Here is a 55,962-nt window from a genome sequence, read left to right on the forward strand (position 1 = left end):
GCAGCGCCACCGGCGGCAACGCCGGCAACGTCGCCTCCACTGCCGGTGACGGCGGTGACGGCGGTGACGGCATGGGCGGCGACGGCATGGGCGGAGCGGGCTCCGGCGGCGCGGGCGCGTCGGGCGGTGCCGGCGGCTCGGTCGGCAACAGCGCCGGTACGTTCAATGCGTCGAACTACATGACGAGCGTGGGCCAGAACGCGGCAGGCATCACGATCGCGGCGCAGAGCAGCGGCCATGCCTCGCTGATCCAGCAGGGCATCACCGTGCAGGCGAACCTCACGGTCGGCCCGTAAGCGGGGCTCCGGGACCATGCCGGAGTGGCCCGGCATGGTCCCAGCGACGCCCGGGAGAAGTCCCGCTGCCTCCGGGCAGCGGGCATGGGGGCCCCGGGCCGGTACGGAAGCGCGCGCTTGAGGAGCAATGCAGATGTTCGCACCCAATCCAATCCAACTGGCAGTGCTGGTACTGGCCGCGGCCCTGGCATGGACCGGCAGCGCCCATTCGGCGCCCCCGCCGGCAATCGTCGTCGCGGCCGGTGACGCCAACGCCAACGCGTCGACGCCCCCTGCGACCGGTACCGATGCCTGGCGCGCCCTTGACCCGGCCGCGCTGGATCGGCTGCGCGGCGGCGACGGCGCCGAAAGCAACGTCGTGATCGACGGACTCGTCGACGGCAATACCGCCGACCATGTCATCACCGGCGACAACCTGCTCGACGGTGGCGCCTTCGGCCATGCCAGTGGCATCAACACCGTCATCCAGAACAGTGGCAGCAACGTCCTGATCCAGTCGGGAACCGCAGTCAGCGTGCAGTTCTCGAGCCCCACGCCATGACGCGTGGTTGGCTCGCCCGCTACGCACTGCTGGCGCTGCTGGGCGGCGCCAGTGGCCTTGCCGTGGCCTCGAACACCGAGGTCCGCGTGCCCGGCGCGGGCGCCTACATGCTGCGCGTGACCAGTCTCAAGGAAGCGCGTTTCAAGACCACCGTGCCGCAGCAGTTCGACTTCAGCTGCGGCTCCGCGGCGACTGCGACCCTGCTCACGTACCAGTATGGGCACCCCGTTTCGGAAGAAGACGTGTTCGTGCGCATGTATACGCATGGCGACCAGAAGAAGATCCAGGCCGAAGGCTTTTCTCTGCTCGACATGCGCCGCTACCTGGCGACGATGGGCTACGAGGCTGACGGTTTCGAACTCCCGCTCGAGAAGCTCGAGGAGGAGGGCATCCCCGCCATCGTGCTGTTGAACGACCGCGGCTACCGGCATTTCGTCGTGGTCAAGGGGCTGCGCAACGGCCGCGTGCTGTTGGGCGACCCCGCGCGCGGCACGCGGGCGATGCCGCGTTCGCGCTTCGAGGCACTCTGGGACAACCGTGTGTTGTTCGTCGTGCACAGCCACCGTTCGCTGGCGCGCTTCAACCAGGTCGCGGACTGGCGGACGGCGCCGCCCGCGCCACTGGCCACCGGCGTGCAGCGCGATGGCCTGCGCAACGTGACCGTGCCGCGGCGCGGTCCCGGGGACATCTAGACCATGCGCGCATCCGCACACCTCGCCATCGTGGCCGGCGGCCTGCTGGCCCTCCTGAATGCCGCATCGGTGCAAGGCGCGCCGCCCGCGCCCAATGGCCTGGGAGCGGAATGGGCGCCGATCGGGATCGAACGGCTCGCGGACATACGTGGCGGCTTCCAGTTGCCGGGCGGGCCCGTACTGTCGTTCGGCATCGAGCGCGTGGTACGGGTCAACGGGACGCTGGTCGCACAGGCGAGCGTGCGCATTCCCGACATCGCCAACATTACCGTCGAACAGGCGCAGGCATTGGCCGAGTTCAACCGCGGCCTCCTGGTCCAGGTGGGCGAGGGCAACCGCGTCGTCGCGGGCACGGCGACCGGCGCGCTGGTCGTCCAGAACTCCCTGGACGACCAGCGCATCAATGCCATGACGCGCCTGGAGGTCGGCGTCGACACGCTGGGCATGTTCAAGTCGATCAACTTCCACGATGCCCTCGTCGACGCGCAACTGGGTGCGCTGGGACGCTGAGTGAGGGCCAGGCGACCACACCGGGAGTTCGCATGAAAGGCAGATCGCACTCAACCCTCCACCCCCTCGCCACGGCGGTCGCCTGCTTGCTCCTGCCGGCCGTCCCGGGCATGGCGTGGGCGCAGCAGGCCGCGGACGGCGAGGCCCGCCTGCAGGCCCTGCAGGCGCAGATCAACGACGAGCGACGGGCGCTGAACGACATGCGCGCGGCCCTGCAACATCGCCAGCAGAACCTCGATGCGCTGCAGCGCGCACTGGACGACGAGATCCTGGGCAACGCGCGCGGTCGCGGTGGCGCCGCGATCGCGGCGACCGGCGCCTTCGACCTCCGGGCGCAGGGCGGCACGCAGGCCACCGAGCCGTTGGCGTCCACGCAACCCCAACCCGTCGGCCAGGCCCCCGAGGCCGATACGCGGCCACCGGAAGTGGCGCAGATCTTCGACCAGCCCGGCGTGCTTACCCCGGCGCGCAGCTTCATCCTGGAACCCTCGGTGCAGTACGGCTACTACGCCAACGATCGCGTCGCCTTGGTCGGGTACACGGTGATCCCGGCGATCCTGATCGGCCTGATCGACGTGCGCCAGGTCAAGACCACGACGACCGTCGCCACGCTCACCGGTCGCTACGGCATCACCAACCGCATGGAGATCGAGGCCAAGGTGCCTTACGTCTACGCGCACAGCGACACGGTCAGCCGCGAGATCTTCACCGGATCGGCCCAGGACAACGTGTTCAACGCGCAGGGCAAGGGCATGGGCGACATCGAGGCGACCCTGCGTTACCAGATCAACCAGGGCGCCGCCGACAAGCCGTTCTACATCGGCTGGCTTCGCTACAAGAGCCGCACCGGGCGCGACCCGTTCGAGGTCATCACCGACTGCGTGACCCGCTGCGTCGCCAACGCGACGGGCACCGGCCTGCCGCTGGACCTGCCCACCGGCAGCGGCTTCGAGGCGATCCAGCCCGGCGTCACCTGGCTGTTCCCGTCGGATCCGGTGGTGTTCTTCGGCACCCTGAGCTACCTGCACAACTTCAAGCGGGACAATGTCTCGCGCACCGTGCTGGGCGGGCAGACCGAGTTCCTGGGCGAGATCGACGCGGGCGACATCATCGGCCTCAACCTCGGCATGGGCCTGGCGCTCAATGAAAAGGCGTCCATCAGCATCGGCTACGACCACAACGTCGTCGACCGCACCCAGCAGAACGGGGAGGACCTGCCGGGCTCGGTGCGCCTCAATCTCGGGACGCTGCTGCTGGGCGGGACCTACCGCTACAACGAGCACGTCTCGCTGAACGTCGTCGTCGGCGCTGGCCTCACCCGCGACACGCCCGACCTCAGCCTGACCGCGCGCATCCCGATCACGTTCTGACCGAATGGGTGCGTCGACGGAACGCTTGCGCAGGGACTGCCTCCGGTCGCAGCCGGTCGCTACACGCCGAAGTCGGGCAGGGCCTGGTCGACGCGACCGATGCCGGCCCAGGGATCGTCCTTGAGCCGGGCCGCGCGTCGCCGTGCCCCGTCCAGATCGTAGGCGCCGGGGCCTGCCACGCGCCCGAGTTCCTCCCAGCGCAACGGCACGGCGACCGGTGCCCCGGGTCGCGCGCGCAGCGACCACGAGGCAACGCTCGTCGCGCCGCGCGCATTGCGCAACCAGTCGATGAAGATGCGCCCCTTGCGTTTGGCCTTGGCCATGCTGGCCAGGTAGCGATCCGGGGCTTGCGTGGCCATGGCGACCGCAAAGCCCTCGCAGAACGCACGCGCCTGGTTCCAGTCGACGCCCGGGCGCATCGGCACCACGACATGCAGGCCCTTGCCGCCGGACAGGCGCACGAAGCTCTCCAGGCCGATCTCGCCGAGCCTGTCCCGGACCTCGCGGGCCGCGGCGACGACGCTCTTCCAGGCCACGCCATCGCCCGGGTCGAGGTCGAAGACCAGCCGGTCGGGTGTTTCCGGGGAATCCGTGGTCGCGCCCCAGGGATGCAGTTCCAGGGTATTCATCTGGACGAGTTCCAGCACCCCTTCGATGCCATCGACGTACAGGTAGTCCTCGCGGCCGCTCTTCTGTTCCAGGGCGATGGCATGCACGTGCGGCCCCAGGCTGTCGGCATGATGCTTCTGGAAGAAGCAGGGCGACTGGCTTCCGTCCGGGCAGCGGAGCAGGGACAGCGGTCGCCGCACCAGTTCCGGCAGCAGGTAATCGGCCACGGCGCGGTAGTAGTCGGCCACGTCCTGCTTGGTATACGGGCTGTCGGCGAACATGCGCCTGTCCGGATGCGTGATCGGCATGTGGCCTCCTTCGGACCGTTGCGGGGCAGGGGAGGAACGCGTTCCGCCCAGGTCCCCGACCGCCTTGTCGTGGCGGACCCGCTGGAAGCTGGACTGGCGCAACAAGCCTTCCTTGCCCAGACCGCGATACGCCAGTTGCACCACCACTTCAGGCTTTACCCAGGTCACGCTGGAGCGGGAGAAGGGCGCGTGGGCCGGAAGCTCGACGGGCGCGGTGCTCTGTTCCAGCGCAATGAGTCTTTCGTGCAGGGCGGCGAGCGTGCGTTCGTCGAAGCCGGTACCGACACGGCCCATGTACCGCCAGGAGGTACCGTCGGGAGAAGCCACCAGCAGCGAACCGAAGCCCCACCTCGCGCCCTTGGGTTCGGTGAATCCCACGACGGCGAATTCGTCGGTCGTGGCGTGCTTGGACTTGACCCAGTCGCCGCTGCGTCCGGAGCGGTATGCACTGTCCACGCGCTTGCTCACGACGCCCTCGATCCCGGCCTTGGCGGTCTCCTCGAACATCTTCGCGCCGTGGCCGACGATGTGGTCGCTGTACGCCACCACGCCCGGTGTCTCGCCCACCAGCGCCTGTAGCAGGCGCTTGCGTTCGACCAGCGGCGAGTCTCGCAAGTCGACCCCGGCCAGGCCGGGCAAGTCAAACACCAGGTAGCGGAGGCGCGCGCGCGACGTGCCTTCCAGTACCCGCTGGAGTTCGGCGAAGTCACTCCTGCCATCCGCCTCGAGGACCACGAGCTCGCCATCCAGGCAGGCCTCCGTCACAGGCAGCGCTTCGACGGCGCGGGTCACCTCCGGCAGGGCATCGGTCCAGTCCAGGCCATTGCGCGAGCGCAGCACGGCCTTGCCCTGGAAGAGATCGGCGAGCACGCGGTAGCCGTCCCACTTGATCTCGTGCAACCAGTGTTCCCCGGCCGGCGGCGCGTCCCGAGGCGTCGCCAACACGGGCTCGAATCCCATCGGCAAGCCTTTGGCGCGCGCGCCCTCGAGGTCGGCGGCCTTGCGCTTCCAGCGGCCTCCGTGGGCGCTGGCCTTCGTCGAAGTGCGTCGCCTGGATGGTGCGCGGGCGTGGCGCGGATTGGGCTTCGCTTCGTCGCCAAGCAGGTCGTCTGCATCCTGATCCGAGGCGTGCGCGTCGTCGCGCTTGATCAACAGCCATTGCCGCTGCTTGCCTTGCATCCCGGTCCTGACGAGCTTCCAGCCCCCGGAAAGCTTCTCGCCGGCGAGGGTGAAATCCAGTTTCCCCCGGGCGAGGGCGGGCAGGGGATCGCCTTCCATGGCCCAGTGGCCGTGATCGAACACATCGACATGGCCGGCGCCGTAGTGGCCCTCGGGGATATCGCCTTCGAACCCGGCGTAGTCGAGCGGATGGTCTTCCACCTCGACGGCCAGCCGCTTCTCGCCGGCCCGGAGGGAGGGCCCCTTGGGTACGGCCCAGCTCTTGAGGACGCCATCCATCTCCAGCCGGAAGTCGTAATGCCGGCTGCTGGCATGGTGGAGCTGGACCACGAAGACCGGGCGATGGCCGCGACTGACGACACCCGCCAGTGGTTCGGGCGTGCCCGGGCGTCGCTTTCGCGAGTATTCGTGCAGCGCCACCGGTCACCCGGCCTTGCGGGTGTCCTTCGCGGACGACGCGGAGGCCTTGCCCGCCTTCTTGCGCGTCGACTTCGACCTGCTCTTTTTCGCAGCAGGCTTCTTCTTGGCTGCCGACTTCTTCGGAGCGGGTTCCGACTTCCTGGAGGCGGCCTTCTTCGCGGCGGCCTTCTTCGCGGGCGTGCGCTTCTGGCTGTCGATGCTCTTCTTGAGCAGGGCCATGAAGTCGACGACATTGGTCGTCGCGTCCTCGTCCAGCTCGTGCTCGGATTCCTCGATTTTCGCCTTGGCGCCCTTGGACTTCATCTTCCTGCGGATGACGTCCTGCAATTGCTCCCGGAACTCGTCGTGGTAGTCGTCCGGCGCCCACTTGCCCGACATGGACTTGATCAGCTGGCGTGCCATGTCGAATTCCTTGTCGCTGATCCGGTACTCGCCCGTCTTGCCGGCAGGCAGCCGATAGTCCGCCGGATCGACCAGCTCCTGCGGATACCGCAGCAGCAGCAAAAGCAAGGCATCGCCCTGTGGCACCACCGCGCACAGGTACCCACGGGTGCGGATGACGACCCGGGCGACCCCCACCTGGCCGGTTTCCTTCAGCGTCTCGCGCAGCAGTACGTAGCCTTTCTCGGCCTTCTTCGCGGGCACCAGCACATAGGGCTTCTCGAAGTACTGCAGCGGGATGTCGCCGGCATCGACGAAGGCCTCGACCTCGACCGTTTCGTGGCTGTCGGGCGCTGCGGAGGCGATGTCCTCCTTCTCGATCACCACGTAACTGCCCTTGTCGTACTCGAAGGCCTTGACGATGTCCTTCCAGGGCACTTCCTCGCCGGTTTCGGCATTCACTCGCTCGTACCGGATCGGCGTCTTGCTGCGGGCATCGAGCATGCGGAACTGCAGGTCGGTTCGCCGCTCGCCCGACATCAGCGAAACAGGGATGTTGAGCAGACCGAAGGACAGGGTCCCGGTCCAGATCGGGCGCGCCATCGCATGACCTCATACCGACTGCGGGAACGCGAATCCTCGCACGCAGGCGTGAAGCCGGTGTCGGGGCGGAAAACCGTCGTGGGGCGGCCGGGCGACGCGAGGCCCACCCCGGTCAGCAGCGGCCGTCCTCGACCCATGCATTGCCCTGCTTGCGATAGAGCACGCCGCCAATGCATCGCCCCCCGGCTTCACGGCGCGCTTCGCGGGCGCGGTCGGCCTCGAGCCTGGCTTCCTGTTCCAGACGCGCCGCTTCGATGCGCTTCTCGCGGATCTCGGCCAGCCGCGCCTCGCGGGCGGCGGGCGTCAACGCCGGCGGCACGGGTGGCGCCAGTTGCACCGGTGGCGGTGCGGCGGCAGGTGCCACGACGTCGGCCTCGCTGGAACAAGCCGTCATCGCCAGCGTGGCAGCCACGCAGGCGACAAGTACCGCTTTCGACCCATGTCCACGTCGCGCCACGCTGACGCGTGCCGCGCTGCCCTTGATTTCCATCCATTCTCCTTGTCTGTCGGCCGCCCGGTCCCACCGGCATGATGGTAGGCCGGAACGAGCGGTGCGGGGCGCCGTCCGCACCACGCGCCGCGGCCATCCGTCCGATGGCCCGGGCCACGGCCCACGCTACCCCCGGGCTTCGGACAGGAAACCCAGGATCGCGTCGGCCACGATCTCCGGATACTGGTGGTGTGGGGCATGGCCGGTATCGCCGTAGTAGACGAAGCGGGCGTCCGGCAAGGCCCCGATCAGGGGGAACCAGTTGCCTCCGGCCGTGCTGCTGTCATGGTCGCCGCACAGCACCAGGAGGGGCAGGCCGGCTGCGCCCAGCCGGCCGCGACGATCGCCCGGGTCGGCATGGAAGCCCGCCGCGGCGGCGAAGTAGCGCTGGAACTGGTCGGGCGAGGACGGGATGCGGTCGACGACGCCCTCGCGCGCGTGGATCCGTCCGAAGGACGCTCGCGCCCGTGCACGGCTGTGCTCCGAGTCAGGCACATGGAACAGGACGTATTCGTCTTCCAGGTCGTTGACCGGCTTCAGGGCGCGCTCCAGGAACGAGGGCTGGAGTGGGATCTGGAGCTCGCCGGGAGGATTGGTGGCCAGCAGGACCGCGTGGGTGAGCCGCTGCCCATGCTCGAGCAGGTAGGCCTGGACGGCCAGTCCGCCCCACGACCAGCCAAGCAGGGCGAAACGATCCAGGCCCAGCGCGGATGCCAGCCCGTCGATGAACGCTGAGGCCAGCGCGATGTCATCGGGAATCTCGCCATCGGAGTAGCCCACGCCCGGGAAGTCGAACACGATGACCCTGCGCTCGCGCGCCAGTGCATCGAGGAAGCGCGGGTCCCAGGTATCCAGCGTGCCGCGGAAGCGGTTGGCCATCAACAGCACGGGGCCTTCGCCGATGGACCGATACGCGGCGCGCACGCCGGCGACGTCCACATGGTGCGTGGTGGCTTCGAGTGCTGGACTCATGGTGGGGGCTCCAGTGGCGGGGCTGGGAAAGAAGCGCCGGCAACATCCGGCGCGGGAGCCTGGGCACCTGGCCCATGCAGGTGCGCACCGAGCAGGAACCCCAGGGTCATCGCGACCACGAGCAGCGCGCCCTGCCAGCGCGGCGGCGCCGGCAGCGGCAGGTCGAGCAGGCGACAGCCGACGCCGATCAGCAGGGCCGTGGCGAAACCGAGCGCGAACAGGAAGCTCATGGCGCCGCGCCTCGCCCGTGTCCGCTGGGTCCGCCGCAATCGGGTCGATGCCGGGCGGCGCGGCGAGCCAGCCACGCGTCCGCTGCCTGGTAGCCGAGCGTCATCGCCACCACCAGCAATGCACCGGCGAGCGCCGGCGGCGCGGGTGCGGGAATCCCGGAGAGCCCGCATGCGAATCCGATGCCGACACCGAGCACGATCGCGATCACCAGCCGCACGCTCATGCCGCGCCATCCCGTGCCCAGGGGGCGCCTGCACCGATGAAATGCCGGACCCGGGGCGGCGATTCGCCCCGGTGCATGCGCGCCAGGCGTTCCTGCAGGGCGCGTTCTTCCTGGGTGACCCGCGCGTGCTGCCTGAGGTGCTCGTTCCAGGAAGCCAGCAGGAAGGATTCGAAGAACAGGCCCGGCTCGGCGACGTCCTCGAAGAGCATCCATTGCACGGCGCCATCGCGCCGGCGACTCTGGCCGAGCAGGCGCATGCATTCGCCGAACGTGTCGCGGTCGCTTGCGTCGATCCGGTATTCCACCGTCACCAGCACCGGTCCGCGCTCACCCGGATTATCGGGTGCCACGAGGGGGTGCGGCCAGTGTGCCGATGGGGCGAGGTCGAGCGCCTCGCCGGCTGCAAGCCGGAAGCGTCGCGTCGCCAGCGCGGATATCAAGAGACCGAACGCGGCCAGCGCCAGTGCCAGCTGCACGCTTGCGGCCTGCGCAACTGCCCCCCAGGCGAGGCTGCCCATGGCCATGCTGGACGCAAACACAAGGATGTAGAGCGAGAGCGCGCGTGCGCGCACCCAGGCCGGCACCGCCATCTGTGCGCCCACCTGAAGGGTCGAAAGGACGCAGATCCAGCCCACGCCGTGGGCGAGCATCACCGGCACGAGGCCGGCGATGAAGGGCGCCCACGCCAGGATGCCCATCGTCGCGGCGCACAGCATCGACGCCCACGCGACAAGGCGGTCGCTCGCCAGCCGGGCCCGCAAGCGCGGCAGCACCAGTGCGCCGGCGATCGCCCCGATGCCGATGCAGGCGAGCAGGAGACCGTAGGCGCCCGCGCCCGCCTCGAGCCGCTGCCGCACGACCACCGGCAGCAACGCGGGCAGTGCCCCGGCGAACACGAAGAAGCCAGCGGCGCGCGCCAGCACGGCCCGGAAGGCATCGGCATGCATGGCGTAACGCAAGCCCGCCCGGAACGCGCCGGCGAAGCGCTCGGGCGGCAGGGCCGGCGAGGCAGCTTCGCGCTTCCACCGCATCAGCACGACGGCCACGCCGAGGAAGGTGGCGGCATTGATCGCGAACGCCCAGTGGGCACCCCAGCGCGCCACGACCACGCCACCGAATGCCGGGCCGATCGAACGCGCGATGTTCATGCCGAGCGAGTTGAGGGCGATCGCGGGCGCGAGCATCGGTCGGGGGACGAGTTCGGGGATGATGGCCACCTGCGCAGGGGTGGCCATGGCCGCGCCGCAGCCGAGCAGGAAGGTCAGGCCCAGCAGCCATTCCGGTGGTAGGCGGTCTTCGCCGGCGAGCAGCGCGAGCAGGGTTGCCACGGCGAACATCCAGCACTGCGCCAGGACCAGCAAGCGGCGCCGGTCGACGATGTCGGCGAGCGTGCCGGCGACGAGTGCGAAGAGCACCATGGGCAGCGTGGTCGCGGCCTGCACCGCCGACACCCAGAGCGGCGAGCCGGTGTGTTCGGTCATCCACCACGCCGCGGCGACGTCGTGCGTCCAGGTCCCGATGTTGCCGACCAGGAGCGCCAGCCACATGGCACGGAACACCGGCTGCCGCAGCGGTGTCCATGGTCCTGCCGGCGTCGCGGCCGTCGCCATGTCAGAACGCGAAGCAACTGCAGCCCAGCGCGCCCCAGAACGCCCGCAGGTCCGCGACGGGCGCGGCAGGCGCCACCGGCCCGTGGGCATGGACGCAGCACGCGTGAGGCGGCATGGAGGCCGCCACGACCGGCGACGCCGGTCGCGACAGGTTGACCGGCGACCAGTCGGGCATGGGCCGGGGCAGGGGCGGAGACAGCGGCGCGAAGCCGCCACCGCCGTGCACGATCCGCCCGCCAACCACGGTCAGTTCGCTGTAGAGCTCGGGAATGCTGGCCTCCGGCACGGTGAAGTAATCGCCCGAAAGCAATGCGAAATCCGCGAGTCGCCCGGGTTCGAGCGTGCCCTTGCTGGCTTCGTCACCGGAGAACCACGCACTTCCGCTCGTCCACAGGCGCAACGCTTCTTCGCGCTCGAGCCGGTTGTCGTCGCCATACAATTGCGTGCCTCCCACGCCCCGGCCGCTGACCAGCCAGTGGAGTGCCGCCCAGGGGTTGTAGCTGGCGACGCGGGTGGCATCGGTGCCACCGCCGACCTGCAGGCCTGCTTCCAGCATCCGTCGCACGGGCGGCGTGTGGGCAAGCGCTTCACGGCCATAACGCTCGGCAAAGAACTCGCCCTGGTAGGCCATCCGATGCTGGATCGCGATCCCGCCACCCAACGCTCCAATGCGCTCGATGCTGCGTGCCGAGATCGTCTCGGCATGGTCGACCGTCCAGCGCAGGCCATCGAAAGGCTGGTCGCGGTCGACCCGTTCGTAGACATCGAGGATGCGCGTGATGCTCTCGTCGTAGGTGGCGTGGATGCGGAACGGCCAGCGTTCCTGTACGAGCAGGCGCACGACGGACTCAAGCTCGGCCTCCATCGTCGGGGGCAGGTCCGGGCGGGGTTGCCGGAAGTCCTCGAAGTCCGCCGCGGAGAACACCAGCATCTCGCCCGCGCCGTTGTGGCGCAGGCGGTCGTCGCCCTGGCGCGGGCGCAGCATCGAGGTCCAGCGCTCGAAGTCCTCGCGTTCTCCACCCTTGTTCTGGGTGAACAGGTTGTAGGCGATCCGCACCGTGAGCTCGTCCGCGGCGTGCAGGGCCTGGATGACCTCGTAGTCTTCCGGGTAGTTCTGGAAGCCGCCGCCAGCATCGATGACCGAGGTGATGCCCAACCGGTTCAGCTCGCGCATGAAATGGCGGGTGGAGTTCGCCTGGTATTCGACCGGCAGCCGCGGGCCCTTGGCGAGGGTCGCGTACAGGATCAACGCATTCGGCTCGGCCAGGAGCAGGCCGGTCGGTCGGCCGGCCTTGTCACGCTCGATCCGGCCCCCGGGCGGATCGGGCGTCTCCGGGCCATAGCCCACCGCGCGCAGGGCGGCACGATTGAGCAGGGCGCGGTCGTAGAGGTGGAGCAGGAACACAGGCGTGTCGGGGGCCAGCGCATTGAGCTCATCCAGGGTCGGCAGGCGCTTCTCGTCGAACTGGCGCTCGCTGAAGCCGCCCACGACGCGGACCCATTGCGGGGGAGGGGTCCGATCGACCTGCGCCTTCAGCAGGCCCATGGCGTCGGCGAGACTGCCGATGCCATCCCAACGCAGTTCCAGGTTGTAGTTCAACCCGCCCCGGATCAGATGGGTATGGCTGTCATTGAGGCCCGGGATGATCCGCCGACCGCCGGCATCGATGACCCGCGTCGCGGGCGACGCCAGGGCCATCACGCGCGCCTCGTCGCCGATGGCCATGATCCGGCCGTCGCGGACGGCCAGCGCCCGCGCTTCCGGCGGCGTGCCGGTCCCGGCCCGGGCGAGGGTGGAGATCCGGGCATTGTGGATGATGAGCTCGGCCATCGGGCTGCTCCAATGCATCGAGAGTGCGTCCAGCGGCAGGCCGCTCGCGGCCACCGCCAGTCCTTGCAGGAATCGCCTTCGAGTGGCGTCGGGCATGGTCCAGTCCCCCGCGCCGGTGGGGCGCTAGTGGCCTTCCTCGGCGCCGAACATCGACTTGGCGTACTGGATGCCGATCCCGTAGCCGCCGGCATTGCTGCGCGCGATCCCGGTGACCAGGCCATAGGTCGCGGCGCGCGCCCAGTCGCGTTGCAGTTCGAGCAGGTATTGCAGGCTGGTCATCGGCTCCGCGCCCGCCTGGAGCATCCGCTGGACGGCACGCTCGTGCGCCTCGTCGCTGACGTCGCCACAGGCATCGGTGATGACATGCACGGGGAAGCCCTGTTCGATCGCCGAGAGCACCGGGCCAACGATGCACACGCTCGTCCACAGGCCTGCGAAGACCAACCTGTCGCGCCCGATCGCCTCGACACGCGCGACGACGCTGGCGTCCTCCCAGGCATTCATCGTCGTGCGGTCGATGACGTCTGCGTCCGGGAACACCTCTTCGATCTCGGGGAACAGCGGGCCGGAAAAGCTCGCCATCGCGACGCTCGTCAGGAGCGTCGGTACTTCGAAGCCGGCCGCCGCCTTGCAGATCATGCCGGTGTTGGTGCGCAGCAGGGCGACGTCGATGGAGCGGACGGGAAAGGACATCTGCGACTGGTGGTCGACGAGGATGAGCACGTGGTTCGTGGGCGTGAGAAGCGAAGACGCGGCGGCAGGGGTGGCCTTGGGCATGGCGACGGTTCCGGAAGCGGGGGAGGAGACGAATGCCGGCGAGGGATCAGCCGTGAAGCTTGAGGGCGGTTTCAGCGACGACGCGCCCCTGGTAGCGCGCGCCCTGCAATTCGTTCTCGCTCGGCATCCGCGAGCCATCGCCGCCGGCGATGGTGCTCGCGCCATACGGGGAGCCGCCGGTGACCTCGTCGAGGGTCATCTGCCCGGCATGGCCGTAATCGAGCCCGACGACCACCATGCCGAAGTGCAGCAGGTTGGTGATGATCGAGAACAGCGTGGTTTCCTGGCCGCCATGCTGGGTGGCGGTCGAGGTGAACGCGGCGCCGACCTTTCCATGCAGCGCGCCGCGCGCCCACAGGCCACCTGCCTGGTCGAGGAAGTTGGCCATCTGCGAGGACATGCGCCCGAAGCGCGTGCCGGTGCCGACGATGATTGCGTCGTAGTCGGCCAGCTCGGCCACTGCCGCGACCGGGGCCGGCTGGTCGAGTTTGTACTGGGACGCCTGCGCCACCTCGAGCGGAACGAGTTCGGGCACGCGTTTCACGTCGACCGTGGCGCCGGCGCCCGTCGCGCCCTCGGCGACGGCACGGGCCATGGCCTCGACATGCCCATATGCGGAGTAGTACAGCACCAGGATCCTGGCCATTGGGGGTTCACTCGTCGTGGGCACGCCGTGGCGTGCAGGAAGGAACGCAGTCCGGCAAGCGGGGTTCGCTGCGGGACGTGCCGTGTCGTTTCAGGCGCGAGAAGGCCCGTGGGGGAACACCGGTTGCCCGGCGGAACGTCCGGGTGAAATGGCTCTGGTCGAAGAAGCCCAGGTCGGCCGCCGTCGTGGCGATGCATCGATCGCCCTCGGCGAGCAGGACCTTCGCCCGCTCGACCCGCAGCCGCATCACGTAGGCCATCGGGCTGGTGCCGGTCCGCTGCCGGAACAGCCGGGCGAAATGGAAGCGGCTGATGCAGGCGGTCGCGGCCAGCTCGGCCAGCGAGAAGCGCTCGCCGAGGTGGTCGCCGATGAAGCGGTTGACCCGCTCGAAGGCGCGCGGGTCGAGCCCGCCCGTCGCATGGGCATCGCCGTGGGGGAGGGGATCGCAGGCAGGCACGGGGGAGCACCTCGAAGGCGGGTGGGGGACTGCGTGCATCCAAGGCTGCGCCCTGGCAGGGCCGGGGCGTTACCCCAATCCGCGTGCCACCCGGATCACCCGAAAGGGGGAGCGGCCGTGACTGGTATTGGCCGCTGGCATCGTTAGGATGACAAGGCGATCTCCCCCGGCACGGATGACGCGTCCTGGCCCTTCGATCCGCTCGACGCTGGCTGGCCTTTGGGCTCGCCCTTGCAGGAGTTGCCTGTGTCTCACGGGCGGCGACGGTAGCGCCTGGCCCGGATCCCGGCCTGCCCGACCGGCAGCACACCGCCTGGACCCTCCGGGACGGCGCGCCCGCCGACGTCTGGGCGCTGGCGCAATCGCCCGACGGCCACCTCTGGCTGGGCACCGGCAGCGGGCTCTACACCTTCGACGGCATCGCCTTTTCGGCGGTGACGCCGCCCAGCGGCGGGCACTGGCTTTCCGGCAATGTGACGGCGTTGCTGCTTCGCGACGATACCGACCTGTGGGTGGGCTACTTCGGCGGCGGTACGAGCCACCTGCACCATGGCCGCCTCGAGCATTACCCGCCGGGCCCCGGCTTCCCCGCGGGCGCGGTGTACCGGCTCGCCGAGGATGGCGAGGGCACCGTCTGGGCCGCGACATCCGGCGGGCTCGCGGCCTGGCGGGGCGGGGACTGGGCGCGCATCGGCGAGGCCGAGGGCGTGCCCGCGGGCCCGGTGTTCTGGGTCCATGTCGACCGCTCGGAGACCCTCTGGGCCGCGACCGGCGAACGCCTGCTGCGCCGTCGCCCCGGATCGCCGCGCTTCGAGGCGTCGGACTTCGACATCGGGATCGAGGCGGTGATGGCCGAAGCCGACGACGGGCAGATGTGGTTGTCGGATGCCACGCACGGCACGCGCCGCATCCTCCAGCAGGACGGCCGCTTCAGCGCGGAAGCCGCCCCGGCCCTCGCCGACATCGCGGCCAAGCGCATGGCGGTCGCGCGCGACGGCCAGCTGTGGCTGACCGATGCGCGCAATGGCGGCGCGGTGCGTTGGACGCCCGACCGCGGGGTCGAGGCGTTCGGGCGCCGCGACGGCCTGGGTTCGGACATGGCCGTACCGGTGCTCGAGGACATCGAAGGCAACATGTGGATCGGGACCAACCTGGGCCTCAACCGTTTCCGTCGACGCGACGCGATGATGCTCGCGCCCACCCTCGAGACGGCGCACCATGGGTTGGGCCTCGCCACCAGCCGGGGTGGGATGGTGGTGGGGACGGGCGAACGCCTGCTGCGCGAACGCGACGGCACCTGGCGCGATGCCATGGCCATCCCCGAAGTGCTTTCGATCGCCGGCGGCACCGGCGATGAGCTCTGGTTGCTGGGACGCGCCCTCTGGCGACTGCGCGGGGCGCGGCTGGAAGAGGTACCGCTGCCGACGCCCACCGCAGTCACCACCTACGACGTGCTGGCCATGGCCGCGGCGCCCGACGGCGCACTCTGGGTAAGCCTGCTCGACCGCGGACTCTTCCGGCACGCGGCCGGTGCCTGGCAGCGGGTGCTGCCAACCACGACGCTCCAGCCGCGCGTGCTCGCCTTCGACGCGGCAGGCAGGCTCTGGATGGCCGAGCGCCATGGCCAGGTCGCCTGGTGGCGCGATGGCCACTTCCGGCGCATGACGCGCGAGGGACTGGAAATGGGCGATGTCACTGCCCTGTACCCCGGCCGGCGCCACTTCCTGGTCGCGGGCGAACGTGGCCTCGCGCGTTTCGATGGCATCCGTTTCCGGACCCTGGGCGCGAACGCCGTGCCCGAACTGGGTGCCGTCACCGGTATCGCCGAGGATGCCGATGGCGGCCTGTGGCTCAATGGCATCCGCGGCGTGGTCCAGCTCCCTCACCGCGAGGCGACGCGCGCCTTCGCCAGGCTGCAGCCGCCCTCGATCCGCCTCTTCGACGAGCGCGATGGCTTGCTGGGGGTCGCGGTGCAGTCGAGCTCGACGCCGACCTTGCTGAAGGGCCGCGACGGCCGCGTCTGGGTCTCGACCAACCAGGGCGTCGCCTGGATCGACCCTGCACGGGTCGGTCGCAACACGCATGCACCGCGCGTCATGATGCGTTCGATCTCGACCGCCAACACGGAATTTCCGGCCGGCCCGCGTGTCGTGCTGCCACCGCGAACGCGGAACGTGGAGATCGGCTACGGTGCCACCAGCCTCGGCGTGCCCGAGCGCGTCGCCTTCCGCTATCGACTGCTCGGCGTCGATGACGGCTGGCAGGAGGCCGGCCCGCGACGGCAGGTGTTCTACACCAACCTCGGCCCGGGCGAATACCGCTTCGAGGTCATGGCGGCCAACGAAGACGGGGTCTGGAGCCTGGCACCGGCGAGCCAGGCGCTTTACATCCAGCCAGCGTTCCAACAGACCCGCGGCTTTGCCGTGTTGTGCGTACTGGCCATCGTCGCGCTGCTGTGGCTGGCCTACTACCTGCGCCTGCGCCAGCTCGGCATGCACATCCGCGGACGCCTCCAGGAACGGCATGCCGAGCGCGAGCGGATCGCCCGCGAGCTGCACGACACGCTGCTCCAGAGCATCCAGGGCCTCATCCTGCGCTTCCAGGCCGTGGCTGACACGCTGCCGTCGCTGGACCCGGCGCGCAGTGCGATGGAGCATGCCCTGCAGCGCGCCGACGAGGTGCTCGTCGAAGGCCGCGACCGCGTGCTCGACCTGCGCGCCACCGCCCCTGACGCCGGCCACCTGGAAGAGCTCCTGGGCCAGGTGGCGGCCGAATTGCGCGAGCCCGGCGGACCCGACATCGAGGTCAGCGCACAGGGCGACGCCGAGGCGCTCGACCCGATCGTCCGCGACGAGCTCTACCGCATCGGACGCGAAGCCATGCTCAACGCCTACCGCCATGCCGGGGCAGGCCGGATCTGCGCCACCGTGGAATACGGACGCCGCGAACTGCGCCTGCGCATCTTCGACGACGGCGTCGGCATCGCTGACGACACACTGGAGCGGGGCGGCCGACCCGGGCATTGGGGGCTGAACGGCATGCGCGAGCGCGCGTCCCGCATCGGCGCCCGCCTGCGTATCTGGTCCCGCGCGGGGGCCGGTACCGAAGTCGAATTGCGGATCGACGCGGGAAGCGCCTATCGTCCCTGCCTGCGCAGCTCCCGATGGTCCTGGTTGCGCACCGCTTTCGGAGGCACACCGTCATGATCCCGACGTCGATCGCCGGACTCGACCCTCCAGACCCCGCAGTGCACGGGCCATCGATCCGTGTCCTGGTGGTCGACGACCACCCGCTGCTGCGCGAAGGCATCGCGGCGGTGCTCGGCGCGCAACCCGACATGGACGTGCAGGGCGAGGCGACCGACGGCCGAGAGGCGGTTGAACTGTATGCACGGCATCACCCCGACGTCGTCCTGATGGACCTGCAGATGCCCGGCATGGACGGCATCGCCGCGATCGAGGCGATCCGGCAGCTCGATGCCGATGCGCGCATCGTCGTGCTGACCACGTACCGGGGCGACGTGCGCGCCCTGCGTGCGTTGCGCGCGGGCGCCAATGGCTACCTGCTCAAGAGCATGCTGCGCCGCGAACTGGTCGAGACCATCCGCCACGTCCACGCCGGCGGCCGCCGCGTCCCCCCGGAGGTCGCCGAATCGCTGGCAGCGCACGTGGGCGAGGAAACGCTGAGCACGCGCGAGATCGAGGTGCTGCGCGAAGTCGCCAACGGCAATTCCAACAAGGCCGTCGCGCGACGGCTCGGCATCACCGACGAGACCGTCAAGGCGCACATGAAGAGCCTGATGGCGAAGCTCGCCGCCAACGACCGCACGCACGCGGTCACCATCGCGATACGCCGCGGCATCATCCAGCTCTGAGCCTGCGACTGCGACACCGCACGAAAATGCAATCCGGCAGGGGAGGGAAGCGCCACGCTCGGGCCTTCGCCAACCACACCGGGTAACGCGGCCGATGCATCACGACCCCGCCTTCGACCTGCACGACGCCCAGCGTCGTCGCCTGCTGGCCGGTGGCCTGGCCGCGGCAGCCGCCTTCGCGTTGCCGCCCCTTCCGTTCCCCGTGGCTGGCGCGCCCCTTCCTCCCCATCCCAGCGAGGCTCCGCGCATGGCTACCTTCACCACCCGAGACGGCACGACGCTTTTCTACAAGGACTGGGGCGACGGACCGGTCATCTCGTTCAGCCACGGCTGGCCGCTGTCGGCCGATGCATGGGACCCGCAGGTATTCCACTTGGCCAGCCACGGCTTCCGCTGCATCGCCCATGACCGTCGCGGCCACGGCCGCTCGAGCCAGCCCTGGGGCGGCAACGACATGGACACCTACGCCGACGACCTCGCGCAGCTGTTCGAGCACCTCGACGTCAAGGACGTGATGATGGTCGGCCATTCCACCGGTGGCGGCGAAGTCGCCCGGTACATCGGCCGCCACGGCACGTCGCGCGTGTCCAGGGCCGTGCTGATGGGCGCGGTCCCGCCGATCATGGTGCAGACGCCGGACAACCCCGGCGGCCTGCCACTGTCGGTGTTCGACGGCTTCCGCGAGGCCTATCTGGCGGACCGCGCCCAGTTCTTCCTCGACGTCGCCAGCGGTCCGTTCTTCGGCTTCAACCGGCCGGGCGCCAAGGTCTCGCAGGGCCAGATCCGGTCCTGGTGGGAGCAGGGCATGCAGTCCGGCTTCAAGAACGCCTACGACTGCATCAAGGCCTTCTCCGAGACGGACTTCACCGAAGACCTGCGCAAGTTCGACGTGCCGACCCTCATCATCCACGGCGACGACGACCAGATCGTACCGATCGATGCCGCGGCACGGCGTTCGGTGGAACTGGTGCCCAACGCCACGCTGAAGGTGTATCCGGGCGGCTCGCACTCGCTCGGGGACACCAGCCGGGAACAACTCAACGCGGACCTGCTCGCCTTCGCCCGCAGCTGAGGCGCCATCGCACCGGGAATCACCCGCCGCCACCTAGCGGAGAACGGCCATGCTCGAGATGCTGAACCTGTCATCCTTCGGCGCGTTCCACACTCTGATCGCGCTGGTCGCGGTCGCATGCGGGATCGTCGCACTGGTCCGCCACGGCACGCTCGGCACCCGCACGGGATCGGGCCTGGCGTACGTGCTGTTGACGGTCGCCACGTCGGTCACCGGGCTCTTCATCTTCCGGCACGGTGGCTTCGGCCCCCCGCATGCACTGGCGATCATGACCCTGGTCGCGCTTGCCATCGGCTTCGGCGCGGAGCGGCGCGCGGGCCGGTCAGGGCCCGCCGCCTACGTGGCCGCGCTCGCCTACCTGATCACGCTCTTCTTCCACCTGATCCCGGGCCTGACCGAGACCGGCACGCGCTTGCCGCTCGGATCACCGGCCTTCACCGGCCCCGAAGACCCGATGCTGAAGCTGTGCGTCGGCATCGGCTTCGCGGTGTACCTGGTGGGTGCGGCGTGGCAGGTCGCACGGCTGCGCCACGCGCGCCAAACCCCGCTGGGGGCGCCGATCTCCTGAGCGCGACCGGCGAGGTGGCGATCCGAGCGCCCGTGCCGAGTGCGACCCTTGGGCCAGTGGTGCGACTCGCTCGCTTCGCCGTCGCATGCCTGCTGGCATCGCTTTGCGCATGCACGACCACGCCGCCTGCCTCGATATCGCCGCCGCCCGCCACGGCGGCGGACCCGGGGCTCGAACGCGCCCTGGACCTGGCCCGGGCCGCGGCTCGCCAGCCGCACTCGTCGCGCCGCGCCGATGCCTGGCTAGGATGCACGCGCGACGCGGAAGCGGCTGCGGGCGATCAGCCCCCGGGCACCGATGCTGCCCCGGCGCTCCGCCTGCTGGCGCATTGTTCCGATGGCTTCCTGCTCGACCTGTTCCGGCAGCGAGCCGATGGCTGGCTGCCCGGCGTCGCACGCGTGGACGGCGTGCCGCTCAGGGTGCAGATCGTGGGCGCGAGCCGCATGTTCCGCGGCGCACTGAAGGTCACGCCGGCTGCCGACGTACGCCTGCCTACCGGCTGGACCTACCGACAGCCGGGATTCGGGCTGCCCGTGGTCCTGCGCACCGATCGCTGCGAGGACGATCCCCGCTGCGAGGTGTACCCCGCGGAAGGGATCCACCAGTGGGCGACGGCCTGGGTCGACTTCGGTGGAGGCCAGACGCCAACCTTGCATATCGTCGACCCTGTGACCTCACCGCCGATCGTCGTCGCCGGCCATGTCGTCAGTCCCGCGTTCGACGCGCTGTCGTTCTACGCGGTCGGCGCGACCCGGTCGCGCTTGCCCAGCCAGGGCGTGTTCGGCCTGTTCGGCGGCGATGCGATCGAGGGCAGGGCAGGGGTCTACCTGCTGCGCGACTACGACCCCAGGCGCACGCCGGTGGTGATGATCCACGGGCTCGGCAGCCATCCCATCATCTGGGCCGAACTCTCCGGGGCCATCTGGGCCGATCCGGTGCTCCGCGACGCCTACCAGGTCATGCACGTGGTGTTCCAGACCAACGCGCCACTGCTGGTGTCGCGACGACGCGTCCAGCAGTCGCTCGACCGGATGTGGTCGCTGCTCGACCCCGAAGGCGACGATCCGGCACGGGCGAAGATGGTCCTGGTCGGCCACAGCCTGGGCGGCGTGGTCGCCCGCATGCTGGCCGTCGACAGCGGCGACACGCTATGGAACGCCGCCTTCACCGTGCCGCCCGAGCGGCTCCCGGGCAGCCCGGAAGACGTCGAAGGCATCGCATCGACCTTCCTGTTGCGTCCGTATCCGGGCGTCTGCACCGTCGTCATGCTCGCCGCACCGCACAAGGGCAGTCCACGGGCGCGAAGCTTCACGGGCCGGATCGCCGAGGCCCTGGTGGGCCGGCGGGCGCCCGAGATCCAGGCCCTCAGGCGGCTCGCGCGGGCCAACCCGGAGTCGATCCAACCCGAACTCGTCGACAGCTACGCGGCATCGCGGCTCAACAGCATCATCACGCTCGACGCCGGCCACCCGGTACGCCGCGCGGGCGAATCCCTGCTGCCGGCCCCCGGCATCCGCTACCACACGATCGCAGGCAAGCGCCCCAACCACGACGGCGACGGCGTCGTGCCACTCGACAGCGCGACCCTGTCAGGCGCGGACTCGACCCTGGTCGTCGACGCCGGACACGACCTGTACAAGTCGCCGGAGGTCATAGACGAAGTCCTGCGCATCCTACGCGGCGGGCTAGGACAGCCTTGCGCCAATGGGGCAGCAGCGCCGAAGGAGGCGCCGTGAAAGGCGTCTGACGCGCCAGGTGAGACTACCATGGGCCTATCCTTAACTTCGCATAATGCATAAGGGGCGCTCTCGTTCAGCGTCTCGGACCGGCAAATGGGGTAGGGCGCCGCGTCGGAATCAGATCACCGCCGAGCAATTTAGGGACGCTCGCGTATTCGGCGGACTCACTCGCCAGGACGCTGCCGACTTGCTCGGTGTGAGCCTGCGGACTATCGGCCATTGGGAAACCGGGAAGTCTCGGCCTAGCTATGCCGCTTTCAAGCTGCTCCGCGTCCTTCGGCATGGCGAGTTCGTGGATCCCGCATGGCAGAGCTACAGGGTCGTGCGTGGGAAGCTGGTTACGCCAGAGAGTCATGAGTTGGTTCCGGCTGATATGGGGTGGCTGTCTCTGCTGTTCCGGCGTGCGGATGCCTTTAGTGATCTGCTCCGACAACGTGACAGGAATCAGATGAACGATGGGGGGGCGTTGGCGGACGGCAAGGCCGACTCTAGGCCGCGGCCGCACGCCCCCATTTCGATCGTGCTACAGTCGTCAGGCGATGCAATGTCGCTGAAAGCTAAGCCTGATGGGCTTCTTGAAACCCCCATAACCCCCTTGGGGGGGATTGGCGGGGAGGTCACCCGGATAGAACGCCGGGACGGCATGCAGCCCCACTGTTCTGGAAACAAACCCCCTCAACTGGCTTGGGAGGGATTCTCTGTGGGTGCTTCGTGGTGGGCGCTTCCCCCGTGTAGTAACACGGGGAGGACTCTGGAGCCGCGAAGCGGTGACCCTTCTCCCTTTGATCCCGTCGCTATGGGGGTGGGCTCGTGACGGGTCATGGGCTTGAGCGGCGGCCTCGGGACTGCTGGGACTGGATTACGCCCGAGCAGGTGATTCGTCACGCGTTCGCTGCGTTCTATGCGGCATCTCGACTGCAAAGCCCGCCGCCCGGCGAATCCTTCTTGGATGATGGGTTGCCGTGGGCCAGCCGGGCCGATTTCCGGGACGCTCTTGCAGGAATCTTCAGGCAACGCATCAATGCCCAGGCATTGGGACTAGGCGTGACTGGTTCCTCGGGCTGCGTTTACCCCGATCTTCCGGAGGGCATGGTTTGGCCAGATGAGGAATGCGGGGTGTTGGGGGCGCAGCCCCCAACGGATATGGCGCAGGGATGCGCCGCTTCTGCTGTAGGCGCTGGAGCGCCGAGGGCGGAGTCGCCAGAGGCGGACGAATCCGCCCCTGATGACCCGCTTTTGCGTTGTCCCGAAGGGCAACACTTGCCAGCGGAGGCTACCGCTGGTCACACTCAAACCGCGTAGGAGGCGGCTTGGCCATGAAATCGTACAACAAGTCAGTTCGCATAATGCATATTATGTCAGCCCTCAAGGAGTGGCTCCAACGTCAGCTTCGGCATTTGGACGCCCCTGTCACCCTTCGCGCGCTGAGACGGCCCACCCGACAACGTAACGACGCGCATGGACTTCATCGTCAGTCCAACATGCGGAAACGGCTGGAAGGCCTACTCCTACGCGATGCCGCCGAACTCCGACGCGCGGGCTTCGACTCACGACGACGCGCAGGACAAGGAAAGCCCGCAACGGGACGCCAGCTTGTGAAGGTCGTGGTAGTCAGCCTTGCGCAAATTCGTCTGCACGACCGGAACGGTGGCTGGAGAAGCGCGCGGCCAACTCGATGGACAGGCATATCCTGGAACCGAAATGGAGATGAACTTCGAAGGATTGGACTCGATTCACGACCTCAAGGAGATTTGGCGGATCGCTCGCCGTATCAGTCCGTGAACATCATGCCCTCGCGCGCGACGCGGTCGATGTTGGGCGTCTGGTAGCCCATCCATCCATGCGAGTAGCAGCGGAGGTTGGAAATACCAATGTCGTCACCCCGGATCACGTGAATGTTGGGCTTGCGCGCACGTATGGCGCGCACTCGCCGGCTAGTTTTTTCTCGACTTTGCGGTAGCCATGGACCTGCTCTCCAGTGAGCCGGCCAGGCGTCGAACGAGGGGCGGCAGGCGCTTACCCAGCGGGTGCGGCATCGAGCGCCATGCTGGCGATGGCGAACAGGCCGACCAGCCACAGCAGGCTGGCGGTAATCAGGGTCAGCGACACCGGATAGGGGCTGTCGCCATGCAGCAGGCCGTCGCGAACCATCTTCGACCGCTCGCTGCGCAAGCTGCGCATGAACTTCACGTGGTAGGCGATGCCGAGGGTCAGCAGGACGATCCCGAGCGCCACCAGCGCGAGACCGAAGGTCCGCGGCGCGTCGCTGGCGAGCGCGACGTTGGGCAGGCCGAGGGCCTTGCTGAAGACCTGGAAGATGGTGAAGCCGAAGCTGATCAGCGAAAGCGAGGTGCGCACGATCGACATCAGCGTGCGATCCGCGCTCATGCGCGTGCGCTGGAACGACATGCCGGTTCGCCGCATCGACATCTCGGTGCGATTCCCGGAAAGGTCGGTGCGGAACTCGGACAGGTCGGTCCGATGCTCGGACAGCCCCGTGCGCAGGTTCGACAGGCCGGTGCGGTAGGCGGAATACTCGGTGGAGGCCCGTGGATCGGCGACATCAATCTCCGGCACTGGCGGCACGGGCTCCGGAAGATGGCGCAGGGGACGTTCCCGGCGTTGCGGTGCGTCGGCGTCGGCGTCGGCGTCGTGAAGCGTGCGCGTGTTCATCGCGACGCCCCTGCCCTCTCCGGAGCCTCTCGGGCGAGCCAGCCGACGAGGGGGCGCGCAGGAGCAAGGGCGGACCGAACGCTGGCGCGACCGCGATCACGGCGACCGCAACAAGGGATAGCGGAACGCCCAAACGCCCTGATCTCGCAGATCGCGTCTATCGCCGCGCCGAACATCATGACGCGAGCGACGGCGGTGACTGGTCCTGCAGCGAAGCGTTCCAATTGCACACCCCTGACTAGTGCCATGCGTGGAAAAGGACGTTCGAACTTCTTCCGTGAACGTCGCGTGAAATCTGCGCTAAGGCTTGCGATGATCGTGTGCACGTCCGCAATGGGCCGGTAGCTGCCCTTCCCTGCCCTCGACAAGCATCCCTTATCGCAGGTCGCGAAGCGAATAATTCAGGGCGTGCCCGGTCGCCATCGCTTTACCCACGGCTGCATGCCGACCACGGCTTGAATGCATCTTTCGGCGTGAGTAGGAAGGTATACCCTGCAGGTCGCCAAGCAGCCGATTCAATGGAATCGACGCCCAGCGCCGCTTCCAGAAGTCGGGCTCGCGGCGCACATCGAACACTGGAAACTGCAGCCAACCAACGGGCCGGTAAGGCAGTACCCAAGCGCGAACCTCACCGGGGCCCGAAAGTCCCAAGGCTTGGGTGCACCCGCCGCTGTCGCTTACTTCGCCGCCTCCCTTTGCTCCAGGTCCTCGATCAGTGCCTTCATCTGGTCGATTTCGCGGACCTGGGCTTCGATGATGCCGTCGGCCAGCTCGCGGACGCGGGCGTCTGCGATGTGGGCGCGTCGGCTGGTGAGCACGGCGATCGAATGATGCGGGATCATCGCGCGCATGTAGGAGACATCGTCAACGGTCTCCTGGCTGCGTACCAGCCACAGGGCACCGGCGAACACGAGCGCGCTGCCCGCCAGGATCACGACGTTGGTGCGGGTGTTGTCGTACATGCCCAGCATGAAGAGCAGCATCACGATGGCCATCGAAGCGCCCATCACCAGCGCCATGTACGCGCGCGTCTCGCTGAAGAACACGTGGTCCAGGCTGTAGGTGTTGAGGTACATGAGCCCGAACATCACCAGGGTGGACGTGGCGATCATGGCGGCGAATTTCGCGTACTTGTTCATGCGATCAAACCTCCTCCAAGGAACCTCACGGCCTGGCCTCGGTCGACTGCGCCTGGCTCGCTGCAGCGATGGATGCCGGCTCGGCCGCCGCGCCGTGCCTGAGCCGCAGCGCATTGTTGATCACCGACACCGACGACAGGCTCATCGCCAGCGCCGCGACCATGGGGCTGAGCAGCAGGCCCAGCCACGGGTACAGCACGCCGGCCGCGACCGGCACGCCGATGCTGTTGTAGAGGAAGGCAAAGCCGAGGTTCTGTTTCATGTTGCGGACGGTGGCCTCTGACAGCGCACGGGCGCGCAGGATGCCGCGCAGGTCGCCCTTGACCAGGGTCACCTGGGCGCTGGACATGGCCACGTCGGTGCCGGTGCCCATGGCGATGCCAACGTCGGCGGCGGCGAGTGCCGGAGCGTCGTTGATGCCGTCGCCGGCCATCGCCACGCAGCCGCCCTCCTCCCTCAGGCGCTTGACGAGGGTGGCCTTTTCCTCCGGGCGCACCTCGCCATGGAACTCGTCGATGCCGAGCCTGCCGGCAATGGCCCGGGCGGTGGTCTCACCGTCGCCGGTCGCCATGACCACGCGGATGCCGGCCTCGCGCAGCGCGTCGATGGCAGGCTTGCTGGACGCCTTGACCGGATCGGCGACGGCGACCAGTCCGTGGAGTCGCCCGGCGACCGCGAGGAACATGACGCTGGCGCCCTCCTCCCGGAGGCGCTCGGCGGCCTCGCGCATCGGCGCGGGATCGATACCGGCTTCTTCCATCAGGCGACTGTTGCCGAGGACGACCTCGCGCCCGGCGACGCGGCCGCGCACCCCCAGCCCGGTCACCGATTCGAAGTCCTCCGCCACCTCGAGTGACAGGCCGCGCCGGCGCGCTTCCTCGACGATGGCTTCGGCCAGCGGGTGCTCGCTGCCCTGGTCGAGGCTTGCCGCGACCTGCAGGAGCGCATCTGCCTCCACGCCGTCGATGCCGATCGCCTCGTGGAACGCAGGCCGGCCTTCGGTCAGCGTGCCGGTCTTGTCGACGACCAGCACGTCGACCTCGCGGAAACGTTCGACCGCCTCTGCGTCGCGGAACAGCACGCCGACGCTCGCGGCGCGACCGGTCGCGACCATGATCGACATCGGCGTGGCCAGGCCGAGCGCGCATGGACAGGCGATGATCAGCACCGACACCGCGTTGAGCACGGCGAAGGTCCATGCCGGCTCCGGGCCGAACAGGCCCCAGACGAGGAAGGTCGCCACGGCCGCCGCGAGCACCGCCAGGACGAACCAGTACGCCACCTTGTCGGCCATGCGCTGCATGGGCGCGCGCGAGCGCTGGGCCTGGGCGACGAGTTGCACGATCCGCGCCAGCACCGTCCCCGATCCGACCTCGTCCGCACGCATGACCAGGCTGCCGTTGCCGTTCATCGTCGCTCCGATCAGGGCATCGTCGACCCCCTTGGTGACGGGCATCGCCTCACCGGTCAGCATCGACTCGTCGACGCTGGAGCGGCCTTCGAGCACGGTGCCGTCCACCGGCACCTTCTCGCCGGGCCTGACCCGCAGCCGGTCGCCGACATGGACGTGGGCGAGCGGGATGTCTTCCTCCGTGCCGTCGTCGCGCAGGCTTCGTGCCGTCGTCGGCGCCAGGCCGAGCAGCGCCTTGATCGCCGCCGAGGTCTGCGAGCGCGCGCGCAGCTCGAGCAGTTGCCCGAGCAGGGTCAGCGACACGATCACGGCGGCGGCCTCGAAGTACACCCCTACCCGTCCATGCGACTGGAACGATGCCGGGAAGATGCCCGGCGCGACGGTGGCGACGACGCTGTACAGGTAGGCCGCGCTGACGCCGATCCCGATCAGCGTCCACATGTTGGGGCTGCGATTGCGGATCGACGCCACGCAGCGTTCCAGGAAGGGCCAGCCGGCCCAGAGCACCACCGGCGTGGCGAGCACCAGCTCGATCCAGCTGCGCGCCGTGGCGCCCGGCACGGGCAGGTGCTGCCCGAACATCCCCAGCACGAACACGATCGCGCTCAGGGGCAGCGTCCACCAGAAGCGCCGGCTGAAATCGCGCAGTTCGGGGTTGTCTTCGTCCTCCAGGCTGGGCATCTCCGGCTCGAGCGCCATGCCGCACTTGGGACAGGTCCCCGGCCCCTCCTGGCGCACTTCCGGATGCATCGGACACGTATGGATGGTGCCGGCCGCGGGCGGCGACCCGGGCCCCTCCCCCGCGCTGTCCTTGCCGGCGTCGAGGTAGCGCGCCGGATCCGCCTCGAATTTCTGCCGGCAGCGATCGGAACAGAAGTGGTACGTCTCGCCTTCGAACGTGGCCCCATGGGGACGGGTGGCCGGGTCGACTGCCATGCCGCACACCGGATCGATCACATGGCCCGCGCCGGCCTGCGCCTGCTTCGAGCCGCAGCAATGGTCCGGGTGGCCGTGGTGATGGGTGTCGCTGCTCATGCCGCGTCCTCCGCCAATGCGTTGAGGATCGGACAGCGCTTCAGCGCGCCGTGCCCGGGGCAGGCGTCGACCAGGGTGCGAAGGCCATCGCGCACGCGCGCCAGTTCGAGCATGCGCTGCTCGACGTCGCGCAGCTTTTCCTCGGCGGTGGCCTTCAACGTGGCCATGTCGTCGTCGCGATTGTCCGACAGCGCCAGCAGTTCGCGGATCTCGACCAGAGTGAAGCCCAACGCCTTCGCCCGGCGGATGAAATGCAGCCGCGACACGTCCTGTTCGTCGAACAGGCGATACCCGGAAGGCAGGCGCGAGGCCGGACGCATCAGGCCCTGCTGTTCGTAGTACCGCACCGTGTCAATGCCGACAGCGGTCCTGCGGGCGAGTTCTCCGATCTTCATGCAGTGCTCCGTCCGTGTCCGGATGTGGGGATCGCTGCAGTCTGCAGGCTGGACCATGGTCCAGAGTCAAGCCCCCCCGCCCCGCCCTGTCCCTCGTGCGGCCGCGGGGCGGGACACGCTCAATGTTGCACGTAGACCGTGGTCGATCCGTCAGCGTCGACGCGTTCGACCGCGAACGGCACCTTGCGGCCATCGGGCATCTCCATGCCCGGCGAGCCCATCGGCATGCCCGGCAGCACCAGGCCGCGGGCGTCGATACGCTCGGCGAGCATGCGCTTGACGTCCTCCGCCGGCACGTGGCCCTCGACGAAATAGCCGCCCACCTCGGCGGTGTGGCACGAGCCCTTGCCGTACGGGATGCCGAGGCCGCGCTTGAGCGCATCCAGCGCATCGGGCGCATGCTCGCGCGTCTCGACCCTGAAACCAGCCTCGACGAGGTGCTCGACCCAGAGCGTGCAGCACCCGCAGCTCGGGCTCTTGTGGACGATCACCGGCGGCCATTCCGACCCGGCCTCATGGGCCTTCCCGGCCGCGGACCCGGGTGGGCGCGCGGTGTCGCTCGCGGCCGCTGCGGCAGGCATCGCCACCGACGGCGCGGCGACGGAAGCCTGCGCGATGCCGGCCGGCGGGCCGACCTCGGCGCAGGCGACCACGCCACTTCCGATCGAAAGCGCCAGCAGGATGCGCGTGGACATGTGCCTTGCGCGACGCGGATCAAGTCGTTCGTTCATCGATGTTCTCCTTGTTCAGAACCAGAAGCGCACGCCCAGGACCAGGCGCGTGTCGTCGCGGTCTTCGCCCTCGGCCGCGCGGTAGTCGGCGGTACCGCCGTAGGCCCGCTCCCAGCTCACGCCCACATAGGGCGCGAATCGCCGGCTGAACTCGTAGCGCAGGCGCGCGCCGGCTTCGAGGTGGCCGAGCCCACTGCCGATGCCACGGCGCGGGTCGTCCTTGCCGTTGAATTCGGCCTCGGCCGACCACTGCAGGATCAGGCGGTTGGTGAGCAGGGTGTCGTACTCGGCTTCCAGCGTCGCCGCGCTCTGCCCCGACTCGCCCAGATACGCCGTCCCGGACACTTCGAACTTGTACGGCGCCAGGCCCTGCACGCCGAGGGCGGCGAATGTCTGCGACGGCCCTTCGCCACCGAAGTCGTGTCGGATGCCCGCCACCACGTCCCACCAGCGGGAGGCGCCGTGGCCGTAGAGGACCTCGAGGTCGGCCGACTCGGTGCCGGCGTCGCTGCGTTCGCCCTCGCTTCGCAACCAGATCCGGTCGACGTCGCCGCCGATCCACGCCAACGCTTCCCAGGCGGTGCCGGTGCCGTGCTCGTCGGCGTCCCAGGCCTCCAGGCGGTCCATCGACCAGTAGCTGTGCACGCTGTCGCCGTGCATGGCATGCGCATGCAGATCGGGGAACGCCGCCCGCAGGTCGGCTTCGCTGACGGGCGGGATCGGCGTTCGAGGTGCTTCGCTTGCGGTCCCACTCCCGGACGCGCCATGTCCCATCGCAGCATGATCCATCTTCGAATGGTCCATGTTCGAGTGGTCCATCTTCGAATGATCCATTGCCGGCTGTTGCGCGGCTGGCGTCACAGGGTCGGGCGCCTCGGCCGGATCGTTATCCAGCACATCCTGCGCGGTCGCGGATGCCGCGGCGCGGTGGTGCGTGTGCGGGTCCTGCGCCAGGGCCGCCGAAGACCAGGCGATGGCCACCAGGGACGTGGCGAGTGCGACGGAAAGCGTCGCGCGCTTCGATTCGGGCGTGCTCATGCCTCGATCCTCACTTCCCGCATCATCCCGGCTTCCATGTGGTACAGCAGGTGGCAGTGGTAGGCCCAGCGACCCAACGCGTCTGCGCGCACGCGGTAGCTGCGCCGCGTGCCCGGCTGCATGTCGACGGTGTGCTTGCGCACCATGAAGTTGCCGTTCTCGTCCTCCAGGTCGCTCCAGACGCCGTGCAGGTGGATCGGATGCGTCATCATCGTGTCGTTGACCAGCACGATGCGCAGGCGTTCGCCATAGTTCATCCGCAGCGGTTCGGCGCTGGCGAACTTGATGCCATCGAAGGACCAGGCGAACTTCTCCATGTGACCGGTCAGGTGCAGTTCGACCGTGCGTCCGGGATCGCGCCCATCCGGATCCTCGAACCGGCTGCGCAGGTCGGCGTAGCTGAGCACGCGCCGGCCGTTGTCGCGCAGGCCGACGCCCGGGTCGGCGAGGCGCGGCTCGGGCGACATCGTCTGCATGTCGACGAGTGGATTGCCCTCTTCGCTGGCTGGATGCGACTGCATGGTGTCGCCATGCGACATCGCCGACATGTCGTGGCCGTCGCCGTGCCCCATGTTCGCCCCGCAGCCGCCCTCCATGCCCTTCATCGCGCCCATGTCGTGGTCCATGCCGCCGTGGCCCATGTCGGCCATGGTGAGGATGGGACGCCGGTCGACCGCCGGCACCGGCGCGCGCAGGCCTTCGCGGGTCGCGAGCGTGCCGCTGACATACCCGGTGCGGCCCATGTCCTGCGCGAAGATCGTGAACGCGTCCTGCCCGCTCGGCTCGACGATGACGTCGAAGGTCTCGGCGACGGCGATGCGGAACTCGTCGACGGTGACCGGATGCACGTACATGCCGTCGGACGCCACCACGGTCATCTTCAGCCCGGGGATGCGGACGTCGAAATACGTCATCGCCGAGCCGTTGATGAAGCGCAGGCGGACCTTCTCGCCGCTGCGGAACAGGCCCGTCCAGTTGCCCAGCGAGGTGGTGCCGTTCATCAGGTAGGTGTAGGTGTTGGCGTTGACGTCGGACAGGTCGGTCGGCGTCATCCGCATCTCCCCCCACATCCCGCGGTCGTCCAGGGTGTCGGCCAGGCCCTTGCGTTCGACGTCGCGCACGAAATCACCGACGGTGCGCATGTAGGTGTTGTCGTAGCTGGCCATCTTCTTCAGGCGCGCGAACAGGGCCGCCGGATCCAGGTCCGTCCAGTCCGAGAGCATCACCACGTAATCGCGATCGAAGGCGAAAGGCTCCGGCGCGATCGGGTGGATCACCAGCGGGCCGTACAGGCCGGCCTGCTCCTGGAAACCGGAGTGGCTGTGGTACCAGTAGGTGCCGCCCTGGTTGACGTCGAAGCGGTAGTGGTAGGCCTCGCCGCGCGCGATGCCGTCGAAGCTCAGCCCGGGCACGCCGTCCATGTTCGCCGGCAGGATGATGCCGTGCCAATGGATGGACGTGGCATCGCCGTGCGTGGAGCCCGGCGGCAGGCGGTTGTGGACGCGCAGGTTGACGGTGGTGCCTTCGCGCCAGCGAAGCAGCGGCGCGGGAAGGCGGCCATTGACCGTGATGGCCGGCCGCGTGCGGCCGGTGAAATTGACCGGCGACTCACCGATGGCGAGATCGAACTCGGTGCCGGTGAGGACGGCGCCGGGCACCGTGGTGGGCGACGACCATGCGCGACCGGCCCAGGGGGCCAGGCCGGCGACGACGCCACCGGCGGCCAGGCCCTGGACGAAACGTCGGCGCGAGAGGGCGCTGGGGACTGCGTCCGCGCCCTTGGGGGAAAAGAAAGACATGCTGGACTCCGTGGGAGCATCGACGGGACCTTCCGCAACGAAAGGTCGGCAGGCTGCCGCTCGACCGGCCAATGCGACGTCAGCCGCAATGGCGATCGAGCCTGGCGCGGCACGAGGGTGCCGTGCGGGCTCAGGCGATCGGCGGTCGGATCAGCTGCGTGCGCAACGGATCGGGCGCACCCTCGCCGGCACGGGCGAGCCGGAGCGGTCCGGGCGCCGGGCGCATCGCCTCGAAGACGCCCGGGGGCAACGCGGAGGCGTGCAACAGGCAGGCGCAGACACAACTGTCGCCGGCGCAGCAGTCGTCGCCGCCGGCATGGCCGGCCTCCGCCGCCGATGTCGGAACGGTGGCGGTCGCGACGGGCGCGGACGCCCCGTCGTCGTGGCAGGGCGCCGATTCGATTGCCGCCATCGCGCCCGACGCGGTCCCCGCATCGACCGCGGTCTCGTGGATACCGCCGTGCACGAACGCCATGCGCACCGACGCCGCAGCGCCACCGGCCCCATTGAGGACCAGCAGCAACGCGACCAGGACACGCAACGCGAACGAACGGAGTGGCATGGGCAAATCGTACGCCAGGACGGGTTAACGGCGCGAATACTGCGCCATGCACGCCGGCCACGGCAACTCTGGAGGGCGCCCGGACTCCGCGCGCCCTGCCCCGTCTAGACGCCAGGCGGGAAAAAACAGAAGCCAGCGAAAAGTGGACTTCTGCTTCGTTATATGGCGCTCCCACCGGGATCCGAGCTCGACCCCCGACTTTTTTCCCGCTCGGAACCCTCGTCCAAATCGAGCCCAAACGATTGAGAAACAGCGGGTTACGACTCAGGCGAAAACCTCTATGAACCGTCAAATCATTCAATTCGCAAACTTCACGTGCACGCCTGGGAAGGTCGGCAGACTTGTTGCGTGGCGAGCCCCGCCCTAAGCTCAGCGCAAACGTCCTTGGGAAGGGCTCCCATGAGAAATTCCTACAGGCCTAGGCGCGGGTCCGTGTCCGGCTTCGCGCGCAAAGGCTACTGCCTGTTTCTGGCCATTTGCATGGTGCTTGGTGCATGCAAGTCGGACCCATCGGCCAAGGAGTCGTGGAAGGAGATCTACGCGCAAGCGGATCGTGCTTACGCGCAAGGGGACTTCGTTGGAAGCGTCGCTTTAGCGGACCGAGCCGCGCAGCGGGCGCGTGAGCAACAGGGCGACACCAGCTTGGCCTTTGCCAAAGCGGCGACCCTGGCTGGCGCAGCGCATTTGGCTCTGGCCCAGTACACCGAAGCCCAGCTCAGTTTCGAGCAGGCGTTGCCGTCCATCGTTTCATCCCCGGGTTCCAGTGCCGAAGACAGATCGACGGCCTACAACAATCTCGCCGAGGCGTATCGCGAACAGGGGCGGTACGACCGCGCCCTGACCCTTTATCAACAGGCGCTGGCTTCGGTGGAAGCGGCCTATGCCGCCGACTCGCGGGAGGTCGCCGACGCCACGGCTGCATTGGCGCTGGCTTATCACAGCCAGGGGGAACTTGACCGCGCGGAGGCCTTGTATCGAAGCGCGCTGGGGATCCTTGATCGCGAAGGCTTCGCCGACAGCGATCTCTCCTCACTGCTCGGCAACATGGCAGACCTCATGTGGAGACTGGATCGACTTGAAGAGGCCGAAAGTATTGCCCTGCGCGCACTGGCGATCGAGACGCGAGAACTTGGCCCCGAGCATCCCAGCGTCGCTGGCTACTTCAATACCCTTGGTGTCATCTACGACCAGGGCAAGCGGTACGACAGGGCACTTGAATCGTATGGGCGCGCTCTCGCGATCCGCCAGGCGGCGCTGGGACCTGACCATCCGTCAGTTGCGACCACCCATAGCAACATCGCCGTGACCTGCGAGGCCCTGAAACGCTATGAACAAGCGGAAGCGCACTTCGTCCAGGCGATCAGCATCTTCGAGTCGATTCCTGCCCGGCAGTCCGACGCGCGAGCAAACAGGCGCGCGCTCGCCGCTATGTATCGAGCGACCAACCGGCCTGCAAAGGCCGAGGCCGTGGAAGCGCCATTGAGCAAATCGTGAACGTCCGTTTGCGATCAAGGCCATGCACCTGCCCCGGCAACATGGGGACGGAACGCCGCGTCTGAGCGGGCGCATCTTCACGGAGCGAGTTGTCACCGCTCGCCTCAACTTGGCGGCAATGAACTTCGCACGAGGATCAAAGGCCTCGCGCGCGCGGAAGCGATCACCTGGCGTCGGGACTCGGGTGGCATCCGGGGGGCGATGCGCGCCCACGCCATGCGCCTCGCTCCTGCAACGACCGCCAGTAGAGGCATCCGGCACTGTGCGTGCAAGAACACCGGCGAAGAATCGAGTCGCCAGCCCCGAATGCAAAAGAAAAAAGCCCTGACGAATCAGGGCTTTATCTTTTTTGTTTGGCGTCCCCACGGGGATTCGAACCCCGGTCGCAACCGTGAAAGGGTTGTGTCCTAGGCCTCTAGACGATGGGGACGAGGTGCTGCTTTAGAGGTACTTCTATTTCCAGGAAAGTGGTGGAGCCAGGCGGGATCGAACCGCCGACCTCTACAATGCCATTGTAGCGCTCTCCCAGCTGAGCTATGGCCCCACGTGCTGGAAAGACGGCTATGTTAGGGGCCGTTTTCGAAGTCGTCAAGCGGTTTTGATGACTTCTTCCGAAACAATTTCCGGCCCCCGCAACGTCGCGATGCCGTGGCCGCGTTCGCCCAGGTATTCGAGCCATTTGCCGAGGAAGGTGTTCATCCGCATGCGATGCCCGATGACCTCGGCCGGCGGCGGATACAGGCCGATCACGTCCTGCCAGCGCCGTCCGATGTAACAGTGCGTGGCCTCGAGCTGGCGGGTGTCGTGGTAGACGCGCAGCCATGCCGAAGGATCGGGCTCGCCGGTCACCGGGTCGGGCATCGCGTAGGTCAGGCGCAGCTCGGTCGTGTAGCGGTGCTGCTCGATCACGTCCAGGCACAGGTCCAGGCCGTCGCCCACCGATGAGCGATGCCGGCCCAGGCCCAGCCGGGCCGGCGCGAACAGGCGCTGGAAGCGCCCGTGGTTCTCGCCATAGAGCCCCATCAGCCAACCGAATCGGTTGAGGCGCGGCAGGCGTTCGGCGGTGGCGGCAAGCATCGGCATGGCTTCGATCCTACACGGGCAACGGCGCCCGCGGCAGCGTTGACCGCGGCCGCCGTCGGGCATACCTTCAGGATTCAGCCCGCTCGAATGGGCACGCCGTCGGACCGCCCCGCCTCAGAACATCTCGCGGCGGATGCCCAGGGTCGAGAGGACCTTGCTGGAGATTTCCTCGATCGAGGTATGGGTGGTGCTCAAGGTGGGAATCCGTTCTGCGCGGAACATCATCTCCGCAGCGGCCACCTCGCGCTTGCAGGTCTCCAGGCGCGCATAGCGCGAATCGGGGCGCCGCTCCTGGCGGATCTGCTGCAGGCGCACCGGGTCGATGGTCAGGCCGAACAGCTTGTTGCGGTACGGGCGCAGGCGCGGCGGCAGGCGGTCGTGCTCCAGGTCCTCCTCGGTCAGCGGATAGTTCGCCGCCCGGATGCCGTAGTGCAGCGCCAGGTAGACGCAGGTCGGCGTCTTGCCGGCCCGCGACACCGCCACCAGGATCAGGTCGGCCTCGGCGTAGTCGATGCTGGCGCCGTCGTCGTGGGTCAACGCGTAATTCATCGCGTTGATGCGCCGGTGATAAGTCTCGAAGTCGACCAGGCCGTGGGCCTGCCCGACCGCGTGGCGGCGGGTCTCGCCGAATTCCTCTTCCAGCGGCGCGATGAACGGGGCGAAGACGTCCAGCAGCAGGCCGCCGCTCTCCTCGAGCACCGCGCTGACCTTGTTGTCGACGCAGGAATTGATGATCACCGGACGCACGCCGTGCATCTCGGCCGCCTTGCGGATGCGCTCGGAGGCTTCACGGGCGCGCTCGACGCTGTCGACGAAGGAGATGCGCTCGCTGACGAAGCGGGTCTCCTGGAACTGGGTCAACAGGGTGTGGCCGATGGTCTCGGCGGTGATGCCGGTGCCGTCGGAAATATAGAAAACCGGTCGCAAACCCATGCCTGGCTCCCCCGGAGAATGCCGTGCCCATACGAAAAAGCCCGCCGGATCAACCTTGTAAGCGCCCGGCGCACAGGCGATCATAGCGGCTTGTCCGCGGGACATGTGCGCCCGCCCCGCCCCAGCCCCGATCGTTGCGCCGTACCAGGAGTCCCCCGTCTTGAAAGAGAACATCCTCTGGCTGCATGAGTTGCGCCTGTCCGACCTCGCCCGCGTAGGCGGCAAGAACTCCTCGCTCGGCGAGATGATCGGCAACCTGGCCAACCTCGGGGTCTCGGTACCGGGCGGCTACGCCACGACCTCGGAAGCATTCAAGTCCTTCATCGACCACAACAACCTGCACCAGCGCATCTTCGACCGCCTCGCCACGCTCGACGTCGAGGACGTGCCGGCGCTGACCGCCGCCGGCGCGGAGATCCGCGGCTGGGTGACGGACGCGCCGCTGCAGCCCGACCTGGACGCGGCGATCCGCGAGGCCTATCGCCGCCTGTGCGACCAGAACGGCGGCGGTGAGGTCGCTGTCGCGGTGCGCTCGTCGGCGACCGCCGAGGACCTGCCCGACGCCTCGTTCGCCGGCCAGCAGGAGACCTTCCTCAACGTGACCGGCGAGGACGACGTCGTCCACAAGGTCAAGGAAGTCTTCGCCAGCCTCTACAACGACCGCGCGATCGCCTACCGCGTCCACCACGGCTTCAAGCACGAGGACGTGTTCCTGTCGGCGGGCGTGCAGCTGATGGTCCGCTCCGACGTCGGCGCCTCCGGCGTGCTGTTCACCCTCGACACCGAGTCGGGCTTCCGCGACGTGGTGTTCATCACCTCCAGCTATGGCCTGGGCGAGATGGTCGTGCAGGGTGCGGTCAACCCCGACGAGTTCTTCGTCTACAAGCGCACCGCCAGCGAGGGTCGCCCGGCGATCCTGCGCCGCGCGATCGGCGCCAAGCAGCTGCGCATGGTCTATTCGGACCAGCCCGGCGAGCGCGTGCGCATCGAAGACACCCCCGCCGAACTGCGCAACCGTTTCTCGATCGACGACGCGGACGTGCACGAACTGGCCAAGCAGGCGATGGTCATCGAGAAGCACTACGGCCGCCCGATGGACATCGAGTGGGCGAAGGATGGCGTCAGCGGCAAGCTGTTCATCGTCCAGGCACGCCCGGAAACAGTGAAGTCGCGCGCCAAGGCGACCCAGATCGAGCGCTTCCAGCTCGGCGAGCGCGGCCCGGTGATCTGCGAGGGCCGCGCGATCGGCCAGAAGATCGGCAGTGGCGTGGCGCGCGTCGTCCGTTCCCTCGACGACATGAACCGCGTGCAGCCGGGCGACGTGCTGGTCGCCGACATGACCGATCCCGACTGGGAGCCGGTGATGAAGCGCTCGGCGGCGATCGTCACCAACCGCGGCGGCCGCACCTGCCACGCCGCGATCATCGCCCGCGAGCTGGGCGTGCCCGCCGTGGTCGGCACCGGCAATGCGCTCGATACCATCCAGGACGGCCAGGTGGTCACCATCAGCTGCGCCGAGGGCGACACCGGCTTCATCTACGACGGCGCCCTGCCCTTCGAACGCCACACCGCCGACCTGGAGCACATGCCGCCGGCGCCGCTCAAGGTGATGATGAACGTCGCCAACCCCGAGCGCGCGTTCGATTTCGCCATGCTGCCCAACGCCGGCGTCGGCCTGGCCCGCCTGGAGATGATCATCGCCAGCCACATCGGCGTGCATCCCAAGGCCCTGCTCGAGTACGACCAGCAGGACGCCGAGACCCGGAAGCGCATCGACGAGCGCACCGCCGGCTACGGCAACCCCGTCGACTTCTACGTCGACCGCCTGGCCGAGGGCATCGCGACGATCACCGCGTCGTTCGCGCCCAACCCGGTGATCGTGCGCCTTTCGGACTTCAAGTCCAACGAGTACGCCAACCTGATCGGCGGCAGCCGCTACGAGCCGCACGAAGAGAACCCGATGATCGGCTACCGCGGGGCCAGCCGTTACGTCGACCCGGCGTTCGCGGAGGCCTTCGCGCTGGAGTGCCGCGCGGTGCTGAAGGTCCGCGAGCAGATGGGCCTGACCAACTGCTGGGTGATGATCCCGTTCGTGCGCACGCTCGACGAGGGCAGGCGCGTGGTCGAGGTGCTCAAGGCCAACGGTCTCGAGCAGGGCAAGGACGGCCTGAAGATCATCATGATGTGCGAGCTTCCCTCGAACGCGCTGATGGCCGAAGAGTTCCTGGAGATCTTCGATGGCTTCTCGATCGGCTCCAACGACCTCACGCAGCTGACCCTGGGCCTGGACCGCGATTCGGGCCTGGTCGCCCATCTGTTCGACGAGCGCGACCCCGCCGTCAAGAAGCTGCTCGCGATGGCGATCGCGACCGCCAAGGCCAAGGGCAAGTACGTCGGCATCTGCGGCCAGGGCCCGAGCGACCACCCCGACCTGGCCCAGTGGCTGATGGAACAGGGCATCGACTCGGTCTCGCTCAACCCCGACACCGTCGTCGATACCTGGCTCAAGCTGGCCAAGGCCAAGGACGCGGCGAAGGGCTGAAGCGGTGGCATGACGTTACGCTAACGTGCCGGTCTATATGCTTGCCGGCACAACCAGAGCCCCGCATCAAGCGGGGCTCTGCATTTGAAGAATCCGGAGATGGCGAATGGATTGGTTCAACGACCTTGAATCGACGCAGGTGACCGCGTTCCTGGTGACCTGGGGGATGAAACTGCTCTGGGCCCTGCTGATCTTCGTGATCGGCATGCGCCTGGTGAAATGGGTGGCCGGCCTGGCCGAAAAGGGGCTTTCGCGCGCCCAGGTCGAGCCGACCGCGGTGATGTTCCTGCGCAAGGTGGCCTACGTGGCGCTGCTGGTGCTGCTGGCGCTCACCTCGTTGAGCATCCTCGGCGTACCGATGACCTCGGCCTTCGCCCTGCTCGGCGCGGCGGGCCTGGCGGTCGGCCTGGCGCTGAAGGATTCGCTGTCGAACATCGCCTCGGGCGTGATGCTGGTGACGCTCAAGCCGTTCAAGGTCGGCGACGTGGTCACGATCAACGGCGAGACCGGCAAGGTCGAGTCGATCAGCATCTTCCAGACCCGGCTGCGCGGTCCGGACAACAACACCATCGTGCTGCCCAACAGCCTGATCACGACCGACTCGATCATCAACCTCACCCCGGACGTCATGCGCCGCGTCGAGATCGTGATCGGCATCGGCTACGGCGACGACATCGACGAGGCGCGCAGGATCGCGCTGGAACTCATGAACGGCGACGAGCGCGTGCTTCCCGAGCCGGCGCCCGACGTGCTCGTCTACGGACTGGGCGACAACAGCGTCAACCTGGGCATCCGCTGCCACGTCGGCAATGCCGACTACTTCGTCACCAAGTGCGAGCTGACGGAGTGGATCAAGAAGGGCTTCGACCAGGCCGGCGTCAGCATCCCCTTCCCGCAACGCGACGTGCACATGTACCACCACCTCGATGGCAAGGTGGTCGAGGGAGCGCCGCTGCCGCCGGGCGTCCAGGAGCGCCTGGCCGCGCCTTCGGACCCGGGCGCCGGCGCTTAGGTCCGCGCCCCGGTTTCACGCGCTACCGCGGCGTCGCTCAGGCGCCGTCGATGCCCGACAGGCGGCCCATGAAACCGCGATAGTGGCGCAGCTCGGCGATGGAGTCGTGGACGTCGCTCAGGGCGGTGTGGCGCGCCTGCTTCTGCACGCCCGACAGCACGCTGGGCGCCCAGCGTCGAGCAAGCTCCTTGATCGTGCTCACGTCCAGGTTGCGGTAGTGGAAGTGGCGCTCGACCGCCGGCATCAGGCGGTGAAGGAACCGCCGGTCCTGGCAGATGGAATTGCCGCACATCGGCGAGGTGCCCGCCGACACCCACTCCTGCAGGAAGGCGAGCGTGCGCGACTCGGCCTCGGCCATGTCCACGCCGCTCTCGACCACGCGCTTCCACAGGCCGGAGCCGCCGTGCTGCCGACGGTTCCAGTCGTCCATCGCCTGGAGACGTGCCTCGCTGTGGCGGATCGCCAGCTCGGGTCCCTCGGCCAGGATCTCCAGGTTCGCATCGGTCACCAGCGTCGCGATCTCGAGGATCGAGTCGGTGTCGGTGTCCAGCCCGGTCATTTCCAGGTCGATCCAGATGAGCCGGTCGCCCTTCCCTGTCTTCGTCGTCATGTCTCGCCGCTGTTGTCGTCTCGGGGCATGATAGCGGCAACCCCGCCATCGCGTACCGCCATGCTCCAGGACGCCGCCGCCCACTACACCATCCTGACCGCGATGCTCGCGCCCGCGTTCTTCCTGACCGCCACCGCGTCGCTGCTGATGTCGGCGAACGCGCGCCTGGCCCGCGTGATCGACCGGGCGCGGACGCTCCTGCAGGAACTGGAGAGCGCATCCGATGACCAGGAGCTGCGCAGGATCGAAAGCCAGATCGCGATCCAGCGCCGGCGCAGCCGGATCACGCTCTATGGCGGCCAGCTCCTGTACATCGCCGTCAGCTGCTTCGTCGGCACCAGCCTGACCGTGGCCGCGGACGCTTTCCTGGGCTATCGCTTCGTGTCCGCGCCCACGGCGCTCGCGGCCCTGGGCGTGACCATGCTGTTGGCTGCGAGCGTGCTGCTCGCCTACGAGTCGACCCTGGCCGTACGCGTGATCAACGACGAAATGGACCACGGCCACGCCCGCGCGACGGCCCGGCGCAACCGGGGGCGCTGATCAGGCGGCGCCTTTCGACGCGTCGATGGCGACCTGGTCATGGCGCCATAGCGCCTCGAAGAAGGCGCGCGGCCCCGCAGGCGCAGGCGAGCCCGCCATGCTGGCGATCTCGCCGATCGTGCGCTGACCGTCGATCGCTTCGAGCATCCGCGCCTCCTCCGGCCCGACTGGAAGGACGATGTCGTGGAAGCGGTGGCTGCGATTGAACAGTACGCCCACTGCGCCCGGCGGCACCTGCTCGCGTTCGCAGGCGGTCGCCGGCAGCCTGATCGGCACGTAACCCATCCAGTCTTCCCCCTGGAAATCGACCGGGTGGCCTGCCTCCTCGTCGTCCCGCCCGAGTACGACGCTATGGGTGGCCATCGCGCCGCGCCAGAGCTCCATCGCGGCGAATTGCGCCTGGGGCGGCAGCGCGCGGACCCGGGCGGCGTGGGACGTCCTTGCCATCGCACCGCAGTGCGGCAGATAGGGCGCCTGGCGGTACCACCGGCGGAATGCAAGGCCGGACGCCGCGATGAGCTCGAACAGCTGCGGCACGCTGTAGGCCCGGTCGCGTGGATTGAGCAAGGCATCGGCCAGCGCATCGCGATCCAGGAAATCGCGCGACTGGCCGAGCACGGCCATCAGCGGGTGCTGCCAGGGCAGCGCCTCGACGACCTCGACCAGTCCGTCGATCTCTTCGGCCGACGTCCCGATGCCCAGCTGGCGGCAGTACGCCTGCAACAGGTAGATGCCCGTGCGGCCATGGGGCGCATAGACCATCAGGTAGAGCGCCCCGCCCGGCTTCAGCACCGACCTCAGCGCGCGCAGGCCAAGCCCGGGGTCGGCGAGATGGTGAAGTACACCCGTGCAGACGATGAGGTCGAACTGGCGGCCGGACTGGCCGACGTCCTCGATCGCGCGCATCTCGGTCTCGAGGTTGTCCAGCGCGTATCGCTGTTTCAGCCGCCGGGTCTCTTCGAGGCTCGTCGCACTGACATCGATCCCGGTGACGCGCGACCCGGGCCAGCAGATCGCATGCCGCGCCGCCTGCGAGGTGCCGCAACCGGCGACGAGGATGTCGAACTCCGCCCGGAAGGGGCGGTCGGGCCAGAACAGGTGGAATTCAGACCTGCTACGGCCGGGGTCTCGCCAGCGCTCGCGCACGCGGTCGAGGTCGGGGACCGGCGGCGGATAAGGATGCGCGTTGTAGAACGCCCGGATCGGATCTGTGGATGCTGGGTCCAAGGGGATACGCCGCGAAGGAGACAGGGCTCATGCCGTGGCAGGCAGGATCGCTGCGGGGCCGCGTCGGCGTCAATGCGGCGGCGCACCGCCGCAGGGCATCGACGCCCTGCGCTGGAGGGCGCCAGGGGGCGAGGAACCGGGCGCCCTGCCCGATCCCCGCCCCGCGTGCCGGAACGCCGCGGCGGGCAGGCCCGGCTAGTTGCTGCTGGCCCCCGGGTTGTCCAGCAACGCCATCGCCTTCTCCAGCGCGACATGCACGCTGAGCGTGTCCGCGCCCTGCCGCGGCGGGTATTCCTTGATGCTCTTCATGTGCGCTTCGATGAAGGGGGTCGCCGCGGTGGGCGCCCAGAGCTTCGACGCCACGAACTTGCGGCCGATGTAACCCCACTCGTGACTTTCCGGGTCCATCTTTTCCAGTGGATCCATCCGCAGGTTGAAGATGTAGGGCACCGAAGGCCAGTACTTCGCGTTCCACCAGATGCCTTCCTTCTTCACGCCGATGTGCATCTTCCAGTTGCCGACGCGCACGGCCGTGAGATCGGTTTCGTCGTAGTAGAACAGGGCACGGCGCGCCGACTCGTCGGTCTTGCCCGTCCACATGTCGAGCTGGTTGAAACCGTCGAGATGGACCTTGTAGGTGATGCCGTTGGCTTCATAGCCTTTCAGCAGCTTTTCCTTGACGTCGGGAAGGCCCGCCGCCGCGGCCAGGGTCACGAAGACATCCTCGTGGCTCTGCAGGCCGTTGGACTTGCTGCCGGCCGGGATGTTGCCCGGCCAGCGGGCCAGCATCGGCACGCGCACGCCGCCTTCCCAGGTGCAGCCCTTCTCGCCGCGGAACGGGGCGTAGCCGCCGTCGGGCCACATCATCAGCTCGTTGCCGTTGTCGGTCGAGTAGATCACGATCGTGTCGTCGGCCAGGCCGTTGTCGTCCAGCCACTTCAGCAGGACGCCGACCTGCTCGTCGTGCTCGAGCATCTTGGCGCGGACCAGGTCCTCTTCGGCACGGCCCTCGGCGACCGCCATCTTCTTGTACTTCTCCTGGGGATGCGACCAGATGTGGATCGCCGTGGTGTTGAACCACATGAAGAAGGGGCCTTCCTTGTTGCGGTCCAGCCAGTCCACCGCCTTCTCCAGCACCTCGCCGTCGAAGGTCTCCATGCGCTTGCGGGTCAGCATGCCGGTGTTCTCGATCTTCTGCTTGCCGCGCCGGCCGAACACGCCGTCTTCGGTGTCGTCGTCCTCGTCGGTCGCCCAGGCGTGCAGGACGCCGCGCGGCGCGTACTTCTTCTTGTACTCGGGGTCCTTCTGGCCCGGATAGTCGAGCTGTTCCGGCTCTTCTTCCGCATTCAGGTGGTACAGGTTGCCGAACCACTCGTCGAAGCCGTGGGCGGTCGGAAGGAACTCATTGCGGTCGCCCAGGTGGTTCTTGCCGAACTGGCTGGTCTTGTAACCGGCGGCCTTGAGCACTTCGGCGAGCGTCGGGTCTTCCTTCTGGATGCCTCGCGGCGACCCCGGGATGCCGATGGTGGTCATGCCGGTGCGAATCGGCAGCTGCCCGGTGATGAAGGCCGCACGGCCTGCCGTGCAACTGGGCTGGCCATAGTGATCGGTGAAGATCATGCCTTCCTTGGCGATTCGATCGATGTTGGGCGTGTCGCCCATCATGCCGTGGGTATAGGCACCCACGTTCCACATGCCGATGTCATCACCCCAGATGACGAGGATGTTGGGCTTCTTGCTTGGCATTTCACGACTCCTGTTGGCGTACGACCTGGGAAACGATGACGTGCGAGAAAGCAGGGGAAGCGGGTGTGCGATGGCGCGAACCCGGCGCGACGCGCTTGTACATCCCTGCGCCAAGCGAGTGGCAGGGAATGGTTCGCGGAGGCCATCGGCGGAGGCCTTGCAGATGACTGCCGCGGCATGCCATCGCAGCTAAATGCGGACTGAATTGATCCCACAAAGCGCGTGACGGACAGGTGATTCGGAGATGTCGCCCAGGTGTCGGCGGGCCGCGTCAGAGCGACCGCCCGAACACGAGCGCGAACTTGCCGGGACGCCCTTCCCACTTGGCCGCATCCGCCGGCGGCTCGCCCTTGCGGGTGATCACGGGGGCATGTGCCGCCTGTTCGGCGGCGAATGCGATCCAGGGTCCCAGCGCGTCCTCGCCGTCGCGCTGGATGGCCTCGACGGGACACTCGGGCTCGCAGACGCCGCAATCGATGCAGGCCTCCGGGTCGATGACCAGCATCGCCTCGAGCTCGTGGAAGCAGTCCACCGGGCAGACCTCCACGCAGTCCATGTACTTGCAGCGGATGCAGTTGTCGGTGACGACGTAGGTCATGGGCGGAAGAAACGCGCGGCATTGATTGTCCGTTGATATTGTCTGACAATATCAGGCGATGCAAGCCGCCCCGTCCAAGCCCAGCCACGCCGCCGCCATCCCTTCGGTCGAATCGCCTTCGGCCGTGGACGCCGTCGTCGGCGCGATCACCCGTGCCGTCCGCGAAGGCCATGTCGTTCCGGGACAGCGCCTGGTCGAACTGGACTTCGCCCGTCGGCTGGCGGTCTCGCGATCGTCGGTACGCGAGGCTTTCCAGCGGCTGGTCGCCGACGGGCTGCTCGCGGCGATACCCAACCGCGGCGTCACCATCCGCCAGCTGTCGCGCGCCGAGGTCGAGCAGTGGTTCGAGCTCCGGATCGCGCTCGAATCGCTCGCCATCCGCAAGGCCACGCCCGTACTCGCCACCGACCCGGCCGCCCTGCGCGTACTGCTCGATGCCATGGACGAGGCGGTCAGCGATGGCGACATTCGTCGCTACTCGGACCTCAACCGCGATCTGCATGAGCGCTGCACGCGCGCGGCCGGCAATCCCCAGCTGGCCGCCGTCCTCGAGCGGCTCGGCCATTCGATCCATGGGCTGCAGTTCCGCTTGATGGTCGAGCCCCGCAAGGCCTTCGAGACGCATGCGCAGCACCACCGGCTCGTCGAGGCCATCCTCGCCAACGACGCGGACGCGGCCGAACGCGAGGTGCGCGCGCACCTCGAAACCACGCGGCGCCTGATCCAGGCCCTGCCCGACCACCACTTCGCCTGACGCCAGCAAGGACACGCCGATGCCTGTCGCCCCGACCCACGAGTACGTGCCCATTCCCCTGCCCGACTACGAGGAGCTTCCGGTCGAGCAGATGCGCGCCAATGCAGAGGCCTTCCACGCGCGCATGCGCACGCGTCATACCGTGCGCGACTTCGACAGCCGCCCGGTGCCGCGCGACATCATCGAAGCCTGCCTGCGCGCCGCGGGCACTGCCCCCAACGGCGCCAACCACCAGCCCTGGCATTTCAGCGTCATCGGCGACGCCGGCATGAAGCGCCGGATCCGCAAGGCCGCCGAGCGTGAAGAACGGGCGTTCTACGAAGGGAAGGCCGGCGAAGAGTGGCTGGACGCCCTGAAGCCCTTGGGCACGGACGCCGACAAGCCCTTCCTGGAGGAAGCGCCCTGGCTGATCTGCATTTTCGGCGAGCGCAAGAGCGCCTCGGCGGACGGCGTGCTGCGCAAGAACTACTACGTGCCCGAGTCGGTGAGCATCGCCACCGGCTTCCTGATCGCCGCGCTCCACCATGCCGGACTGGCCACGCTGACGCACACGCCCAACCCGATGAACTTCCTCAACGAAGTCTGCGCACGCCCGGCGCACGACAAGGCGTACATCCTGCTGGTGGTGGGCTATCCCAAGGCCGGTGCCACCATTCCCCGGCATGCGACCGAGAAGCGGCCGCTGGACGAAATCGCGACCTTCTTCTGACGGGCCTCAGCCCGCGCGGGGCTTGCCGCGCTTGGCCCTGAAATAAGCGGTCAGCCGCGCGCCGGCCTCCTCGCCGAGCACCCCACCGACCACCTCGATGCGATGATTGTGGCGGGGGTCGGCCAGCAGGTCGAACACGCTGCCCGCCGCGCCGGTCTTGGGGTCGCTGGCGCCATACACGACACGCGCGACCCGGGCGTGGACCATCGCCATCGCGCACATCGCACAGGGCTCCAGGGTGACGTAGAGCGTGCTGCCGATCAGTCGGTGGTTGCCCAGCCGCAATCCCGCCTGGCGCATGGCGACGATCTCGGCATGGGCGGTCGGGTCGTGTTCGGTGATGTTGCGGTTCCAGCCCTCCCCGAGCACTTCGCCCTCGGCCGACACCAGCACGGCGCCCACGGGGATCTCGTCGTCCTCTCGCTCCGCCCGCGTGGCCAGGGCCAGGGCGTGGCGCATCCAGCGCTCGTCGCCGGTCATCGCCTCATTCATCGGCGGTCTCGACCAGGGCGTCGAGCAGGGCCGCGTGGAAGCGCGCCGGCGCCTCGACCTGGGGCGAATGGCCCAACTCGGGGAACTCGACAAGGGTCGCATCGGGGATCGCCCCAGCCGCCCAGCGGCCCAGCACGGGATAGTCGCCCAGGCGCGCGGCGACCTCCGGCGGCGCACGCCCGGCGCCCGGCGCGGTCCGGTCCTTGCCGCCGATCATCAGCACGACGGGCACGCGGATGGACCCGAATTCGTGCACGACCGGCTGGGTGAACAGCATGTCACTGGCCAACGCCTGGTTCCAGGCGACCTGCCGTCCGCCCGGCCCGGCATACATGCCGGCGAGCATGTCGACCCAGCGGTCGTATTCCGGCTTCCACGCGCCGTTGTAATAGAAGCGCGACTGGTAGGCCTTGATGGACGCGGCGTCGGTGCGCAGTTCCTGCGCGAACAGCGCGTCGATGCTCGCGTAAGGCACGCCCTCGGCCTGCCAGTCCTCGATCCCGATCGGATTGACCAGCACCAGGCGCTCGACCGCGTCGGGGAAGTCCAGCGCATGGCGCGTGGCGAGCATGCCGCCCATCGAGTGGCCGATGACAATGGCGCGCTCGACACCGGCCTTGGCCAGCAGCGCATGCGTGTTGGCCGCGAGCTGGTGGAAGCTGAACTGGTAGGCGGCGGGCTTGCTGGACTTGCAGAAACCCACCTGGTCCGGCGCGATGACGCGGAACCCGGCGCCGGACAGCACCCCGATGGTGGCCTCCCAGGTCGCCGCGCAGAAGTTCTTGCCGTGCATCAGCACGACGGTCCGGCCATTGGGCGCGCCGTCCGGCGGCACGTCCATGTAGGCCATCTCCAGCGCCTGCCCCTGCGACTGGAAGCGGTAGGTCGACACCGGATGCGGATAGTCGAAGCCCTCCAGCCGCGCGCCATGCACCGGCAATGCCCCGGTGGCCAGCCCTCCGTTGGCCGCACATCCTGCAAGACCCAGGATCCACCCCAAGCACCACACGCGTGCACCTGTCCTCATCGATCGGTCTCCTCGCTCAAGGCCGCGGCAGGATCGCGCCACCGGGGCATCACGGCACGGGACGCAGTCGCGTGCTCATTCCACGTAGACCCAGTTCCTGGATTCGCTCGCCGAGATCTTGATGCGTCCCACGTGGCGTACCAGGGTATCGGTCGAGCGGGTGCGTGCCAGCAGCGTCTCGCCCACCTTCAGCGTCGACACGCTCTCCACTCTCGCCGACTTGCGGTCGGTCGCCAGCTCGACGCGGGTGATCCGTACATCGAAGCGTGGCTTCAACAGTCCACGGCTGGCCTGGTCGAGCCTGCGAAAGAGTTCGACCGAGGCTTCCAGGTCGCGACAGGCCCGTTCCCGCCCCACCGTCTCACGGGTCGCCTGCTCGCCCTGGATCGAAACGACTTCGCCCTGGTAGTCGGTCGCCAGGCTGGCGCACAGGGCCGCGGCTTCATGCCGGTCCAATGCCGCCAGTTGTTCGACATGGAACGCCTCGATCGACGCTTCCGTCATCTTGCGACTGCCATCGAAGTACCACCAGCCCAGGACCAGCAATACGGCCAACAGGAACAGCTTCCTCATCCTCTCTGCGCCCCCCCGTCGCATGGTGCCGCGAAATCGCGCGCCCGCGTCACTCCCACTCGATCGTCGCGGGCGGCTTTCCGCTTATGTCATAAACAACGCGAGAAATACCGCGCAACTCATTGATAATACGATTGGATACACGCCCGAGGAACTCATAGGGCAGGTGCGCCCAGTGCGCGGTCATGAAGTCGATGGTCTCGACCGCGCGCAGGGCGATGACCCACTCGTAGGCGCGGGCGTCGCCAACCACGCCGACCGACTTCACCGGCAGGAACACCGCGAAGGCCTGGCTGGTCTTGTCGTACAGCCCGGCCTTGCGCAATTCGTCGATGTAGATGTGGTCGGCCTTCGCCAGCAGCTCGGCGTACTCGCGCTTGACCTCGCCGAGGATGCGCACGCCCAGGCCCGGGCCCGGGAACGGATGGCGGTAGACCATGGACTCGGGCAGGCCGAGCTCGACGCCCAGCCGGCGCACCTCGTCCTTGAACAGTTCCCGCAGCGGCTCGACGAGGCCGAGCTTCATGTGCTCGGGCAGGCCGCCGACGTTGTGGTGGCTCTTGATGACGTGGGCCTTGCCGGTCTTGCTGCCGGCAGACTCGATCACGTCCGGGTAGATCGTGCCCTGGGCCAGCCACTTGGCATTGCGCAGCTTCGACGACTCCTCGTCGAAGATCTCGACGAACAGGTTGCCGATGATCTTGCGCTTGGCCTCGGGGTCGGACACGCCTTCGAGGGCGCTGAAGTAGCGGTCGGCGGCGTCGACGCGGATGACCTTGACGCCCATGTGCTCGGCGAACATCGCCATCACCTGGTCGCCCTCGTTCCAGCGCAGCAGGCCGGTATCGACGAAGACGCAGGTCAGCTGCTCGCCGATCGCGCGGTGCAGCAGCGCGGCGACCACGGACGAGTCGACGCCGCCCGACAGGCCGAGGACCACCTCGTCGTCGCCCACCTGCTCGCGCACGCGCGCGATCTGGTCCTCGATGATGTGGGCCGCGGTCCACAGCGTCTGGCAGCCGCAGATCTCGGTGACGAAGCGGCGCAGCAGGGTCTGGCCCTGCCGGGTGTGGGTCACTTCCGGATGGAACTGCACGCCGTACCAGCGCTTGTCTTCCAATGCCATCGCCGCGACCGGGATGCGATCGGTGGTGGCGGTGACGGTCCAGCCCGGCGGCGCCTTGGCGACATGGTCGCCGTGGCTCATCCACACGTCGATGCGCGGGCGGCCGTCGTGGTCGCTCAGGCCGCCCAGCAGCGCGTCGTGCGCGACCAGGTCGACCTCGGCGTGGCCGAACTCGCGGGCATCGGCCGCCTCGGTCTCGCCGCCCAGCTGCGCGGCCAGGGTCTGCATGCCGTAGCAGATGCCCAGGATCGGCAGGCCGGCATCGAAGACCTCCTGCGGCGCCCGCGGTGCGCCTTCGACGGTGGTCGACTCCGGCCCTCCCGACAGGATGATGCCCTTCGCGCCCCACGCGGCGATTTCCGCGGGGTCGTGGTCCCAGGCCCAGATCTCGCAATAGACGCCGATCTCACGGATGCGGCGGGCGATCAGCTGCGTGTACTGCGCGCCGAAGTCGAGGATCAGGATCTTGTCGCTATGGATGTCGGTCATGGTGGGTGATGGGTATTGGGTGATGGGTGATTCGATTGGCGGCGACAGCCTCGGGTCCGGATGTTCGCGAATCACGAAACCCCGAATCACCAATCACGCCGTGCCGGCGTCAGCCGGCCCGGTAGTTGGGCGGTTCCTTGGTGATCTGCACGTCGTGGACGTGGCTCTCGCGGCTGCCGGCATTGGTCACGCGCACGAAGCTGGGCTTGCGGCGCATGTCCTCGATTGTCGCGCAGCCGACGTAGCCCATGGTCGCGCGCAGGCCGCCGGCGAGCTGGTGGACGACGTTGCCCAGCGGGCCACGGTACGGCACGCGACCCTCGATGCCCTCGGGCACCAGCTTGTCGGCGTCGGAGGCGTCCTGGAAATAGCGATCCTTGGAGCCCTGCTCCATGGCCCCCAGGCTGCCCATGCCGCGGTAGCTCTTGTAGCTGCGTCCCTGGAACAGCTCGACCTCGCCGGGGGCTTCCTCGGTGCCGGCGAACAGGCCGCCGACCATGACGGTCGAGGCACCGGCGACGATCGCCTTGCCGATGTCGCCCGAATAGCGGATGCCGCCATCGGCGATCAGCGGGATGCGGTCCTGCAAGGCCTCGGCGACCATGGCGACCGCGGTGATCTGCGGCACGCCGACGCCGGCGACGATGCGTGTGGTGCAGATGGAGCCGGGGCCCACGCCCACCTTCACCGCGTCGGCGCCGTGGTCCATCAGGGCCAGGGCGGCGTCGCCGGTGACGATGTTGCCGCCGATCACCTGCAGCTGCGGGAAGGTCTTCTTGACCCAGCTCACGCGCTCGAGCACGCCCTGCGAGTGGCCGTGGGCGGTGTCGACCACCACCACGTCCACGCCGGCGGCGGCCAGCGCCTCGATGCGCGCCTCGGTGTCGCCGCCGACGCCGACCGCGGCGCCGACCAGCAGGCGCTCGCTGCTGTCGTAGGCGGCATTGGGGTTGTCGCGCTTCTTCTGGATGTCCTTGACGGTGATCAGGCCGCGCAGCTCGAAGCCGTCGTTGACCACCAGCACCTTCTCGATGCGGTGCTTGTGCAGCAGCTCGAGCACTTCCTCGTCGGACGCGCCCTCGCCCACGGTCACCAGGCGGTCCTTCTTGGTCATGATGTGGCGGACCGGATCGTCGAGCTTCTTCTCGAAGCGCATGTCGCGGCTGGTGACGATGCCAACCAGGGTGCCACCGTCGACGACGGGGACGCCGGAGATGTTGCGCGCGCGGGTCAGGTTGATGACCTCGCCGATGGTCGTCTCCGGACCGACGGTGAAGGGCTCTTTGATGACCCCGGCCTCGAAGGTCTTGACCTGGGCGACCTGCGCGGCCTGCGCCGTCGCGCTCATGTTCTTGTGGATGATGCTGATGCCGCCCAGCTGGGCCATCGCGATGGCGAGGCGCGCTTCGCTGACCGTGTCCATCGCCGCCGAGAGGATCGGCAGGCGGATGCTGAGGTCGCGGGTGAGGCGGGTCGTGAGGGAGACGTCCTTCGGCAGGACGGTGGAATGCGCCGGAACGAGCGATACGTCGTCGTAGGTAAGCGCTTCAGCCTGGATGCGCAGCATGGGCGGGCCCGGGGAGGATGAAGCGCGTCATTGTAACCTGTTCGGCCCCCGCTGGCGCTGCCCCGTGGGGCAACCGGGCGTTCCAGCGGCGATGCCGCGCGACCCGGCTTGGCCGCCGTTCAGCGACGGCCGTCAGGCGACGTCGCCGTCGGCCGCCTCCGCCGCCTCCAGGGTGTTCTGCATCAGCGTGGCCACCGTCATCGGGCCGACGCCACCGGGCACCGGGGTGATCCAGCTGGCCCGCTGCAACGCCGCCTGGAAGCCGACGTCGCCGACCAGCCGGCCATCGTCGAGGCGGTTGATGCCCACGTCGATCACCACCGCACCGGGCTTGACCCATTCGCCCGGGATGAGGCCCGGGCGCCCCACCGCCACCACGAGGATGTCGGCGCCGCGCACCGCGGCCTCCAGCACGCCGGGCGGGGTGAATTTGTGGCAGCTGGTGACGGTGCAGCCCGCGATCAGCAGCTCCAGCGCCATCGGCCGGCCGACGTGGTTGGACACGCCGACGATGGTCGCGCTCTGGCCCCGCACCGGGCGGTCGGTATACGCCAGCAGCGTGGTGATGCCACGCGGGGTGCAGGGGCGCAGGCCGAACTGGCGCAGGGCCAGGTGGCCGACGTTCTCGGGATGGAACCCGTCCACGTCCTTGGCCGGGCTGATCCGGTTGATCAGCGCGGTGGCGTCGCGCCGGTCCGGCAGCGGCAACTGCAACAGGATGCCGTGGATGGCGGGATCGGCATTGAGCCTGTCGATCAGCGCCAGCAGCTCGGCATCGCTGGCATCGGCCGGCAGGTCGTGGTCGATCGCACGGATGCCGACCTTCTCGGCCGCCCGGCGCTTGTTGCGCACGTAGACCGCGGACGCGGGGTCGTCGCCCACCAGCACCACCGCCAGGCCGGGTCGGGACTTGCCGGCGGCCAGGCGCGCGTCGACCTGCGTCCCCAGCGAGTCGAGCAGGTCCTCGGCGATGCGCTTGCCATCGAGGATCCTTGCGGTCCCGGCCAGCGCGGCGGGTCGGGGGGCGTGCGAGTCGGTCATGCGGTTTCCGGGAGGCTGCGCTAGAGTCGTGGCCAGCCATTATCGCCCATCCGGCCGACGAGGCCGAGCCCGACGGACCGCCCCATGACCGACATCGACCACGAAACCCTCCACCTGGAGGCCGCGGCCTTCCGCCGCCTGCGCGACCACCTCGTGCAGGCGCGTCCGGACGTGCAGAACATCGACCTGATGATCCTCGCCGGCTTCTGCCGCAACTGCCTCTCCGACTGGTATCGCGAAGCGGCCGAGGCCCGCGGCATCACCATGACGCGCGACGAAGCCCGCGAGGCCGTCTACGGCATGCCCTTCGCCGAATGGAAAGCGCTGCACCAGCGCGAGGCCAGCGCCGAACAACTGGCGGCCTTCGAGGCGGCGCGGAAGCGGGAATGAACGGTGGCCGCATCGCCCTGGGCGCGCTTCTCCTGCTGGCCCTGGGCTATGCCGCCGTCTGCGCCTGGCTGTATGCCGGACAGCGCCAGATGGTCTATTTCCCGACGGCGACGCGGGTGGCGGCGCGCGAGACGGACTTCGTGCTGCGGCACGAGGGCGAGACGCTGCGCGGCTGGGTGCTGAACCGAGACGCCGAACGCGCCCTGCTCTACTTCGGCGGAAATGCCGAAGCGATCGACGCCCATCGCGACAGCTTCGCCCGCTGGTTCCCCGACCATGCCGTCTACCTGCTGGCCTATCGCGGTTACGGCGCCAGCACGGGCACGCCGGATGAGGCCGCGCTGGTCTCCGACGCGCGCTTCCTGTTCGACGTCGTCTCCAGCCGGCACCGCCCGGTCGACGTGATCGGCCGCAGCCTCGGCAGCGGGGTCGCCAGCCAGCTGGCCGCCAGCCGCCCCGTCGCACGCCTGGCGCTGGTGACGCCCTTCGACAGCCTCGCCGCCGTCGGCCAGGCGCACTATCCATGGCTACCGGTGCAGTGGCTCGCTCGCGACCGCTACGACTCGGCCCGCCACCTGGCCGACTACCGCGGACCGGTGCTGATCGTGCGCGCCGAGCACGACACGCTCATCCCGGCCGACAGCACGCGGCGGCTGGCCGAGGCATTGCCGCAGCCGCCCCGGATCGTGGTGCTAGAGGGCGCCGGGCACAACGGGTTCGATGCCAGCCCGGCGTATGCGCGGGCGCTGCAGGCCTTCCTGGACGGTCGACCCGCCGATTGAGGGCCGTTCAGTCGCGTGGCACGGGCACGCTGCTGGCCGGCTTCGGGCAACGCGGCACCCCCGAGCCCACCACGCAGTTCACGCAACACTGCTGCGGCCGGGGCGTTGCGTCCCATGCAGGCGTCGAGGGCGGCGCCAGCATCGGCAGGCCCGGCTTGAGCTTGAGCAGTGCCGCCCAGTTCTGCTGGTTGAAGCTGCAGGCCTTGGGGTTGGCGGGATTGCACGCGGTGCTGGGCCCGCGCGGCAGGTTCCAGAAACGTCCGTTGCGGTTCACCGGCAGCATGCGCATCGTGACGCTGTGCTGGACATTGCCACCGACCAGGTCGGCCTGTTTGCCGTCCACGTTGACGACGACATCGCAATGCATCGCGAGTGAACTGGACGGGTTCGCGGCCAGCCAGCGCACCAGGCCGGCGTGGCCATCGACCGAGGATGCGTCGCCACGAACGTAGCAGAGCAGGTCGCCCCTGGCCGGCGAGGCGCTGTCGGGATCGAGCAGGGTGAAGGGACTGTCGGGATTGCGATAGGCATCGCGCACGTAGTCGACATGGCTGGGGGACGACCGGAAGCCGGGCACGCCCGATTGCACCATCACGTAGGAAATGAACGCCGCCGACCAGGGCGTGTCGACCAGGAATCCGCGGCAGTTGGGCGATGCATAGCTGTCGTTGTTGACGTATTCGCAGGTGCTCGCCCCGGGACGCGAGGCCATCGCGTGCAGCAGGCCGCTACCGCGCCAGTAATCGACCACGCGCTTCCAGGCCGGCGTCGCGCCATCGCTCAGGCGCGAGGCTTCCATCTCGGCGACGCCGGCGCTGGCCAGGCGTCCGTCGGTGTCGATGAACGGCTCGTACCACAACCGGTTCTCGCGGCAGGCGACCGCGGAAATCCGCGACGGCAGGTCGCGTGCATGCGCCGGGTCCATGAATCCGCAACCCGCTGCGAGCGCGGCACCGGGCCACGACAGCCACGCGGCGGCGGCGAACAGGGCGATGATCACGACCGTTCCGGCAAGACCCCTGTTCCGCATGGCGCACTCCCCCGGCTCGACTGGCCTCCATCGTTCCAGAGCCGATGTCGGCGGCGGGTGAGCGCGGCCGCGGCGGGCTTAGTCGCCCGCGCAGAAGCGGGTGTAGTCGATATAGCCGGGGAAGCTGCGTCCCGCCGCGCAGACGGGGCAGTCGGGGTCGGCGGACAGGCGCGTCTCGCGGAAGCGCATCGCCAGCGCGTCGAAATGCAGCAGGCGGCCGCGCAGCGGCTCGCCGAGCTCGAGCAGCAACTTGATCGCCTCGGTGGCCTGGATCATGCCCACCACGCCCGGCAACACGCCGAGCACGCCCGCCTCCGCGCAGTTGGGCGCATCCTCCGGCGATGGCGGTTCGGGGAACAGGCAGCGATAGCAGGGCGCGCTGCCACGATGGCGCCCGGCATCGAACACGCTGGCCTGGCCCTCGAAGCGATGCACCGCGCCGTAGACCAGGGGCTTGCCGAGCTTCACGCAGGCGTCGTTGAGCAGGTACCGGGCCGGGAAGTTGTCGGCGCCGTCGATCACCACGTCCGCTGCCCCGATCAGGGCCTCGACGTTGTCGGAAGTGACGCGCTCGGGAAAGGCCTCGATCCGGACGCGCGGATTGAGGGCCGAAAGGGCCAGTCGTGCCGACTCGACCTTGGCCATGCCGACGCGGGCCTCGGTATGCAGGATCTGCCGCTGCAGGTTGCTGCGGTCGACGACGTCGTCGTCGGCCAGCACCAGCGTGCCCACGCCCGCCGCGGCCAGGTAGTAGGCGGCCGGGGACCCCAGGCCGCCGGCGCCGACCATCGCGATGCGGGCCGACTGCAGCCGTTGCTGGCCGGCCTCGCCGATCTCCGGCAGCCGGAGGTGGCGCGAGTAGCGCTCGAAGTAGTCGCGATCGCCGTCGGGCCGTTCGATGGGCAGGCCCTCGGCCTTCCAGCGCTCGGTCCCGCCCTCGACCGAGGCCACGCTCAGGTAACCGGCCTCGAGCAGGATCTGGGCTGCCTTCAGCGAGCGCCCGCCCACCTGGCAGATCAACAGGAGAGACTGCCCGGGGGGCACCGCGTGCGCGTCCAGCCCCTCGGTCAGCACGCCCAAGGGAACGCCGAGTGCGGAGGCCGCATGCCCGAGGGCGCGCTCATGCGACTCGCGCACGTCCACCAGCAGCGCGCCGGCGCGTTGCCGGCGCAGTGCCTCGCCCGGTTCGATGCGCTCGATGCGGGGCTCAGGCATAGACCAGCACCTCGACGGCACTGCCGGCCGCCAGCGATTGCGGGCCTTCGGGCACCACGATCAGCGCGTTGGAGTCGGCGACCGCGCGCAGCCGGTTGGAACCGGTCGCCGGGTTGGGGTCGGCCCACAACACGCCATCGTCCGAGGCCGAGAGGCGCGCGCGCTGGAACTCCCGTCGTGCGTGCGGCTTCTCGATGGGTGCAGCCAGCCGCGCGCGCCACGATGGCCGCGACTCCTCCAGGCCCTGCATCGCATCGACCAGCGGCCGTCCAAGTGCCAGCCAGGTCGCCAGGACCGATACCGGGTTGCCGGGCAAGCCAAGGAAACGGCAGCGGTCCATGCTGCCAAACAGCAGTGGCATGCCGGGCTTCATCATCACTTTCCAGAAGTGCACCTCGCCGAAGCGCTGCAGGACGTCCGGGATATGGTCCTTCTCCCCCGCCGACACCGCGCCGCAGGTGATCACCAGGTCGAAGGCACAGGCGGCGTCGCGCAGGGCGACTTCGACCTGGCGGGGTTCGTCGGGCAGGCGCGGCCATGCCGTCGGCTCCAGGCCTTCGGCGCGCAACAAGCCCATCAGCAGTTCGCGGTTGCTGTCGTGGATCTGGCCCGGCTGCAGCGGCAGGCCGGGCTCGACCAGTTCGTCGCCACTGGTGAACACCGCCACCGTCGGGCGGCGAGAGACCGTGAGAGCGGGCAGGCCCAGCGACGCGGCCAGCGACACGCGCGCCGGCGACAGGCGCTCGCCGGCATGCAGGACGGTGTCGCCGGCGGTGACATCCTCACCGGCTGCGCGCACA

The 55,962-nt window shown here is 68.6% G+C and carries 54 protein-coding genes, 2 tRNA genes and 1 pseudogene (1 of these 57 only partly in view); 20 read left to right on the forward strand and 37 right to left on the reverse strand.

Translation table 11 applies throughout. The features are described from left to right. The 5 genes from FKV25_RS16200 to FKV25_RS06650 form a co-directional block, all read left to right on the forward strand. Positions 1 to 296 (forward strand): hypothetical protein (locus FKV25_RS16200; protein ID WP_211345386.1); only part of this gene is annotated, 296 nt, incomplete at its 5' end. A gap of 133 nt (positions 297 to 429) precedes the next feature. Then, a complete protein-coding gene (locus FKV25_RS06635; protein ID WP_141518005.1) occupies positions 430 to 837 on the forward strand; it encodes a hypothetical protein in 408 nt (135 codons plus the stop codon). Then, positions 834 to 1,529: a C39 family peptidase gene (locus FKV25_RS06640; protein WP_141518006.1), complete on the forward strand. Its 696-nt coding sequence runs from the start codon at positions 834 to 836 to the stop codon at positions 1,527 to 1,529. Before FKV25_RS06635 ends, FKV25_RS06640 begins: the two co-directional genes overlap by 4 nt. A 3-nt stretch (positions 1,530 to 1,532) precedes the next feature. Continuing rightward, a complete protein-coding gene (locus tag FKV25_RS06645; protein WP_141518007.1) occupies positions 1,533 to 2,039 on the forward strand; it encodes a hypothetical protein in 507 nt (168 codons plus the stop codon). 32 nt (positions 2,040 to 2,071) lie between these two features. Beyond that, the gene (locus FKV25_RS06650) at positions 2,072 to 3,409 is read left to right on the forward strand and encodes an acetate kinase (protein ID WP_141518008.1); all 1,338 of its coding nucleotides are present in this window, start codon (positions 2,072 to 2,074) and stop codon (positions 3,407 to 3,409) included. 59 nt (positions 3,410 to 3,468) lie between these two features. Here FKV25_RS06650 and ligD read toward each other — a convergent pair whose 3' ends face one another. The 11 genes and pseudogenes from ligD to FKV25_RS06705 all read right to left on the reverse strand — a co-directional run bounded on the left by ligD (position 3,469) and on the right by FKV25_RS06705 (position 14,146). Continuing rightward, positions 3,469 to 5,925 carry a DNA ligase D gene (ligD, locus tag FKV25_RS06655; protein WP_141518009.1) on the reverse strand — a complete coding sequence of 819 codons (2,457 nt, stop codon included), beginning with the start codon at positions 5,923 to 5,925 and terminating at the stop codon, positions 3,469 to 3,471. Between the two features lie 3 nt (positions 5,926 to 5,928). Next, positions 5,929 to 6,909: a non-homologous end joining protein Ku gene (ku, locus tag FKV25_RS06660; RefSeq protein WP_141518010.1), complete on the reverse strand. Its 981-nt coding sequence runs from the start codon at positions 6,907 to 6,909 to the stop codon at positions 5,929 to 5,931. A gap of 112 nt (positions 6,910 to 7,021) precedes the next feature. Then, positions 7,022 to 7,399: a hypothetical protein gene (locus FKV25_RS06665; RefSeq protein ID WP_141518011.1), complete on the reverse strand. Its 378-nt coding sequence runs from the start codon at positions 7,397 to 7,399 to the stop codon at positions 7,022 to 7,024. Between the two features lie 126 nt (positions 7,400 to 7,525). Further along, positions 7,526 to 8,371, reverse strand: a complete 846-nt coding sequence (locus FKV25_RS06670) for an alpha/beta fold hydrolase (RefSeq protein WP_141518012.1) — start codon at positions 8,369 to 8,371, stop codon at positions 7,526 to 7,528. 89 nt (positions 8,372 to 8,460) lie between these two features. Then, positions 8,461 to 8,601, reverse strand: a pseudogene (locus tag FKV25_RS16465) (XapX domain-containing protein); the annotation flags it as partial. Then, positions 8,598 to 8,825 (reverse strand): XapX domain-containing protein, encoded by a 228-nt coding sequence (locus tag FKV25_RS06680; RefSeq protein ID WP_141518014.1) that lies wholly within the window; start codon positions 8,823 to 8,825, stop codon positions 8,598 to 8,600. The gene FKV25_RS06680 and the pseudogene FKV25_RS16465, both read right to left, overlap by 4 nt. After that, positions 8,822 to 10,435, reverse strand: coding sequence for an MFS transporter (locus FKV25_RS06685; protein ID WP_141518015.1), 1,614 nt, complete (start codon positions 10,433 to 10,435; stop codon positions 8,822 to 8,824). Before FKV25_RS06685 ends, FKV25_RS06680 begins: the two co-directional genes overlap by 4 nt. Position 10,436: 1 nt before the next feature. After that, positions 10,437 to 12,266: an amidohydrolase gene (locus FKV25_RS06690; protein WP_141518084.1), complete on the reverse strand. Its 1,830-nt coding sequence runs from the start codon at positions 12,264 to 12,266 to the stop codon at positions 10,437 to 10,439. A gap of 123 nt (positions 12,267 to 12,389) precedes the next feature. Next, positions 12,390 to 13,043, reverse strand: coding sequence for a hydrolase (locus FKV25_RS06695; protein WP_141518016.1), 654 nt, complete (start codon positions 13,041 to 13,043; stop codon positions 12,390 to 12,392). 46 nt (positions 13,044 to 13,089) lie between these two features. Next, entirely contained in the window at positions 13,090 to 13,689 is a 600-nt protein-coding gene (gene wrbA / locus FKV25_RS06700; protein ID WP_141518017.1) for an NAD(P)H:quinone oxidoreductase, read from the reverse strand. Between the two features lie 7 nt (positions 13,690 to 13,696). After that, positions 13,697 to 14,146 (reverse strand): helix-turn-helix transcriptional regulator, encoded by a 450-nt coding sequence (locus FKV25_RS06705; protein WP_170218569.1) that lies wholly within the window; start codon positions 14,144 to 14,146, stop codon positions 13,697 to 13,699. 482 nt (positions 14,147 to 14,628) lie between these two features. On the opposite strand from FKV25_RS06705, the gene FKV25_RS06710 reads away from it, so the two are divergent. The 7 genes from FKV25_RS06710 to FKV25_RS16205 all read left to right on the forward strand — a co-directional run bounded on the left by FKV25_RS06710 (position 14,629) and on the right by FKV25_RS16205 (position 22,998). Then, the gene (locus FKV25_RS06710; protein WP_141518019.1) at positions 14,629 to 17,352 is read left to right on the forward strand and encodes a sensor histidine kinase; all 2,724 of its coding nucleotides are present in this window, start codon (positions 14,629 to 14,631) and stop codon (positions 17,350 to 17,352) included. Then, positions 17,349 to 18,020, forward strand: a complete 672-nt coding sequence (locus FKV25_RS06715; RefSeq protein ID WP_141518020.1) for a response regulator — start codon at positions 17,349 to 17,351, stop codon at positions 18,018 to 18,020. Before FKV25_RS06710 ends, FKV25_RS06715 begins: the two co-directional genes overlap by 4 nt. Positions 18,021 to 18,114: 94 nt before the next feature. Continuing rightward, positions 18,115 to 19,092 carry an alpha/beta fold hydrolase gene (locus tag FKV25_RS06720; protein ID WP_211345387.1) on the forward strand — a complete coding sequence of 326 codons (978 nt, stop codon included), beginning with the start codon at positions 18,115 to 18,117 and terminating at the stop codon, positions 19,090 to 19,092. Between the two features lie 49 nt (positions 19,093 to 19,141). Continuing rightward, positions 19,142 to 19,660 (forward strand): DUF2306 domain-containing protein, encoded by a 519-nt coding sequence (locus FKV25_RS06725; protein WP_211345388.1) that lies wholly within the window; start codon positions 19,142 to 19,144, stop codon positions 19,658 to 19,660. A gap of 59 nt (positions 19,661 to 19,719) precedes the next feature. Next, positions 19,720 to 21,396, forward strand: a complete 1,677-nt coding sequence (locus tag FKV25_RS06730) for an esterase/lipase family protein (protein WP_141518021.1) — start codon at positions 19,720 to 19,722, stop codon at positions 21,394 to 21,396. A gap of 55 nt (positions 21,397 to 21,451) precedes the next feature. Continuing rightward, positions 21,452 to 22,213: a VC1465 family Xer recombination activation factor gene (locus tag FKV25_RS16650; protein ID WP_141518022.1), complete on the forward strand. Its 762-nt coding sequence runs from the start codon at positions 21,452 to 21,454 to the stop codon at positions 22,211 to 22,213. A 644-nt stretch (positions 22,214 to 22,857) separates the two neighbouring features. Continuing rightward, positions 22,858 to 22,998, forward strand: coding sequence for a hypothetical protein (locus tag FKV25_RS16205; RefSeq protein WP_170218570.1), 141 nt, complete (start codon positions 22,858 to 22,860; stop codon positions 22,996 to 22,998). A 172-nt stretch (positions 22,999 to 23,170) separates the two neighbouring features. On the opposite strand, the gene FKV25_RS06740 is transcribed toward FKV25_RS16205, so the two are convergent. The 9 genes from FKV25_RS06740 to FKV25_RS06780 all read right to left on the reverse strand — a co-directional run bounded on the left by FKV25_RS06740 (position 23,171) and on the right by FKV25_RS06780 (position 32,182). After that, complete coding sequence (locus FKV25_RS06740; RefSeq protein ID WP_211345389.1) at positions 23,171 to 23,326, reverse strand: sulfatase-like hydrolase/transferase; 156 nt, start codon at positions 23,324 to 23,326, stop codon at positions 23,171 to 23,173. A gap of 89 nt (positions 23,327 to 23,415) precedes the next feature. Continuing rightward, positions 23,416 to 24,072 carry a YidH family protein gene (locus FKV25_RS16470; RefSeq protein ID WP_141518023.1) on the reverse strand — a complete coding sequence of 219 codons (657 nt, stop codon included), beginning with the start codon at positions 24,070 to 24,072 and terminating at the stop codon, positions 23,416 to 23,418. A gap of 677 nt (positions 24,073 to 24,749) precedes the next feature. Next, complete coding sequence (locus FKV25_RS06750; RefSeq protein ID WP_141518024.1) at positions 24,750 to 25,211, reverse strand: DUF305 domain-containing protein; 462 nt, start codon at positions 25,209 to 25,211, stop codon at positions 24,750 to 24,752. A gap of 25 nt (positions 25,212 to 25,236) precedes the next feature. Further along, the gene (locus tag FKV25_RS06755; protein ID WP_141518025.1) at positions 25,237 to 27,657 is read right to left on the reverse strand and encodes a heavy metal translocating P-type ATPase; all 2,421 of its coding nucleotides are present in this window, start codon (positions 27,655 to 27,657) and stop codon (positions 25,237 to 25,239) included. Further along, positions 27,654 to 28,052: a heavy metal-responsive transcriptional regulator gene (locus tag FKV25_RS06760; RefSeq protein ID WP_141518026.1), complete on the reverse strand. Its 399-nt coding sequence runs from the start codon at positions 28,050 to 28,052 to the stop codon at positions 27,654 to 27,656. The genes FKV25_RS06755 and FKV25_RS06760 overlap by 4 nt, the downstream gene beginning before the upstream one ends. A gap of 119 nt (positions 28,053 to 28,171) precedes the next feature. After that, the gene (locus FKV25_RS16350; protein ID WP_342777166.1) at positions 28,172 to 28,783 is read right to left on the reverse strand and encodes a DUF411 domain-containing protein; all 612 of its coding nucleotides are present in this window, start codon (positions 28,781 to 28,783) and stop codon (positions 28,172 to 28,174) included. 15 nt (positions 28,784 to 28,798) lie between these two features. Next, entirely contained in the window at positions 28,799 to 29,821 is a 1,023-nt protein-coding gene (locus FKV25_RS06770; protein WP_141518027.1) for a copper resistance protein B, read from the reverse strand. After that, a complete protein-coding gene (locus FKV25_RS06775) occupies positions 29,818 to 31,620 on the reverse strand; it encodes a copper resistance system multicopper oxidase (RefSeq protein ID WP_141518028.1) in 1,803 nt (600 codons plus the stop codon). Before FKV25_RS06775 ends, FKV25_RS06770 begins: the two co-directional genes overlap by 4 nt. A gap of 130 nt (positions 31,621 to 31,750) precedes the next feature. Further along, positions 31,751 to 32,182, reverse strand: a complete 432-nt coding sequence (locus tag FKV25_RS06780) for a CopL family metal-binding regulatory protein (RefSeq protein WP_141518029.1) — start codon at positions 32,180 to 32,182, stop codon at positions 31,751 to 31,753. Positions 32,183 to 32,614: 432 nt separating this feature from the next. On the opposite strand from FKV25_RS06780, the gene FKV25_RS06785 reads away from it, so the two are divergent. Next, complete coding sequence (locus tag FKV25_RS06785) at positions 32,615 to 33,676, forward strand: tetratricopeptide repeat protein (RefSeq protein WP_170218571.1); 1,062 nt, start codon at positions 32,615 to 32,617, stop codon at positions 33,674 to 33,676. A 354-nt stretch (positions 33,677 to 34,030) separates the two neighbouring features. On the opposite strand, the gene FKV25_RS06790 is transcribed toward FKV25_RS06785, so the two are convergent. The 4 genes from FKV25_RS06790 to ppsR all read right to left on the reverse strand — a co-directional run bounded on the left by FKV25_RS06790 (position 34,031) and on the right by ppsR (position 35,692). After that, positions 34,031 to 34,106: transfer RNA gene (locus FKV25_RS06790), tRNA-Glu, on the reverse strand. Positions 34,107 to 34,144: 38 nt separating this feature from the next. Next, positions 34,145 to 34,220: transfer RNA gene (locus tag FKV25_RS06795), tRNA-Ala, on the reverse strand. A gap of 44 nt (positions 34,221 to 34,264) precedes the next feature. Continuing rightward, the gene (locus FKV25_RS06800; RefSeq protein WP_141518031.1) at positions 34,265 to 34,759 is read right to left on the reverse strand and encodes a DUF1249 domain-containing protein; all 495 of its coding nucleotides are present in this window, start codon (positions 34,757 to 34,759) and stop codon (positions 34,265 to 34,267) included. Positions 34,760 to 34,873: 114 nt separating this feature from the next. Continuing rightward, entirely contained in the window at positions 34,874 to 35,692 is an 819-nt protein-coding gene (gene ppsR / locus FKV25_RS06805; protein ID WP_141518032.1) for a posphoenolpyruvate synthetase regulatory kinase/phosphorylase PpsR, read from the reverse strand. A gap of 160 nt (positions 35,693 to 35,852) precedes the next feature. On the opposite strand from ppsR, the gene ppsA reads away from it, so the two are divergent. Both ppsA and FKV25_RS06815 read left to right on the forward strand, forming a co-directional pair. Next, positions 35,853 to 38,234: a phosphoenolpyruvate synthase gene (gene ppsA, locus FKV25_RS06810; protein ID WP_141518033.1), complete on the forward strand. Its 2,382-nt coding sequence runs from the start codon at positions 35,853 to 35,855 to the stop codon at positions 38,232 to 38,234. A gap of 106 nt (positions 38,235 to 38,340) precedes the next feature. After that, entirely contained in the window at positions 38,341 to 39,246 is a 906-nt protein-coding gene (locus FKV25_RS06815; protein WP_141518034.1) for a mechanosensitive ion channel family protein, read from the forward strand. 37 nt (positions 39,247 to 39,283) lie between these two features. Here the strand turns inward: FKV25_RS06815 and orn are convergent, their stop codons facing one another. Continuing rightward, the gene (gene orn, locus FKV25_RS06820) at positions 39,284 to 39,856 is read right to left on the reverse strand and encodes an oligoribonuclease (protein WP_141518035.1); all 573 of its coding nucleotides are present in this window, start codon (positions 39,854 to 39,856) and stop codon (positions 39,284 to 39,286) included. 60 nt (positions 39,857 to 39,916) lie between these two features. Here orn and FKV25_RS06825 point away from each other — a divergent pair, with 60 nt between their 5' ends. Further along, the gene (locus FKV25_RS06825; protein ID WP_141518036.1) at positions 39,917 to 40,396 is read left to right on the forward strand and encodes a DUF2721 domain-containing protein; all 480 of its coding nucleotides are present in this window, start codon (positions 39,917 to 39,919) and stop codon (positions 40,394 to 40,396) included. On the opposite strand, the gene FKV25_RS06830 is transcribed toward FKV25_RS06825, so the two are convergent. The 3 genes from FKV25_RS06830 to fdxA form a co-directional block, all read right to left on the reverse strand. Beyond that, entirely contained in the window at positions 40,397 to 41,623 is a 1,227-nt protein-coding gene (locus tag FKV25_RS06830) for a class I SAM-dependent methyltransferase (protein WP_141518037.1), read from the reverse strand. Between the two features lie 195 nt (positions 41,624 to 41,818). Beyond that, positions 41,819 to 43,369, reverse strand: coding sequence for an arylsulfatase (locus tag FKV25_RS06835; protein ID WP_141518038.1), 1,551 nt, complete (start codon positions 43,367 to 43,369; stop codon positions 41,819 to 41,821). Positions 43,370 to 43,640: 271 nt separating this feature from the next. Next, positions 43,641 to 43,967 carry a ferredoxin FdxA gene (gene fdxA / locus FKV25_RS06840; RefSeq protein ID WP_141518039.1) on the reverse strand — a complete coding sequence of 109 codons (327 nt, stop codon included), beginning with the start codon at positions 43,965 to 43,967 and terminating at the stop codon, positions 43,641 to 43,643. Positions 43,968 to 44,025: 58 nt separating this feature from the next. Between fdxA and FKV25_RS06845 the strand changes: the two genes are divergently transcribed. After that, positions 44,026 to 44,721 (forward strand): GntR family transcriptional regulator, encoded by a 696-nt coding sequence (locus FKV25_RS06845; RefSeq protein WP_141518040.1) that lies wholly within the window; start codon positions 44,026 to 44,028, stop codon positions 44,719 to 44,721. Positions 44,722 to 44,740: 19 nt separating this feature from the next. Next, positions 44,741 to 45,430 carry a nitroreductase family protein gene (locus FKV25_RS06850; protein ID WP_141518041.1) on the forward strand — a complete coding sequence of 230 codons (690 nt, stop codon included), beginning with the start codon at positions 44,741 to 44,743 and terminating at the stop codon, positions 45,428 to 45,430. A gap of 6 nt (positions 45,431 to 45,436) precedes the next feature. On the opposite strand, the gene tadA is transcribed toward FKV25_RS06850, so the two are convergent. The 6 genes from tadA to folD all read right to left on the reverse strand — a co-directional run bounded on the left by tadA (position 45,437) and on the right by folD (position 51,745). Next, the gene (gene tadA / locus FKV25_RS06855; protein WP_141518042.1) at positions 45,437 to 45,922 is read right to left on the reverse strand and encodes a tRNA adenosine(34) deaminase TadA; all 486 of its coding nucleotides are present in this window, start codon (positions 45,920 to 45,922) and stop codon (positions 45,437 to 45,439) included. Beyond that, complete coding sequence (locus tag FKV25_RS06860; protein WP_141518043.1) at positions 45,915 to 46,949, reverse strand: alpha/beta fold hydrolase; 1,035 nt, start codon at positions 46,947 to 46,949, stop codon at positions 45,915 to 45,917. Before FKV25_RS06860 ends, tadA begins: the two co-directional genes overlap by 8 nt. Positions 46,950 to 47,024: 75 nt before the next feature. Continuing rightward, positions 47,025 to 47,522, reverse strand: a complete 498-nt coding sequence (locus tag FKV25_RS06865; RefSeq protein WP_141518044.1) for a hypothetical protein — start codon at positions 47,520 to 47,522, stop codon at positions 47,025 to 47,027. Between the two features lie 49 nt (positions 47,523 to 47,571). Then, entirely contained in the window at positions 47,572 to 49,137 is a 1,566-nt protein-coding gene (guaA, locus tag FKV25_RS06870) for a glutamine-hydrolyzing GMP synthase (RefSeq protein WP_141518045.1), read from the reverse strand. A gap of 109 nt (positions 49,138 to 49,246) precedes the next feature. Then, entirely contained in the window at positions 49,247 to 50,704 is a 1,458-nt protein-coding gene (guaB, locus tag FKV25_RS06875) for an IMP dehydrogenase (RefSeq protein ID WP_141518046.1), read from the reverse strand. A gap of 132 nt (positions 50,705 to 50,836) precedes the next feature. Beyond that, a complete protein-coding gene (folD, locus tag FKV25_RS06880; protein WP_141518047.1) occupies positions 50,837 to 51,745 on the reverse strand; it encodes a bifunctional methylenetetrahydrofolate dehydrogenase/methenyltetrahydrofolate cyclohydrolase FolD in 909 nt (302 codons plus the stop codon). 84 nt (positions 51,746 to 51,829) lie between these two features. Here folD and FKV25_RS06885 point away from each other — a divergent pair, with 84 nt between their 5' ends. Next, positions 51,830 to 52,135, forward strand: coding sequence for a DUF1244 domain-containing protein (locus tag FKV25_RS06885; RefSeq protein WP_141518048.1), 306 nt, complete (start codon positions 51,830 to 51,832; stop codon positions 52,133 to 52,135). Continuing rightward, a complete protein-coding gene (locus tag FKV25_RS06890; protein ID WP_141518049.1) occupies positions 52,132 to 52,917 on the forward strand; it encodes an alpha/beta hydrolase in 786 nt (261 codons plus the stop codon). Before FKV25_RS06885 ends, FKV25_RS06890 begins: the two co-directional genes overlap by 4 nt. A 7-nt stretch (positions 52,918 to 52,924) precedes the next feature. Here the strand turns inward: FKV25_RS06890 and FKV25_RS06895 are convergent, their stop codons facing one another. The 3 genes from FKV25_RS06895 to FKV25_RS06905 form a co-directional block, all read right to left on the reverse strand. After that, the gene (locus FKV25_RS06895) at positions 52,925 to 53,917 is read right to left on the reverse strand and encodes a DUF2272 domain-containing protein (RefSeq protein WP_170218572.1); all 993 of its coding nucleotides are present in this window, start codon (positions 53,915 to 53,917) and stop codon (positions 52,925 to 52,927) included. A gap of 108 nt (positions 53,918 to 54,025) precedes the next feature. Beyond that, positions 54,026 to 55,162, reverse strand: coding sequence for a molybdopterin-synthase adenylyltransferase MoeB (moeB, locus tag FKV25_RS06900; RefSeq protein ID WP_141518051.1), 1,137 nt, complete (start codon positions 55,160 to 55,162; stop codon positions 54,026 to 54,028). After that, a protein-coding gene (locus FKV25_RS06905; RefSeq protein ID WP_141518052.1) for a molybdopterin molybdotransferase MoeA crosses the window boundary here: on the reverse strand, positions 55,155 to 55,962 show its 3' portion. Its footprint extends 413 nt past the window's final position; the window shows 808 of its 1,221 coding nt (coding positions 414-1,221); its start codon lies beyond the right edge, outside the window; it ends in the stop codon at positions 55,155 to 55,157. The genes moeB and FKV25_RS06905 overlap by 8 nt, the downstream gene beginning before the upstream one ends.

Source organism: Marilutibacter aestuarii (assembly GCF_006546775.1).
GTDB lineage: Bacteria > Pseudomonadota > Gammaproteobacteria > Xanthomonadales > Xanthomonadaceae > Marilutibacter > Marilutibacter aestuarii.

What these genes read in the sequence shown, in the direction of transcription:
- FKV25_RS06635 (WP_141518005.1), top strand. Translation starts at nt 430, where the DNA reads ATGTTCGCACCCAATCCAATCCAACTGGCAGTGCTGGTACTGGCCGCG.
- FKV25_RS06640 (WP_141518006.1), top strand. Translation starts at nt 834, where the DNA reads ATGACGCGTGGTTGGCTCGCCCGCTACGCACTGCTGGCGCTGCTGGGC.
- FKV25_RS06645 (WP_141518007.1), top strand. Translation starts at nt 1,533, where the DNA reads ATGCGCGCATCCGCACACCTCGCCATCGTGGCCGGCGGCCTGCTGGCC.
- FKV25_RS06650 (WP_141518008.1), top strand. Translation starts at nt 2,072, where the DNA reads ATGAAAGGCAGATCGCACTCAACCCTCCACCCCCTCGCCACGGCGGTC.
- ku (WP_141518010.1), bottom strand. Translation starts at nt 6,909, where the DNA reads ATGGCGCGCCCGATCTGGACCGGGACCCTGTCCTTCGGTCTGCTCAAC.
- FKV25_RS06665 (WP_141518011.1), bottom strand. Translation starts at nt 7,399, where the DNA reads ATGGAAATCAAGGGCAGCGCGGCACGCGTCAGCGTGGCGCGACGTGGA.
- FKV25_RS06670 (WP_141518012.1), bottom strand. Translation starts at nt 8,371, where the DNA reads ATGAGTCCAGCACTCGAAGCCACCACGCACCATGTGGACGTCGCCGGC.
- FKV25_RS06680 (WP_141518014.1), bottom strand. Translation starts at nt 8,825, where the DNA reads ATGAGCGTGCGGCTGGTGATCGCGATCGTGCTCGGTGTCGGCATCGGA.
- FKV25_RS06685 (WP_141518015.1), bottom strand. Translation starts at nt 10,435, where the DNA reads ATGGCGACGGCCGCGACGCCGGCAGGACCATGGACACCGCTGCGGCAG.
- FKV25_RS06690 (WP_141518084.1), bottom strand. Translation starts at nt 12,266, where the DNA reads ATGGCCGAGCTCATCATCCACAATGCCCGGATCTCCACCCTCGCCCGG.
- FKV25_RS06695 (WP_141518016.1), bottom strand. Translation starts at nt 13,043, where the DNA reads ATGCCCAAGGCCACCCCTGCCGCCGCGTCTTCGCTTCTCACGCCCACG.
- wrbA (WP_141518017.1), bottom strand. Translation starts at nt 13,689, where the DNA reads ATGGCCAGGATCCTGGTGCTGTACTACTCCGCATATGGGCATGTCGAG.
- FKV25_RS06715 (WP_141518020.1), top strand. Translation starts at nt 17,349, where the DNA reads ATGATCCCGACGTCGATCGCCGGACTCGACCCTCCAGACCCCGCAGTG.
- FKV25_RS06720 (WP_211345387.1), top strand. Translation starts at nt 18,115, where the DNA reads ATGCATCACGACCCCGCCTTCGACCTGCACGACGCCCAGCGTCGTCGC.
- FKV25_RS06725 (WP_211345388.1), top strand. Translation starts at nt 19,142, where the DNA reads ATGCTCGAGATGCTGAACCTGTCATCCTTCGGCGCGTTCCACACTCTG.
- FKV25_RS16650 (WP_141518022.1), top strand. Translation starts at nt 21,452, where the DNA reads ATGCATAAGGGGCGCTCTCGTTCAGCGTCTCGGACCGGCAAATGGGGT.
- FKV25_RS16205 (WP_170218570.1), top strand. Translation starts at nt 22,858, where the DNA reads ATGGACTTCATCGTCAGTCCAACATGCGGAAACGGCTGGAAGGCCTAC.
- FKV25_RS16470 (WP_141518023.1), bottom strand. Translation starts at nt 24,072, where the DNA reads ATGAACACGCGCACGCTTCACGACGCCGACGCCGACGCCGACGCACCG.
- FKV25_RS06750 (WP_141518024.1), bottom strand. Translation starts at nt 25,211, where the DNA reads ATGAACAAGTACGCGAAATTCGCCGCCATGATCGCCACGTCCACCCTG.
- FKV25_RS06755 (WP_141518025.1), bottom strand. Translation starts at nt 27,657, where the DNA reads ATGAGCAGCGACACCCATCACCACGGCCACCCGGACCATTGCTGCGGC.
- FKV25_RS06760 (WP_141518026.1), bottom strand. Translation starts at nt 28,052, where the DNA reads ATGAAGATCGGAGAACTCGCCCGCAGGACCGCTGTCGGCATTGACACG.
- FKV25_RS16350 (WP_342777166.1), bottom strand. Translation starts at nt 28,783, where the DNA reads ATGAACGAACGACTTGATCCGCGTCGCGCAAGGCACATGTCCACGCGC.
- FKV25_RS06770 (WP_141518027.1), bottom strand. Translation starts at nt 29,821, where the DNA reads ATGAGCACGCCCGAATCGAAGCGCGCGACGCTTTCCGTCGCACTCGCC.
- FKV25_RS06775 (WP_141518028.1), bottom strand. Translation starts at nt 31,620, where the DNA reads ATGTCTTTCTTTTCCCCCAAGGGCGCGGACGCAGTCCCCAGCGCCCTC.
- FKV25_RS06780 (WP_141518029.1), bottom strand. Translation starts at nt 32,182, where the DNA reads ATGCCACTCCGTTCGTTCGCGTTGCGTGTCCTGGTCGCGTTGCTGCTG.
- FKV25_RS06800 (WP_141518031.1), bottom strand. Translation starts at nt 34,759, where the DNA reads ATGCCGATGCTTGCCGCCACCGCCGAACGCCTGCCGCGCCTCAACCGA.
- ppsR (WP_141518032.1), bottom strand. Translation starts at nt 35,692, where the DNA reads ATGGGTTTGCGACCGGTTTTCTATATTTCCGACGGCACCGGCATCACC.
- FKV25_RS06815 (WP_141518034.1), top strand. Translation starts at nt 38,341, where the DNA reads ATGGATTGGTTCAACGACCTTGAATCGACGCAGGTGACCGCGTTCCTG.
- orn (WP_141518035.1), bottom strand. Translation starts at nt 39,856, where the DNA reads ATGACGACGAAGACAGGGAAGGGCGACCGGCTCATCTGGATCGACCTG.
- FKV25_RS06825 (WP_141518036.1), top strand. Translation starts at nt 39,917, where the DNA reads ATGCTCCAGGACGCCGCCGCCCACTACACCATCCTGACCGCGATGCTC.
- FKV25_RS06835 (WP_141518038.1), bottom strand. Translation starts at nt 43,369, where the DNA reads ATGCCAAGCAAGAAGCCCAACATCCTCGTCATCTGGGGTGATGACATC.
- fdxA (WP_141518039.1), bottom strand. Translation starts at nt 43,967, where the DNA reads ATGACCTACGTCGTCACCGACAACTGCATCCGCTGCAAGTACATGGAC.
- FKV25_RS06845 (WP_141518040.1), top strand. Translation starts at nt 44,026, where the DNA reads ATGCAAGCCGCCCCGTCCAAGCCCAGCCACGCCGCCGCCATCCCTTCG.
- FKV25_RS06850 (WP_141518041.1), top strand. Translation starts at nt 44,741, where the DNA reads ATGCCTGTCGCCCCGACCCACGAGTACGTGCCCATTCCCCTGCCCGAC.
- tadA (WP_141518042.1), bottom strand. Translation starts at nt 45,922, where the DNA reads ATGAATGAGGCGATGACCGGCGACGAGCGCTGGATGCGCCACGCCCTG.
- FKV25_RS06860 (WP_141518043.1), bottom strand. Translation starts at nt 46,949, where the DNA reads ATGAGGACAGGTGCACGCGTGTGGTGCTTGGGGTGGATCCTGGGTCTT.
- FKV25_RS06865 (WP_141518044.1), bottom strand. Translation starts at nt 47,522, where the DNA reads ATGAGGAAGCTGTTCCTGTTGGCCGTATTGCTGGTCCTGGGCTGGTGG.
- guaA (WP_141518045.1), bottom strand. Translation starts at nt 49,137, where the DNA reads ATGACCGACATCCATAGCGACAAGATCCTGATCCTCGACTTCGGCGCG.
- guaB (WP_141518046.1), bottom strand. Translation starts at nt 50,704, where the DNA reads ATGCTGCGCATCCAGGCTGAAGCGCTTACCTACGACGACGTATCGCTC.
- folD (WP_141518047.1), bottom strand. Translation starts at nt 51,745, where the DNA reads ATGACCGACTCGCACGCCCCCCGACCCGCCGCGCTGGCCGGGACCGCA.
- FKV25_RS06885 (WP_141518048.1), top strand. Translation starts at nt 51,830, where the DNA reads ATGACCGACATCGACCACGAAACCCTCCACCTGGAGGCCGCGGCCTTC.
- FKV25_RS06890 (WP_141518049.1), top strand. Translation starts at nt 52,132, where the DNA reads ATGAACGGTGGCCGCATCGCCCTGGGCGCGCTTCTCCTGCTGGCCCTG.
- moeB (WP_141518051.1), bottom strand. Translation starts at nt 55,162, where the DNA reads ATGCCTGAGCCCCGCATCGAGCGCATCGAACCGGGCGAGGCACTGCGC.